Raw genomic sequence first — 48411 nt, 5'->3', positions numbered from 1 at the left:
GGGATGGCGAGCGTGAAGAACTTCCATCATCCGGGAGACCTCGACCCCTACCCGGCCACCGACGCGCTCAACCGACTACACCCTCATCTGTGAAGAGCCTGTTTGCGGTCGAGGCCGCCCTTGTCGTTGGGCGTCTGTGTCTCTTGCCGGATCGAGAGGTCCGAGTGGTTCCAATTCATGAACAAGAGGCGCGGTTCGTCTGTCATGCAACCGACCATAGCGCTCATTCGACGTCGCGACCGGTGGCCGCGGTGGGGGGATTCCGCTGGAATCACCCCACCGGTCACAGACTCCTTCCTGGACCGGAGCGACCTTGGTGTGAGGGAACGTCGTGGTGCGGTTCGAAGCGAGATCGGGGCCGCTCAGGCTCGGTAGCGGACTCGTTCTTGGCGCGAAGCTTCTCCAGTGCGTTGGTGAGGCGTTGTCGCCCCTCCCCCGTGATCTGGACCGGCTCCGATGCCTCGACGACGTACCGCGCTGGCGCGGAGGCCTCCACGCGAGTCTGGGGGCGTTCGGCCTGGGGGTGAGCCCCATCGGCTGCCGCCGTGGGTTCATCCTCCTCCGAGGTGCTTTCCGCGAGCTGGGCGGCCAGGTCGGCGGCACGATCGCGTGCCGCCTCGAGGGCGTCGGCGTCGACGAACGGCTTACCGATGTTCGCTTCCGCGCTGGCGAGCGTGTCCTGTGCCTGCTCGAGTTTGGTGATGTTGCCGCCGATCGCGGTCGTCTTGTTCTCCAGAACGCGCACCGTGCCCAGGCTCGGCTTCAGGACATCCTCGAGCGGGTGCCGGCTCGCGGAGCCCGGCACGCCCGCCAACTCGAGCACGACCATGCGCCGCAGGTCGCGCCCGTCGTGGCTGTTCTCACGCGAGACCAGGACGTCGTGACCACCGATGGTGCCGAGCTGGACCGGTTCACGGCCGACGCTCATCATCGCGATGTGTTCACGGTTAGCCCAGCTGGCAATAGCGTCGGCCGCGTCCGCACGTTTGGTGAGCGTGGACTGGCCCACGCTCATGCGGAAGTGATCTCCGTCGACCGCCACGGTCTTCTCCAGCGCGGGGCGAAGCAGCGCGAGGTCACTGGTCGCGTTCATGATCGTCGTGCGCGCTCGGTCACGGGTGGCCACGAGCGAGGTCTGTGACCGATTGTGCGCCGATTGGCGCCGCCGCAGCCGGTTCACTTCTTGGTCGGCTTGCGCCTTCTCCAGCAGCAATGGGTTACCCGATCCGATGGCCGTGGCCACGCCCGCAGACAGCTGCATGTCGCTGACGTCTTCCATCTCGCGCAGGCTCGGGTCGCCACGCATGATCTGGGTGACCATCGCTTCCTTACGGGCGATGGTCTGCCACGTGTACCCGTCGAAGCTGCCCTCGGTGAGGTAGCGGTAGACGTTCACTTCGGCGTTCTGGTTGCCCTGACGGATCGCACGTCCCTCGCGTTGGCGAATGTCGGCTGGTCGCCAGGGGCAATCGATGTGATGCAGCGCCGTCACGCGGTCTTGAACGTTGGTGCCGACGCCCATCTTGTTCGTCGAGCCGATGAGGACCGAGATGGTGCCGTTGCGCGCGGCCTCAAACATGCGGGCCTTGTCCGCGTCGTTCTTGGCTTCGTGGATGAAACGGACGGACTCCGCTGGCATCCCGCCGCGCACGAGCATTCCGCGCAGTGCGTGGTAGACGTTCCAGCGCTCGGTGCTGGGGGTGCCCATGTCGCTGAACACGATCTGCAACCCGCCCTTGAGTTCGCTCGGTTCTCCGCGCGCGTCGAGGTAAACGTTGTCGCGGGTACGTTCCCACTCGGCCAGGATCGTGTCAGCGACCTTGTTCAACTTCGTGTCCCCATCGGGGATCGCGTACTCGTTCTCGTCGATCAGGCGCAGGTCGAGCGCGGCGGCGCGGCCTTCACCACTGACCTTCAGCATGTTGTCGTGTTGCGGATCAACACCACCCCCGGCGAGCTTCTTGGCGCGCTCGGTCAACTCCGCTTGGTAGTCCTGCAGCCGTGCTGAGGGAAGCACCGTCACGTTCTCGACGTCCCGCTTGCCGTCGCTCGCGCGCTGCGCGACCAGCGGTGTCGGCAGGTTCAAGTCCTCGGCCGTCTTCACGTCCGCGAAGACGTGCCACATCTTCATCATGTCGGCCACGTTGGTGAACTTCAGTCGTTCCTTCATTCGGAACTGCCCGGTCGGGCTGACCTCCATGTCCGGGGTGTCGATCGTGAAGGTGTTGAGCCACGCATCGAACGAGTTGAGCCCGGCGGCTTCGAGCAGGTCGGGACGCAGATACCGCTGCATTACGTGGGCTTCGGTGATCGAATTCGCGATCGGTGTTGCCGTCGCAAACGTCGCGACGCGCATGCCGTGCTGGCCGCGTAGGTACCCGATCTTCAGCTCGAGGTCGGTTGCGGCCTGCGAGCCGCTGATCTGCGCGGCCTGCTTCTTCGAGTGAGTGCGCAGGTTCTTGTACATGTGCGCCTCGTCGACGACGAGGTAGTCGATCCCCGTGGCTTCGAAGGTGACACCCGCATCGCGGTGCACGTCCAAGGAGGCCTTCAGCTTCTCCTCCTGCTTCAAGATGTCCTTCTCGACCTGCTTGATGCTGCGATCGCTCAGGCCCGCGTCGCGTGCCTTGTCGAGGAACTCGCGGGCCTGCTCGATCTGCTTGTTCATGTACTCCGATTCGGTCTCCGGGGTCACGCCCAGGCTCTTGAACGCGCCCTGGGTCATGACCACGGCGTCCCAGTCGTTGGCCGCCGCGCGGGAGACGAACTTGCGCCGCCCGGTGCCGTCCAAGTCGTTGCTTCCCGCGGCGAGCAGTTGCGCGCTCGGGTAAGCCTGGAGCCACTCGCGGGTGAACTGGCGCAGCATGTGGTTGGGCACGACAACAGCGGGTTTCGAGATCAGCCCCAGTCGTTTGAGCTCCATCGTGCCCGCGACCATCTCCAGGGTCTTGCCCGCGCCGACCTCGTGGAACAACCCGACAGCCGGCTCCGCGACCATGCGCGCGATCGCGGAACGTTGGTGCTCGCGCGGGGTGAACGTCTCGGCCAGACCCGGCAACGTCAGGGCCTTGCCCGCTTCGGCGTAGTCCCGCAGCACGAGCGAGTTGAAGGCACGGTCGTAGGCGGCCTGTAGACGCGTGGTGCGCTCGGGGTCTTCCCACACCCACTCCGCGAACCGGTCCTGCAACTCTTCACCCTTGTCGAGCGCGGCCTGCGTCTCAACAGGGTTGGGATACCTCTTACCGTCGCTGTCCTTGTCCTGCACGGTGATCGTGGCGTTGCTGAGCAACTTCTCCGCCAGCTTCGGTGCGGGCACCCGCTCGGTGCCCCACTCTGCCGTCGCAGCGACGGAGCGTCGATTGCCGCTCACGATCCACATGTCCGGCGCAGGGTTCTCGAGCGTCAGGTTCGGATCACGCAGCGTTTCGCGCAGGAATTGCTGGTGCGTCTCGACGTCGATCCACACCGCGCCCAGGCGGGCTCGAATGTCTTCCAGCGGCGTCGGTGCCGGTTGAACCTCGCGTAGCGCCTCTACGTTCGGCGCGAACTGGGGGTCTTGCTGCGCGGCTTCCTCGGCCTGCTCCAGCTTGATCCGAACGTTGCCCGACAGGTACTCGGCCGCCGGGACGAGGCGTTGCTCGCTCGGGTCGTCGAACACGAGCGTGCCGAGCCGTTCGCGCGCGTCCTCGACGTTCGTGCTCAACAGTTCAGCGATGACCTCGAGATCGGCGCGACCGGTCTTGTCGATGCTGATCGACAACGCGTCCGCGGCCGTCTCGGCTTCCTCGGCAAACGTGCGGTGCACGATCTGCCGCTCGGTCAGGATGAGTGCCGGGGACGCCAACTGGGTCGCGTCGTCGAAGTTCTCCAACGCTGTGACCAGCGCCATGTTGGGATCTTCACGCACCAACCGGCTGACCGCTGGTGGCAGCACGCGCCGGGTGCCCATCTCCTGCTCGGCCTCCCCCGTGTCCGGGTCGATGACCGGCAGCCCGCTCAGCGGGTCGATGACGTCGCGCAGCTTGCCCGTTGACGAGACCGTGTACCGGTTGATCGCCCCGTAGCGATTCACGTACCGCTCGTAGTCCGCCTTCAACTGCGCGCGGGCAGCGCTCAGCTCGGGGGTTTCACCCGTCTGCTCGGTGCCCCGCTCCAGCATGAGCAGATCACGCGCACCGTCACGAAGCGCTAGGAGCTGTGACGTCTCCGCCACCTGCGTCTTCGGCACCTTGAACGGCTCAAGAAGCCCACCGGCCGCGATCTGGAAACGCTCGTCACCGATGCTGGGGTACTGCTCATCGTCGACTTCGACGACGGTTCCGTCGAGAAGATCGGTGCGCAGCTGCTCGACCTGCGCCAGGTCGCGGCGCTGTTCTTCGCTGACCGGGAGGGCGGTCAGACTCTCGCGGCGCGCTTTGGCCACGATGTCGGCCAGTGCCTCCCTCAACTGCTCCGGTCCCCATCCTGTTTCGTCGGGGCGCACCACCGTTTGCTCACGACCGCCTTCGCCCTGAGCAACGGCGAACGTGCCCAGCACCCGCTGGGGGTGCTCAAGGAAGTACGTGTTGACGTGAATCCTGGTCTCCGAGTCCAGTTGGAGCGGACCAACACTCGTCCACATCGCGTCACGCGATGCGTCTGCCTTCTGGTTGTCCGGTCGGCGCCGGAAGATCAACAAGTCGGTCAACGCTTCGGTGCCCGCCGCGCGGCGATGCGCGCCGTTCGGTAGGCGCAACGCGCCCACGAGGTCGGCCAGGTCGTGCATCTCCTCACGCGCCATCGGGTTCGAGGCGTCCATCGTGTAGCTCGACGTGAGCGTCGCAACCAAACCGCCCGGGCGCGTCATCTGCAGCGCCTTGATAATGAAGTGGTTGTGCATGGAGTGGCGACCCTGATTGCCCACCGGGTCGTGCAAAGTGACATTCGCGAACGGCACGTTCCCGATCGCCGCGTCGAACGTGCCGTTCGGGAAGCGCGTGTCAGCGAAGCTCTCGTTGCGGATCGTGGCCTGCGGGTACAGGCTCTGCGCGATTCCCGCCGTCACCGGGTCGAGTTCGACACCGGTCATGAGCGCGCCCTGGGGTGCCATGCCGATGAACGTGCCCGCACCCGAGCCTGGCTCAAGCACGCGCCCACCATCGAAGCCCAACTCGCTCATCGTCGACCACATGGCCTCGACGATGGCCGCGTCGGTGTAGTGCGCGTTGATCGTGGTGCGCCTCGCCGCGTCGAACTCGTCATCGGTGAGGATCGCGCGCAGCTGCTCGCGCTCAGGCGCCCACGCCTCGTTGGTGGGATCGAACACCTGCGGGATCGCGCCCCACGACGACCACCGCGCGAGCACCTGCTGTTCTTGCGACGTCGCGGGCCGGCCCTCACCGCGCACGCGGCGGCTCGTCTCGATCGCTGCGATGTTCGCTGCGAAGCGAGACTTCGGGCCCGAAGGGGCCAGGTCGTCCTGACTTGTCGGCCGGAACGCTACGGGCGCTTCGACAGCAACGTCCGCAACGCCGCCGCTGTCTCGAGCATCGACTCCTCGCTCATCTGTGACGGGTCCAGATGGATCAGCGGACGAACCTGCAACATCCAGTCCAGCCGGTCCTGCTGCTCCTGGCTGTAGGTCACTTCCTCCCAGCCCTCGTCCTCGGCCTCGTCCTCCGCTTCGTGACGGATCGAGATCAGGTCCATCTCCAGATCGCGCGGGTGCGGAGCCTGCCCCAGCGCCTCCTCCAACTGCTCGCGCGCGCTGCGGTCCTCGATTTGGCTCTGCGCGATCGGATCGAAGATCATCTCCTGCAGCACCAACTCCTCGGCCTGCTTGCGGATCGCCTTCAACTGCCCCACCCGCTCCAAATAGGGCAGATTCGAGGGGACCTGTCGGCTCATCTGCTCGTACATCTGCCCGAGGCGAACCGACACCTGCTCCCCCAGGCTCGCGAAGAACGCGCTCGGGTTGTCCATCTGCGCGACCACCCTCGGCAGATGCTCGCTCCACGCCTGGCGCGCCAGCGTCGCGTACCGGCTCGACTCGAACTCGTTCACCATGGTCTTCTCCCACACCCTCGGAATTGGCAGTGACGCCACCTGACTCCAGTCTGGCGTCAGACCCACGGGCGTGCTCGACCCTTTCGTCGGCCTCGGGTTCGGCCATGCCGAACAGGTCGAGAGCGATTTGGTGATCCGCTGGGCGCGGTGTCCTGCGTGCCACGAGTGAGCCTCCCTGGATTGGCGTCGTCGCTGCGACGCTACCCACCACGGACACCCTGAACGCGGATCGAACTCACTAGTCATGATGTATCTCCCCTCCTGGACTGGTGACTGTGCGAGACCGCGCGAATTCACGGCAACGAGGACGTGATTCCACTGGAATCACTCGTCGTCATCGAGCGGTCGACGCCCGACGTCGAGGTGCGCCACCGTGGGCCACGGGTGCCCATGGTGGTGTCGCTGTTCCAAGTGCGCGACATGCGCGCGCACGGCGTCCGTGACGAGCTGCGACAGGCTGTAGGACGGGTCAACGGTCTTCATGCCCTTGACCGTCGCCCGGGCACGGGCACGCAGGGACCCGGGTATCTGGGTGCTGAACGGTTCCTTCACGCGGGGATCACCCCCCGCTCCACGAGCGCGTCGAGCACCGCGGCGTAGTCACGGGTGACGCCCTCACGCGGCGCGAACACCGGCAGCGGTTCCCGGTGGCTGTATGCACCCGCAGCCTTAACGGAGCGCCGCACGTTCGGGGTGACGAGATCGCCGTAGGCCTCGCGCAACTGCGCGATCGCGTCGGCGTAGAGGGCACCTGAACTGGCGGGTGGCACGATGCACGGCACGATCGCGCCCAGCTCGAGGTCCTTGTCGAAGTCCTCCGCGACCTCGGCGATCGTCCCCTCGAGGGCGCTGATGCCCTCGAGTTCCTTCGACGTCGGCTGGGTCACGGTGACGACCGCATCCGACGCGACGAGCGCGGCGACGGTCATGAGCCCGATCGTGCCCGGGCAGTCGATGAGCACGACATCGGCGTCCTCGAGCTTGCGCAGCGCCGAGGCCAGACGCAGTTCGCGCCCGGTGACCTGCTGCAACCGGATCGCCTGAGCGTGCACACCCTCGGTCGCCGGCACGAGGCGCACACCCGGCGTGTTCGTCTCGGCGAGGGCCTGCTCGAGGCTCGCGTCGCGCAACATCACGGACGCGCTCGTCACGTCGATCTCCTCAGGGTCCACCCCAAGCCAGCGCGTCGAGTTCGCCTGCCCATCGAGGTCGACGACCACGACCCGGCGCCCACGCTCGGCCAGGTGCGCCGCGAGGCTCACCACGGTCGTCGTCTTACCCGCCGACCCTGCCGCGTTCGCCACGGTGATGACCTTCATGCCTGCTCCCCTTCGCTGTCCTGGTCCTCGGCCGCGTCCTCCTGGAGGCGGGCGCGGGCATCATTCACTTTTTCTTGCTCGAAATCGCTCAGCACGTACCCGCGCTCGGTGAGGTGCTCGAGGTACGCGATGTCTTCCGTCGACAGGTAGAGGCTGTGGGAGTTCTTGATCCGGTCTTCCCAGATCGCGAGAGTGATGATCCACGCGAGGTGCTCACGCGTCGAAGCCTTCTCGACATCGGCCAACGCGCCGCGCCAGTCCCAGTCGATCTCCTGCGCGGGACCGATGCCCGCACCCTGCGCCAACTGCCGCGCCAGGCCCGTCACGTGGGACATCATCGACTCCCCCGCCAACGCGGTCATCGTCAACAACCGCGTCACCTCAGCCGTCGTCGGCTTCCGCTTGACGGTCTCCGCGAGGAACGCGCGGCGCGCCTTCGTCGCGGCCTTGTCCGCCTTCACTCGCTCCCTCTGCTCCGCCTGCCCGTCGCTCGACGGCGTGTTCGGCGAGGTGGGCACGCTGCGACGGTATGCCAGCGGCTCGACGTTCTCGCCCCACGACGTCGAGGGCGCGTACACGAGGTCGCCCCGCTCGCGGGCTGCCTCGACATCCTTCTTTGTGAGCAACCGGTGGTCATACACCTTGAACTGTCCGAACGTCGCGGGCGGGTCCTCGAGGAACTCCACACCCTCAGCATCGGCCTTCGCCCGTGCGGCCTCGACGCGGCGGGCACGCGCAACCGTCTGCCGTGCGTCATGAACGATGTCGGCGGGTGAGTGCGCCCACCCAGGCCGAGCCTCGACATCGGCCCATTGCGCGCCGATCTCCGCGAGTGTCTCCTCACTCTCGTCGGTCATCAACTTGACAGCCTTCGCTGGGGCGAGCACGTCCTCACTGACGGCCTGCTGCAAGCTCTCGGGCAGCTTGAGCAGCTTGAGACGCTTGGCGACGTGCGACTGCGAAACGCCCGCGTGCCGCGCCATGTCCCGCTGGCTCAGACCGCGCCGCTCCATGACCCGCCCGAAAGCCTGGGCTTCCTCAATTGCGGTCAGCGCCTTGCGATGCACGTTCTCGTGCAGCACCGTCTCGTCGAGACGTGCAACGCCACGTCGCAGGGCCTGGAACGTGTCGAGGCCTGCGGCCTGCGCGGCCGCGCGACGACGGTGCCCCGCCAGCAGTACCCACGCCCGCCCGGCGACGGCCTCGGCGTGCTGCGGGTACTCCGCGACGAACTCGCCAGCGTCGACGACGAGGCCAGGCTGTAGCTGCCCCACCTCGCGCATCGAGTCGGCCAACTCCGCCACGTCCTGGACACGCGCCTCGGGGTTCTCCGGGTTGTCCGCGATCTCGGACAACGCCAGGTACAGCACGCTCGACTCGTCCTGCGTGCGTACCGCGCTCACCAGCGACGCGCTCTTGCGCGCCTTCGGCTCACGGCGCTGCAGGGGCGCACCCCCCAAACCCGTCTTCTTCTCAGCCATCATCTGACCTTTCGTCTACTGCGAATAAATGTATGTATTAGGGGCCGAAAATCGGGGATCACACGCCGTTGATTCCACTGGAATCACCCGAGGTCGAGGTCGGACAACACCGGAGCGCCTTCGTGCGTGCGCTCTTGGCAGGAGGCCTCGCACAGCTGCCCGAGCTCGGCGCCACACTCCGGGCACGGGCTGATCAGGTCGAGCAGGGTATTGAGGTCCTCGGCGCGGTCCTCATTGATCGTGGCGCGCATGTCATCGACCTCGACGAAACGCTTAGTCGTCTCCGTCTCGGCCATCTCGCGGGCCAGGACGTCGGCGCGTTGCGCTTCGCGGTCGACGAGCAGGTCGCGAGTCACGCGCAGGGCGTGCAGGCCGTCGAGGGTGCGGGTGATCGTGGTCATGGTGTCCTTCTTTCGATCGTTCTCGGGAGGGGTGGCAAGCATGGTCAGCTGCCCCGTCACGGGGCCTTCGCTGGAGAGGTCTCGCATGGCACGCGGCTCACGCGGTCGCGGCCAGTGAGGGCTCGGCGTACAGCAGGCCTTCGTAGTGGCCCAGGCGTGAACCGGTCTCGGGATGGACGGCCAACCAGCACGCGTCCTCGCGCCACTCGATCTGCCACCCGGCCGGGCTGATCTGCTCGAACAGGTCCGGGCCGGAATAGACGGCGTCGGCTCGAGAGCCGGCGTCGGCCGGATCGAAGACGCGCACAAGGGCGACGACGCCCTCAGCGGTGGTCGGCTGTGCGCGGCGCAGCGCCACCACCTCGTCAGCGCAGAACTGGGAAAACTCACTCGTGGGCTTGCTCATCGAGGCCACTTCCTCAGGTCGTCGGCCCTGCCGATCAGGACCGCGTACGGCTAGTTAAGTGGATGCAGTGAGTTAAGTCAATAGGGTGATACAAGGCAAATTCCGATACCCTCGAACTGGACCAATCGGCTGGCAGAGGGAGGTGTCCGTGGGGGAGCGAGTCAATGCTTACTTCTACGACGAGGAGTTTGCTGACGCGAAGTCGGCGTACCTCGCAGACTGGCGAGCTGACCACGAGCACGGGGTGTTCCCGGCCTGGGTCCATGCCGCCATTGCCCGCCACGCCGCCCGCTCGCCGCAGGAGCGCGCGGCTCTCGCGCGAGAGCGCGTCATCCACTCCACGCGAGGCCAGATGCGCAACTGGACCGTCGTTGACGGCACGCATGACCTCGTGAGCGCCGCGCGGCGCGACGACGAACACGCCGATCGGTTCCTCGCCGAGAGCACCTGGATCGCAGAAGCCATCCACGTCGCCGTCCAACAGTCCGTGCAGCGCCACGGGCAACTGCCTCCAGCGCCAGCGCGCCTCCCCAACCGACTCGCGTAGCTTCGTCGCACGTGAGGGGTGATTCCACTGGAATCACCCCTCACGCTGCCGCGTCGATGTCCGCTATTCCTTGGTGTAGTCGACGGGGTCCCGCACAGCGTTGAAGTCTTGCTCGCTGAGGAAGTGACACCACGGTGTCCCGATGGAGACACTCAAGTCCTCCGCGGTCGAGGCGTCTAGCTTCAGACGGTGGCACTCGCTCCAGGCTGCTACCTCCACGTGGCAACCCGGCAACTCGATGATCGTCTCGACGGCAGGCAGAAGATCCTTGTCGTGAGAGACGATGATGATCGTGTCGGCCCGTCGCAGCGCCGCGAGTCGCACAGCGTCAACAGCGAGTGCGACGTCTATGCCCTTCTCCGTTGGTGGCGTACTGGGCCAGTCGTCGGGGTAGGAAAGGTTGCGGCGCACGACGGTCACGCCAGCGTCACACCAATCGCTGTGCTGCCGGTCATTCGCTGCAGTGGAGGTGGGCTGGTGGTGAGGACTCGGACGCCCTCGGTAGGCCCGTGCTTCGAGCAGGTAGCTCGGCCGCTTCCTCTTGGCAACGAGGAGTTCGGCCAACTTGCGCGGGTTGATGTGGCCAGACTTCCCCCTGTCAGCGCCGATCTGAAGGAAGCGGCGCGTGGCAGTCCGCTGTACGTTTTCGTAGTCGATGAGAACAACAACGCTCTCTGGTGGCGGCGAAGGCTTCACCTGTGGGCTCCTCGAGACAAAAAAACCCCGCCATTCCCGAGGTGGGAGGCGGGGCGGAATACGAACACCTTAATCGCGCGCGAATGGGGAGGTCAACCCCTCGCCACTCACGTGTCTGGACGCAACGTCGTGCGGCCCCAAATCTCGCGGGCGTTGCGGCTGGGCGACGGCGTAGCCGCCTACCCGAGCGCCCTGCAGCACGAAGAGGACCGACGCTTACCGATACCGGCCGCTGCGACGAGCGAATCGAACACCTCGTGCGCTGACGGGAAAAGCTCCTCGACTCAGACCAGGTTGAGCATGGGGCCGACGTGATGACCAGACCAGTAGAAGTAGCCGCCTACCGCGACGGCGAGGAAGGCCAGAGACACGAGGTCGAGAATCGACAACCGACCCTTGTGCTGCCAGCACCTGCCCAGTGGCCACGGCGCGCCACGCAAACACAATGTGTCCTCGAGCGTGCGCGCCCCGCACCGTGAGGCCACGCAAAGACCCACGAAAGCCGGGACGAGCACGCACCCAAAGAAGAGCCACCCACTTGATGTGACGATGTCCATGACGGGATCGTCGCCGCTTTTGGCCGGAATGTCACGCACAAGGGTGGGCGCGCAAGCGACCATGAGGCAATGGTCAGCTCCAAGCCCCCCGAGGCTCGACGGCGGAACTGGAAGCGCGCTGATGTCGTGACGTATGCCCGCGCCCTCGCGTATCCGTTCCGCGGTGATCGAGCCGCGAGCCTTTCGGGGATTGCGCTGCTCGTCGTCTTCGCCCTCGTCGTCCTGCCGACAGGACATCGGCTCTTGTTCCAACTCGCTCTCATCCCAGCTGCCCTGGCGGTGATGATGTGTGCAGCTGGTTACCGGCCCATCACGTTACGTGAGCTCACCGATATTCGCGCCACGGGCCTGTTTCACGTGTCCAGATCAGCCGTCCCTGACGCTGCTGGCGTGGTCATCCTCGATCCTGCCTATTGCCGCAAGCAGTCGCGCATGTGGACTCGGGATCGTCCCCGTCTGCCTCGGGCAGCGGTCTACTTCTCCCAGGCGCCCCTCGACGCCGTAGCTTTGGCCGCCAACGGAGTCAGCGCCGAAGGTGCACTGTTTGCCGTGGTCGACCTCGACGCCCTCGAGACGCGCGATATTTGGCGTCGTCACACCGGCGAGATCGCAATCACCTCTCCCGTGCGAGCTCGCGTGAGTGAGTCACCGACGATGCGGTGATTCCATTGGAATCACCTCCTGCTCGCTTGAGTGTCGCATGTCGCCCTCAAGGCGCTGGCTCTCAAAATCGCGCGCTTGGTGCCGAATCGAGAGCCCGCCGAACAGCAATATGCAGGCCATGAGGGTGAGGCGCAGCGCCTGGCTACCCTCGCCGCCAAGGGCCTGGGTCAGGGCGAAAGCGAAGGCAAGCACACTTGCTGCCAAGGCAAGGGTGGCCAGTGCGCGCTGCCCAGAGGCCTCGTGAGGAGTACGGGGTGCGCGAAGGGGGGGTGGGGCATGGCAACTCCAGTTCGTAAGACGCAGTCGGTGTTGACTGTCATGCCGGAGGCTAGCGAGCACTGCGGGTCACTAACGGCCTACGTGGTCTCCGTGATCTGTTCTACGACGGAAGGGTGCCAGAATCGGCACGAGGGTCGCGGCAGTAGGCAACCACACCAGCCATGCAGGGTCTGCGGTGAAAACGGCGACCGCGAATCCGACTGTGAGAGACAGGAAGCCCCAAGCGGCTCCCGTCGCCGCGGTGCGCCACCGAGGCGTCAACGGCTTCGCCATGAGACTGCCTGCCGAAATCAAGGTGAAGATCGCGAACACTACTGTCGGTGGCCACATCGAGCTACCGGGCAATGGGGCACCACAGGCTCCCGCCCAATCGGCGATCCTCTTGGCCGCTTCGGTGACCCCGGCATACAGGAGGGCGATTACGAGAGTGGCGAGAAACCACCCGAGTCCCAGCAGGGTCCAACGGCGATCATCGGGAGCCAACTCGCTCATGTCCGCGAGCTTCACCTCATGATATTTCCGTCCGTGCCGGAGGTTGTTCCACATCACCAGGAGCAAGCCGATCATTCCCGAGCCGATCAGTGGGGCTAGAACGGTCATGGATAGGTCGGTGGGCATTGTGCACATCGAGGTCCCCATTGCTCGTTACGCGGTGAGTTCGGCGTAGCGGCGGAACAGGACGGCCTGACGGTCCTGCTCGGTGTGCAGGCTCTTTCGTGCTCCGAAGGCCTTGTCGACGACCCGGTCGAGGCCAGCGTGAGCCTTGAGTAGCGCGGGGTCCATCGCGAGGGGGTTGTAGTGCTCTGCGAGGGACCGCTGCGGGTGCAACGCTTGTGCGGCGAGAACGTCCTTCCCAGCTGCGATGACCGCCGACCGTGTCTTCATGCTGGGCGTGGGCAGGGGCAGGTTGTTCCACACGATCGTGTTCGAGAACCGCAGACGGGACTCAAGGGCGCCCCCCACGGATTTCTGCCACGTGAGGAACATGGATGAAGAGATGATGCCGAAAAGGAACCCGTCCGAGTCCTTCGCTGTGAATACGAGATCGCTCGCGATGGTCTCCGGCATCGCGTGCTTAGTTGGGAAGTAGAGGCGGGTTTCACTCGAGGTCTTCGGGATGACGAGGTAGGGGACGTCAGGTTGGGAGCGTTGGCCGAACAGGTGCGGTGTCGCTGCCATGGCTGCGGTGGAAGCGGCTCTGCTTTTGGCTCGGGTCTCGCGCACGAACTCGAGGCGCTCTTTGAGCAGCGGACTTGCAGCGACGTCCCTGGGGTCGAGGTCGACCATCCACAGACACCATCGCGGTAGGTCGTGCAGGAGTTCTCGGGCGCCCACGAAGGGGCGAAGGTACCTACTGGCCACCGGGTCAGCGGCGAATGCGTCATGGTCGGTAGCCTCCACGATGAGGCCTCCACCATCACGGGCCATGTTGCCGAACGTGCAAGCGGGCAGTTCGGGGGAGAGGGGCTGTCGACGCTGTTCGACCAGGACGTTGGGTGCATCGACGAGGTAGGCGTTGATCGACGTGGCGGGGGCCTCGGTGGCCTCGCCCTTGAGCGAGGGGTAACTGAACAGGCGTGCAGGCGGCTGCGCATTCTTGTCGAAGCCGGTGATGACGCAGTGCACAGCGGCGGCGTTCGCTGCTTCCGATGACCACGCGAACGTCCGGTGGGCGAAGCGCAGGCGCCATCCTGCCTCGAAGATGGGGCCGAACAATGCCGGAACGGGCTCACCTTGCACGATCGAGTTCGTCGATACCAGAGCGAAGCGACCGCCTTCGAAGCCAGCAAAGTAGTCGATCGCCTTCTTGAACCAGGCTGTGACGTAGTCGAGGCGACCGATGTCTTGGCGGCCCCACACTTCGCGAAGCTGCTGCGCCTGCGTGGCCGAGCGGGTCGCGTGCCCCAGGAATGGGGGGTTGCCGACGATGCGCACGTCGTTGCTCGGTGTCAGGATGGCCCGCCAGTCGGTATCGAGCGCGTCCGCGACGTGGATGGAGTCGACCTTGGTCAGCGGCAACGGCTCGGGCGCCGCACCGAGTGACAGTTCCATCGCGAGGTTGGCTTGGTGGTCGACGAGGTGCAGCGCCGTGGCCGCGATGCGTGCGGGCCATTCCTCCAGCTCAAGGCCAACGAAGTGATCCAACGTGACCTTCAGGTTCGCCGCGACGAAGAACAACGTCTCGGACAGCGCCCCGAGTTGCTGCAAACGTTCGAGGATCTGCAGGTCAAGCGCCCGCATCTCGGCGTAGGCCACGACGAGGAAGTTGCCGCAACCACAGGCAGGGTCGAACACGCGCACCTTCGCTAGGTCTTCCCGCAGCTTCTTCAGCTTCTTGACGTCGTGGTGCGCAGCGACTGCGCGCTCTCGCAGCTCGTCCATGAACAAGGGGTTGATCGTCTTGAGGATGTTGGTGCGTGTTGTGTAGTGCTCGCCGAGCTCGCGCCGGGCGGCCTTGTCTTTGACTGACTGGAACAGGCTGCCGAACACTGCGGGGCTGATCTTCGACCAGTTGAACGCGCACGCCTCGAGGAGTTTCTCGCGCATCTCCGAGTCGAACGAGGGGATGCTCACCGACTCCCCGAACAGGTCACCGTTGACGTAGGGGAATCGCTGAACGAGTGGGTCGAGGGTGTGCTGTCGTTTGCTGCTTTCTCGATTGAGGGCCTGGAACAGGACGCTCAACTGCGCGCCCAGATCAGAACCGTCCTCGGCGGTGCGGGTTTCGACGAACTCGTAGAACAGGTCGCGTTCCCACACTCCTGCGTCGTCGGCGTACAGCGCGAACAAGGTGCGCACTAGGAACACGGATGCATCGTGGTCGTCGTAGCCAGATGCCTCGAGGGACTCGTACAAGCTGCCCATGAGTTTCGCGGCCTTGACCGATGCTTGCTCTTGCTCGCGGCTGCCGAACGTTCGTTGCTGGTAGCCGGCCAAGAAGGCCAGTGCGTCGCATCGTTCGGGGAGCTGCTCCAACGTGAACGTGATCGCGTCAGCGCCATCGGGTGACAACTCCAGCAGGCGGAAGGTCGCGAAGTCACTCGTGATGACCCAGCGGGGCATCTCGGCGCCGCTAAGGGCATCGAGGTAGTCGAGGGCCTGCTGCTCGGCCGCTTCGAGATCAACACCCTTGGACTTCATCTCGATCGCGCACAGTCCCGGCACGAGAGCGTCGATGTAACCACCGCGGCCCGTCGATGAGCGGCGCGCCCGCTTCTCGTACAAGGCAGCCTTGGATTCAGAGAGCCCGTAGACCTTGAGCAGGTCTGCGACGAACTGGTGAGCTTGCTGCTTCTCCGCCCCCGGCTCGTCCCGCCAGTCACGAACGAACGCGACACTCCGCTTGCGAATCTCAGCCAATGACAGCGGCTTGGCCACGGACACTCCTCGGTCGACAGCTGGAACACTGTGAGCGTAGCCACCCTCGCCAGGGGCGGAAAGTGATTCCAAAGGAATCGGGCGGGCGAGGGGGTGTGACGTGGTCTCGCGGCTGCCGACGCTACCGAGCGATGTCGCCTACCAAAACCCGTCGAATCGCCCCAGTTATGGTTGATTTAGTTTTGCCACGAGTTTTGGTGACCGGAAGGGTGCCGAGTGCCGCCCGTTTTCGAGGTCGGCGATGACCGCACCAAAAATGACCGTTTCTGCACCATTGGAGCGGTTTGACGGGTCGGCGCATCGCTTTCGTACCGTGCCGTCTATGGCTGTGACCAGCATCGCTCGGTGTCGGCCTTCTAGCTTCGGTCGATGTCGCTTCCGCCGTCCTGCACCTGTTCGGTGCTCATGGTCGGCGGCGACGCGCAAACCACGACCATGGCGGAGCCCCATCGTGTGACCTGTAGCGGTAAGTGGCGTATTCCTGGTGGCGCTACGTGGCGGGCTGACCGCGCACTGAGCGCGGGATGCCCGTGTGCTCGCGCGCACCGCGGGATGTGCGGTAAGTACGGAGCCGTTCAACGTCCCAGCGACGATCTTCACCGGACACCTGGAGCGCCGACGCTGGCAGCCGCGGTGGGTGCCGGTCGATGCGCTGGCAGGCGGTCGGCTTCTGGGACGGATGGCCGACGCCTACGAGTTCGGATGTCACCTGCCATGCCGTGGTCTCGGCGGCTTCCCGGGGCGGCGAGATCAGCGGGGGACGGCGATGAGTTCCGAGCCGGCCGTCGGTCTACCGTGCGACCGAGGCGGCCCGGGTGTGCCCGGGCAGCAGGAGGCCGGAGGACGACATGACCATAGCTGGCGTGCTGGCGAACCTGAGTGTGACCGACTTGGATGAGGCCGAGCGCTGGTACGCGCTCGTCCTGGGCGCGCCGCCCGCCGCGGGCCCATTGACGGTCTGCTGGAGTGGCATCCCGTCGCTAGTGGTGGCGTGCAGGTGTCGCGGGACCCGGCGCGGGCCGGTGGGTCGGGCTGCGTCCTCGCCGCCGACCACCTCGACGACCTCGACGACCTCGACGCCCTCGCCGCAGCGCTGACGGACGGCGCGACGGGGTGCAGCTCGGCGGCAGCGCGAGGCTGCTCGTCCTCGCCCACCCCGACGGCAACCGCGTCGTCGTCACCGAGGCATGACGGACGAAGGACGCGGCTGCGGGCCTCTCGGCTAACCGGCGCCTGAGACCGACCAGAGTTCGCCGAGCGAGTCGGGTCAGCCCCGGGCAGACCTCCTACCGCTCACTGAGCGCGCACACGTCTCTTTCGGTCGCGATCGAGTGGAGACAGGACCGGCCTGTTCCTTGGTTGCGCGTCATCGGAAGGACGCGAGGACCACGTCCAGGACAGTCGAACCGGACACGGGCGTGCCTGCTTTTCCCAAGGCTTCGAGGCCCCGCTGAAGCGCGAGGAGCGTCTGCGCCAGCGCGTGGGCGTCCCCATCAGGCCGCAACGAGCCATGACGTTGCGCCGCCTCGACGGCCGCCGTCAGGTAGTCCTCCATCAGCATGTATGTCTCGTTGGCCCGCTGCTGCACGTCGGCGTCGTGGTCAGCGAGTTCGGCGACGCTCTTTGCGAGTAGGCAACCTCGTCGAGCATCTCCACCGGTCGCCGCTGCTCCGGCGCTGACGAAGGCCCGCAGTCGCTCGAGGGCCTCGCGGTCGGGGCCCGCGAGGGCCGCCGCTGTGGCCCGCAGCGCGTTCGTGCAGTACTGATCGAAGACCTGCCCGAAGAGTCCCCGCTTGCCGCCGAAGGCACCGTAGAGACTTCCCTTGCCGAGCCCGGTCGCGACGCCGATGGCGTCCACGCTCGCGGCGGCGTAGCCCTTGGTCCAGAAGACCTCCCTGGCGGCTGCGAGCACCGCGGTTTCGTCGAACTCACGAGGTCGGGCCATCTGATCGAGGTGATGCAGCCCGTCTCGGGGGGCCGTGGGCCTGTGGGCTGATCTCCTTGAGGGCCCGGGTCCCCTGCTGCGCTTTCACAACGTCGGCGTGCTCACCGACGACATCGACGGGGTGAAGGCCACCGCCGCCGGTCACGGGCTTCCTCTCGAGCTGAGCGCGCAGTCTGCCGGGTCTTGGTCCTTCGCCTACCACCGAGTGCCGCTGCTCGGCCACCTCGTCGAGCACCTGCAGTACTTCGGCGCCGCCGGCGACGGCCTCGACCACATCCGTGGGCTGCGGTAGGCGTCAGCGTCTCCGAGCTGGCAGGTGCCGCTCGGTGCACCAGGGGCGGAGCCCCAGCCGTGCACGGAAATCGACGGTATGGCCGACGTGACACAGGAGGACCCATGCGCACCTTTGTCCTCATCCCCGGTGTGGGGTGTGGCGGTTGGGCCTGGCGCCCGACGGCGAAGCTGTTGGAGCAGGCAGGGCACCGAGCGGCGGCGCTGACGCTGCCGGGACTGCGCTTCGACACGCCTGACCCAGCGGCAACGCTGCGCGAGGCTGCGCAATACGTCGTCGACCACGTCCAGACCCATTCCCCGGAGGCAGTCACCCTCGTCGCACACAGCTGGGGCGGATACCCAGCGACGGCAGCGGCGGCAGCCCTGGGCCCGGCGCAGGTCGAGGAGTTGGTCTACTACAACGCTGTCGTGCCGGCCTCCGGCGTGCCCATGGTCGACGAGAACACGCAGATGGGCGCCTACCTGCGTCACACATTGACCCAAGGCCCGACTATCCCTCTGGACGCCGACACCGTGACGAACGTCCTCATGCCAGGCGAAGACCCGGTAGCCCAGGATCTGGTCGCCTCACTGGTGACTAGCACGCCCGGTGGCTACATCCTCGGATCGGTCGACGGGCCCAGCGTCGTCGACCTCGGAATCCCGGCCCGCTACATCCTGGGCGCCCAGGACATCTCCCTCGCGCGCCCAGGCGCGGAGTTCGCAGCTCGCATCGGACTGCAGCCTCGCATCGTCGAGGGCAGTCACATGGCCATGTTCACCCGACCAACAGAACTGGCACGGGTGCTACTGGAAGATCGGTAGCGCCGCCGTTCAGCGGGGCGAAACCGAGTCGCTGCCGGAATGTCCCCGCGTGTGACCATTCCGGCGAGGGCCCTGGTACGGAGCTATGCCCCCGCGGGCCGTCACGCGGACCCGGAGGCAGGACCGAGGGTGATGCTGTCGACGGCGGCGCCGGCCTGCTGCGCCTCATCGTCGCCGCGTCCGTCCCCGCCTTGGCGAGGGCCTCGAGCCCGCGGTGCGTGGCCAGGACAAACCCGCCGAGCGCCTCGGCGTCGGCGGTCGGGTCGACTAGGCCGGCCTGCTGCGCCTGCTCCACTAGGCGGCGGCAGCTGCCCAAGAGCACCTCGTACGCCGCCAGCGAGCGGGCCGCGACGGCGTCGTCTTCCCACGCGAGCTCGGCCGTGGCCCTGGCGAGAAGGCAGCCGCGCCGGTCGACGTCATCAAGCGGCGCGAGCAGCCAGTTACGCAACCGCTCCAGCGCCTGCTCCGGCACCACCCGCAATGCCATCGCGCACGGGTCGGCCGGCTCGATGACGTACTTGAAAGCGGCGATGAACGATATTGCGAGGGTTCACGAAAGCCAGGTAGCCGCGTTGGGGCGACGGAACCGAAGCGTGCCCAGCACGGGAATCGGGGACCACACGATGCTGGACCTGCTCATCGTCGGCCCCGACGGGAAGCCCGCGCGGCCCTGGTTGACGGTGATCCTCGACGATTACTCCCGTAAGGAACTGGCGAACGCCAGCCTCTTCGTTTGGACCAATGCGATACCACTTGTCTTCCGGCTCCATGAACAGCGGCCAGTTCGCCTCGCGGAGCTGCTTGAGTTGATCGGCAACATCGGGCACCGAAATCTGGAAGTTGATCCCGCGCCCCAACGGTGGGTCGAAGGGTGCCGTTCGCCACGTCCTGCCGATGTCGGCTTGGTCGAGCATCAGGTGGGCGTCACCCAGCGCGAGGTAGGCAAAGCCCTCCTCGGGCCTGTCGTAGAGCACCTCGAAGGCGAGCAGGTCACGCCAGAACCGGACGGACACATCGCAGTCGGTGACGGCCAGCTCTGGCACCAGAGAAGGTTCAGCACTCATGGGCACCAGCCTCTCAGAAGCATCTGCCGAACGCCCTGTGCTGCCGTTGGTCTCGCGTTAGCTGGAGCCAAGTCGGGCCGTCATCCCGGGGCCGGATGGAGTTGACATAGCCACCAGGATCGGAGGGCAGTGGCGGCACCCTCCCACGACGCGCTGACGCCCGGATGCGGTGTTTATCGGCCTTGGTGGCCGCTTGTTCTAGACTTCGCACAATGGACGAGCGCGTTGCACGAGAGCTGCTGGGGCAGGCCAGGAGTGCCGCTCAGCAGAGGCTCCGTGACCTGGGCGCTCGTTCGAGGACATCGTCGAGGCCTCCCGAGATAGCAACGGTGATGATGAACACGACTCTGAGGGCGTCACGGTCGCCGCGACGCGTGCGCAGGTCGCGGCGTTGATCGCGGCCGACCGGCGCAAGATCGAGGAAATCGAGCGTGCTACCCAGAGTCTTAATGCTGGCACTTATGGCCGCTGTGTGAAGTGTGGAACACGTATCCCCGACCGGCGCCTCGAGGCCCGACCGGCGACCCCTTGGTGCGTCGACTGCGCACGCGGCTAGACCCGTTGGTCCGTGTCAATGGGTGTCGAACAGTTCCTGGTACTGGATGACTGCCTCCGCAGTTGCCCTGCGCTCGGCGGGCGTCGGCCGGAACGGGTCCTTCGCGGGGGGCAATGCGCCCAATTTGAGCAGCGCGGCCATCAGGAGGATCCGAGCTTTCGTAGCCGTCAGGTTGTTTCCGGAAACGAACGCCGGATCGGTCCGATACGCCATCCCGCCAGTGTTTCCTCGGCCGACGCGGACCACAGGCATCCCGGAGTAGATCGCGACGCTCAGCGCCGCGTTCTTGGTTGGCTCGGCCATGGCGAAGGGCGACATGCCCTCACAGACGATGCCCGAGAGGGCGTTCTGCGCCAGATTGGCGTTAATTCGTGCGAACAGCTCGATCTCGTCGTCCGCGGACGGCACTCCGTCTTCTCCTAATTGAGCCAGCGCGTACCTCCCGTACTTGGTAAGGGTGACTACCGGCATGGCATCGGGGACCAGTCCGTTCTCGTCCTTAGTCTTCACCGCGGTGATTGCAATGCCACCATCCAAGGACCCCGTGACGCCCTGGACCTCAGTGGGCAGCTCAGGCAAGCGAACGTGCGAGCAGTGCGTGTGGTTGCGGGCGGGGCGGAAGGTGAGTTGTGGGGGGCCGTACCCGCCGAGGTCGGCGACGATGCCCCCGTGCCCACCGGCGACCTCGTAGCCGCCCGGTCTGGCGTCGACCTTGGTCACGTCGCGAGCCGTGTAGGCCAGTTCGTCGACAATGACGACCGCGCCCACTTGATCGTCCCCGTCGTTCCCGAGGGCGATTTCAGACGCGATGTACTTCACGCCATCGACGATGTTTCGGTCACCGTCGGCACTCGTCGAGCCGTGTCGACGCTGCGCCGTGTGTCCCACGATCGGTACGTGGGTGTCGATCAGCAACCCGAGCCAGTACAGGGTCTCCTCGATAGTGGGGCTGCCCTCCAGCCACTGGACGCCGCTGAAAGATCCAGTATCGAGTACGCCTTGCACACGGTTCGTCACGTGAGCGAGGTGGTTCAGCCCCGGCTCGCTCTGCAGGTGGTAGGGGTAATATGAGAAGAAGTCTCGTCCGGCTCGCTCCCCGTCAGCACCAGTGGTGTACCCGCCCGATGGTGCAGCGCGGAAGAACTCGAAATCTGCCCGTGAAGTCAGTTCGACCGGGACACCAAGGTCGGACACGCCAAGCCGTTCGATCTCTTCGTACAGCCGCCGCGCATCGGGCAGGAAGGTCTGCCGGCTCGCGACGGGATCCGCACCGGCTTCCTCCCAAGCCGAGCCGTCCAGTTGTCGGGCCATGTACGGAAGCGGGTATAGGCCGTCTTCGGGTAGCAGTTCGATCGCAAAGACCGGGATCGCCGGACCTGAGGGTCGCTCATCGTGGAAGCCGCCGTCGCTGTCGAGCCACCCATCCGGCGGAGCGTAGAGATCTGAGGCGTCTGCCTCGAGCGGGTGCGCGCTGAACGCTTCCACGTAGACCGTCACCGGACGCGCCAGCCGTTGAGGGCGCAGCATGTCGAATCGTTCAGGTCCAACCGGTAGCCCGTGCCGCGTTCGTGCCTTGTTGGACGTGACCAAGTCGGGAGTGTTGAGGATGGTTGCGGTTGGACCGGCGAACACCGCTATCCGCGGCCGGGCAGACGACGGTCGTTCGTTCGGGCTCGAAGACATCTGATGCTCCTCGCGGGCATGGCCGGACGATGGCGAGGGTGCGCCGCGGCGCCGGTTCTCGCTTGTCAGGCAGGTGGTGATTTTGGCGCGTACTCGGTGGTGATCCAGCGACAGATGGCTTCAACCACGTAGGCGCGCTCGTCGACGGTCAGCTCATGCCCAGCCGGGATGCCATGCCAACGCGCGAGGCAGGTGCGGCAGCACGTTGCCGTTGCGTGCTGTGCGACAAAGACTGGGTGCCCCCGGTAGGGCGTTTGGCGACCGTCGTTGCGCGGACGTGCCGGCGCAAGTCGCTGCGCGGTGAGGTCCTCGGCATGCTTGCGGATGGTGTGGATGCCTCGGAGGTCAACGATCGCCCGATCCCGGCCACGCAGGTGAAAACGTGCCCGGAAGTGATGGGCACCGATCCTGCGGAGTCGCGCATCGAGGCCTTGGGTGTCCAGCACGTTAGCCGCCATCGGGGAGTATGTGATGCACCGGGACTCGGTACTCCTCCGTGAGTCGTCGCGCGATCAGCGATCGGTGACACGCCGATGGGTCACGTTCGACACACAGCATGGCTGCGGCACCGCCTTCTGGAAGGGCGGTGGCGATCCGACCCAGGTCAGCCTGGTCAAGGATCTGGGCGGTGTAGCCACGAATGTACGAGGGAGCGAGCTGAACCCGGGAACGTTTGCCCACCCCCTGGCGAGCGTCTTCGGCGTACTGAAGGTGGCGTAGTGCCGTCGTCGGTGACAGGTCGCGGTGATGCTCGTAACGGATCGACGCGTCTGCCAACAACGCTTGGAGACGCAGTGAGTTCGCCCAGGCATACTGCGACCCGCGGACGCCGCGGCGCTGCCGCACGTCGAGTAGGACTCGTACCCCGGCACGCTGCAGCGACTCGATAAATGTGATCGCGTCGAAGCCGTAGACGCCAATGGTTGTCAGCGCTGCCATGATCCCCCCTGGACGCTCCCGCCGCCTCACGAGGCGGCGGGAGCAGCTCGTTGTCATTCGACAGCGGTACCCTCAAGCTCGACCATCTGGCCGGGAATGGCCAGGCGCGTCACGCCGAGCATGGTGGTGGTTGGGGCGACCTGCGCTGCTCCGAGGCGAGCGGCCAGAACGCCGTAGTGGGGAAAGAGCGCATCGACGTCTGTCGTATAGACGTTGAGGCGCACCAGGTTCGCGAGAGTGAGGCCGGCCGCTTTGAGGACGTTCTCCAGGTTGTCGGCGGCCGTGCCGAGCTGCGCCGCCATGTCGCCCTCGTGCAGAGGCTTTCCTTCGTCGTCGGTGGCGGTCTGTCCGGAGACGTAAACCGTCTTGGTGTGCCCTGAGACGACTTCGGCCTGGTTGAACCCCAGGGCCTGCGACCAGGTGACCGGGTTGACGGCAGTGCGTTGTAGTGCCACTTCAGCTCCTCCGATGAGAATGGATTAACAAGAGTGAGCTTTCCATTGAATCCTGACATCTACTGTCATATATCTGAGTAGACTTTCTTTCATGCGAGCTGACCGACTTGTGTCCCTGGTCTTGCTACTCCGCCAGCGCGGGCAGCTGACGACGGCGGCCACGCTCGCACGCGAGCTCGAAGTCACCCCTCGCACTGTGCTGCGCGACATCGAGGCACTATCGGCCGCTGGCGTGCCCGTCTACTCCGAACGTGGGCGAAACGGCGGGTTCGCCCTGCTTCCAGGGTTCGACACGGAACTTTCTGGACTCAGCCATGACGAGGCGCTTGCGTTGCTCGTTGCAGGCTCCAGACGTGGAGAGCAGGTGTTCGGCCTCGGCTCGGCTCTGTCTTCGGCCGTGCGCAAGGTGGTTGACGCGCTCCCCGAGAGCCACCGGGCGACCGTCAGTGATGCCGCCAGGCGCCTTCTCATCGACCCGGATGCGGACATGATCATGCACCGGCCCGCGATTAAGGAGCCAGTCGGCGAGGTGATGTCCGAGGTACGAAGTGCGGTGCTCACCGGTCGGAAGCTGTGCCTCAGGTACGGGGGCCGCGAGCAAACGCCGCAGTGGAGGGTTCTCGATCCGGTTGGGCTCGTGACAGTGCAGGGTCGCGGCTACTTGCTTGCTCTGCGGTCCGGCGAAGAACGTACGTATCGACTCTCGCGGATCCAGGAGGCGCGGGCTCTTGACGAACCAGCCGAACGGCCTGAGCGGGTCGATCTGGACCGTGTGTGGCGGGCACGGTGCGCGGAGTTCTTGCACGGTGGCGATCAGGTGACTGCCCGCGTCGTAGTCGCAAGCGCACGCCGCGAGGAGTTAGTCAGTACAGCGCTGGCCGTCCGCGCCGATGAGTTCGACGCGGACGGCCAGCTTCAGTTGGAAGTCACCTGGCAGGATGCCGAGCACGCAGAGTTCGCGCTGTGGCGGCTCGGTTCGGACGCAGAGGCATTGGAGCCCGACTGGCTACGCGCCACTCTGCGGGACCGTGGGGCGGAGGTAGCCGCTCACTACGCCACCGTCCACGACCACGTGCTGTCGTAGCCCGGTCCTAGGTGGGGATCCCGCCGCGGTCAATCTTCGGCACTTCGATTCCCAACGCACGCAGCTGCTGGAACGGATTCATGAACTCGCGCTGCTCCTTGATCTTGCCGCCTTCGAAGCGGAACGCGTGGATGAAGTGATTCTGGTATAGCCCCGGTGCGTAGTTTGGGTAGAGGATCTTTCCCTCACCGTCGCACTCCACCCAGAAGCGATCCGGGTCCTGGGTGTCAAAGATCTCGATGTTCTTCCACTCCCAGTCGGGAAACATGCGTAGCGACCACTCACCATGCGCCTGCAGCTTCTCGTGACCTACTGAAACGATCGGCGTACCAGTGTCGCTGGTGTAGAGGCCAGCGCTGCCGTCCTCGGTGAACAGCAGGTACCTGGTCCTACGAGTCTCACCCTTGCGGCTGAGGTAGTCAGCCACCACCGCCCGGTTCTGGGTGCGGATCTCATCCTGCGAGGACAGGGTCGGGCTATTAGCCATGAGGTCTCCTTCAGTTCAGCTCAGTCGCAGTTCGGGGCGGTAGATGTCCAGCCAGGTGCTGAGGTCGAGGACGCGCTCGATGCCGTTGCGTACGTCGATCGGCATGGTGGCGGCATCCTGTTTGAGCACGCCCTCGACGAACGTACGATCGACCAGGTCGAAGACGGAGTTGTTGGTGCTGAGGAGGTCTCGAGCCTGGTCCAGCAGCGCGTTGGTGTAATGCGGGTCGAGTGTTGCCGGGTACGGCGCCTTGACGCGTTTGCGAATCGACTCCGGAAGCAGTTCGGCAGTCGCTGCACGGAGGAGGCTCTTCTCCTGGCCGTCGAAGGTCTTAAGTGACCACGGAGCGTTGTAGACGTACTCGACCAGACGGTGGTCGCAGAACGGTACGCGCACCTCCAGTCCGACGGCCATGCTGACCCTGTCCTTGCGCTCCAGCAACATCCGGACGAACCGGGTGAGGTGGAGGTAGCTCAGCTCGCGCATCCTGGCTTCGTGGGCGCTCTCACCATCGAGACGTTCAACCTCGGCCAATGCCTCCGCGTACCGTTCGCGGATGTAGCTGTGTACGTCGAGTGCCGCAGTGATGTCTGCGTTGAACCGGTCGGACACCTGGGCTCGTGCACCGCTGACGAAGACTGCCATCCATGGGAATGTCGCCGCGTCTTGAACCTCCTGCTGGAAGAACCACCGGTACCCACCGAACACTTCGTCAGCAGATTCGCCGGAGAGCGCGACGGTCGAGTGCGTGCGGATCGCTTGGAACAACAAGTAGAGGGAGTTGTCCATGTCACCGAGAGTGAGGGGACTGTCGCGGGCGGTGATGACCTTTCTGCGCACGTCTGGGTCCGCAATCGCGGCGTGATCGAGCACGATCGGCTCGTGAATCGCCCCAACGTGGTCAGCGAGCTCCCGCGCGAAGGGGCCGTCCGTCGTTCGGCGCAGGTCGTCCGCGACGAAATGGTCCCCTCGGCCGACGAAGTCGACGGCGAAGCTGCGCACCTTCTCGCCCTGCTCAGCCAGTTGCTCTGCAGCCAGCGCCGTAATGACGCTCGAGTCCAGTCCGCCTGAGAGCAACGTGCAGCGCGGTACGTCTGCGACGAGCTGGCGGGCGACGATGTCGTTGAGCAGTTCGCGGACGGTCGCGACAGTGGCGTGCTGATCGTCAGTGTGAGGATGACTCCTCAGCGTCCAATAGCGGTGCTCACGCAGGCCACCGCGGTCGACGACGACGACACCGCCCGGCACGACCTCCTTCATCCCAACCCAGATGGAACTGCCCGGGGTTTGGGTGAAGCTGACCATTTCTCGCAGTCCGGCAAGGTCGACGGCTCGGTCCGAGAGCTCATTTGCGAGGATCGCCTTCGGCTCGGAGCCGAACAGGACACCGTCGTCGGTCTCGAAGTAATACAACGGCTTCACGCCCATCCGGTCGCGGACCATGACGAGCTTCTCGACTCGCGCATCCCAGATGGCGAACGCGAACATTCCGTTGAGCTTCTCGGCGAGTCCTTCGCCCCACTCGAGGTACCCGTGCAAGACGACTTCGGTGTCACTGCGCGTTTGGAACCGGTGCCCGCGACGGACCAGTTCGCCGCGCAACTCTTCGAAGTTGTACGCCTCACCGCTGTAGGTGAGGGTCACGTCGCCGTCGTCGGTCTTCACCGTCATCGGCTGGGCCCCGCCCTCGATGTCGATGACGGCCAGGCGCCGGTGACCCAGGGCGGCGTGCTGGTCCGCCCATGTTCCTTCGGCGTCCGGTCCGCGGCAGGCCATCGTTTCGGTCATCGCGCCAAGCTCGGTGCGATGTTGCGTCAGGTCTCGGCGGAACGAAATCCAGCCTGCGATCCCACACATCGGTCTACCTCCTAGGTGTTTGGGGTGCTTGCCCCCGGTGTCTTGGGTCAGGGTTGAAGCCGGCGCGGTCGCCAACCTGTCGAGACGCGCTCGTACAGGAGCCGTTGATAGAGGCGGTCGGGATCACCTGACTGCCAGAACTCGATCGCGGCCGGTTGGAGCACGTAACCGATCCAAGTGCTGGGACGAGGCAGGTCCTCGCTGGTGTTCGCCAGTTCGCGGGCCCGGCTGCGAAGCGAGTCCTCGTCGTCCAGCGGGGCGCTCTGCTTCGACAGCACCGACATCGGTTGGAACATCGGAGGCCGGTTTGCCCAGAGTTCATCTGAGTCGCTGGTGGGCAAGACCTGGACCGGTCCGCTGACGATGACCTGGCGAGCGACTTCGCGCCAGTACAAGACGCACGAGGCCCAGCCCGTCTCGGCCAGTTCTCGCCCCTTGGGGCTTGTTGCGTGGCTGGCGAAGATGAGGCCTGCGGATCGGATCGCGATAAGCGAGACCGTCCTGTTTGATGCGTGGCCACGGGCGTCTGCGGTGGCCAGGGCCATGTGCTGGGGATCTCGGACACCGTCCGCACGCGCTTCGTCGAGCCAACGTTCGACCAGCTGCAGTGGCTCGTGCGGCGGGTCGGCGAACTCCCGCGGCGCCTGGCGCGACGAGTTCGCAGTCACGACAAGCCCTTCTCGCCGGGTCCCTCGACAATGAGCTCGACGTCTGCTGTGAAGCGCATTGTCGCGGGGCTTCCGATGAGTTGGGCGGCCCGGTTCGGCGGAGTGTCGGCCTGATCTGCGTAGTCGTCCCAGAGCATGACGGCCCCCCATCTGTCGGTTGTCGGGTCCGAGATCCAGATCTTCACGCGCAGGCCGCTGACCTTGCTCCACTCCGTGACGCCGTCGTGCTCAAGCTGACGACGAAGGGAGTCGATCGTCTGGCCGGTGTCAGCGAGGTCCCACCAAGAGATGGTTGCCTTCATGTGGTCCGTGCTCCTGATGTCGACCCGAGGATCTCGGACAGGGGGTGGAGGAGCTGGGTAAGGATGCGTTCGCTGTTCTGGGTGAGCACCGACTCAAGGTGGAATTGCACCGAGGCGAACGACGGCCCACGCATCGCGTGGACTTCTCCTGTGTCGGCGTCCCGTGACACCTGCACGGTGCCGGCTCGGGGGTGCTGCACCTGCCCGGACTCGGTCCGGGCGACGTAGGAGTTGTAGAAGCCGACGCGTTCCCGTCTGCCGAACAGGTCGATCTCGCGTTGTGTGCCTTGATTCGGTACGACCCGACGGATCAGTTCCAGGTCGAGGTGACGACACAACAGTTGATGGCTCAAGCAGACCGCAAGGAAGGGGGTCTTGTGAATCAGCAGGTGCTCGATGCTTGCTGAGAGCGACATCATTCTTGGGTCGTCGCGGCGCGGGTCGCCGGGGCCGGGGCCCATCACGACGAGATCGTGTTCAGTGGTCGTCAGGCTCACGTCGTGACCGATGACGTCTACGGACAACCCGATTGCGCGCAGTTGTTGGGCGAGCATGGAACTGAACGTGTCTTCGGCGTCGACCACCAGCGCGCGACGGCCAACCAGGGATGGCCGTGGTTGCGCACGTTGATCCGCGTGGCCAAACCAGAAGCCCGAGATGGACGAGTTGCGCCGGCGCAGCGCCTCTTTGACCTCTGGATGCTGGTCGAGGCGCTCGACCTCAGTCAATGCAGCAAGCAGACCGGCTGCCTTGGTATGGGTCTCGGCGATCTCGGCGAGCGGATCGGAATGACGTACGAGGGTTGCGCCGACACCTACTTCGACCTGGGCGTGTCCGTCGACGGCGCGGATGTCGGCGGTCCGGATGAGGATGGCGGAGTCCATGCAGCGGTTGCCATTCGCGTCACGGCTGATCAGTGCGGCGACACCGCCGTAGTATCGCCTCCCGCGCGCCTCGTAGCGCGCGATGACACGGCAGGCGTTCTCCAGAGGGCTGCCAGTCACCGTTGGCGCGAAGAGTGTCTCGCGCAGGATCTCCCGCGGATCGAGATCAGTACGGCCCTCGATGAAGTACTCCGTGTGCGCCAGGCGTGCCATCTGGCGCAAGAACGGACCGACGACCCTGCCACCCGCCGGGCAGATGCGGGACATCATCTTGAGCTCTTCGTCAAGAACCATGTAGAGCTCCTCGGTCTCCTTGCGGTCATTGAGGAACTGCATGACCTCAGAGAACGCTGGCCCGGTAGGCGGGTAGCGGTAGGTGCCGCTGATCGGATTCATGGTCGCGACGTTGTCCAACACGCTGACGTGCCGTTCGGGGGTGGCACCGACGAAGGTGCGGTCACCCGTGTGGATGAGGAACGTCCAGTAGGCACCGGTCTCGCGCGTAACGAGTCGGCGAAACAGAGTTAACGCCGTGCTGATCGAGTAGTCGGTAACGGTGGCGACGAACGAGCGCTTGATCACGAAGTTTGAGCCCTGGCCCGTTGCGATCTCGTTTGCGAGCACAGCGCGCACAACCTCGGCGTACTCATCGTCCGAGATGTCGAAGTGGCCTTCGGACAGGCTGATCGGGTCGTTCGGGAGCAATGCAAGCGCATCATCCAGGGCGACATCGTCTTGCTCCTGCACCAGCATCGCGAGTAGCGGCGAGTCGTCTTCAGTTGCTGTGAAGCCGCGCTCTGCAACCTGCTGATGGGGCACGAGGACAAGAGCTTGATGCCCGTCTTGCCCATCCAGCGGCAGGGGGACGTCGGCCAGCCGCTTCGGGGTGCAAGTCGTTCCGACCAGGACTTCCAGGCGATCGGGTCCAAGCGAGTCTGGACGGTGGAGTAGGGCGAACGGGCCGGGTTCGGAAGCGAGCACGCGGCTGAGCAGGGGGGAGCGGTTCATCGCAGAACCTCCTCGGTCGTGGTGACCATCGCTGCCCGAGCTGCGGCGTAGTCGATCGCCATCCGGTGGTGCTCGGCTGAGAAATCACCCAAGGCGTCAGCCACGAGAAACGGCTGGATGTCGTTGGTGAACGCGTCGACCGCCGTCATCAAGACGCCGACGTGGGCGTAGACGCCGCACAGGATCAACTGGTCGCGTCCCTGTTCACGCATTTGGGTGAGCAGGTCTGATCGGAAGAACGCGCTGTAGCGCCACTTGGTGAGGACCGTGTCGGTCGGAGCTGGCGATAGTTCGTCCACAATGAGCCGATCGGAGGGGTCGACTCGCATGCCCGGGCCCCAGAAGTCCTTCAGCAGCCCCCTCTGCTCCTCGGTCATGCCTCCCGGCTGGGCGGTGTAGGTCACGGGAAGACCAAGGTCCGCGCAACGTGTCCTCAGGCGGGCGCAGTTGCGCACTAGCGGGTCACGCACTTCGGCGGGGAATGGCGCCAGGAAGTAGCGCTGCATGTCGTGGATGAGGAGCACCGCTCGCTCTGGGTCAATTGTCCACGGCACGGTGTTGGTTGGAAGCGTCGCTTTGGTCGGCAACGGGTAGGCGGTGATTGGCGTGAGACCGGTCATGCTGCCCCCCCCAGTTTCGACTGCCTTTCGTGCGCGCCACGTGGACACGACCGAAACCGCCTGGAGTGCGTTGAGTCGCGGATCGCACAGCGTCGTGTATCGGTCTCCCACTCGCGCCATGGCAATAGTGGTGTCGGCGCACTCTGTGACGTCGTTCGGCGTGGTCTCCAAGTGCAGTCCCCCTGGTGTCCCTCCTGCTGCAATTACTGCTGCCTGGAACGCGGTCACCTCGGCGACGATGGTCTGAACCAGGCGTGTCTTGCGTCCGTCCGCAGTAGCCACGGTGTTCGCATGCATTGGGTCGCACAGCCAGATGGCCGGGTGGCCGGCCGCATGGACGGCCTTCACTAGCGCTGGCAGGCGATCGCCAACGACGTGGGCGCCAAGTCGGGCGATGAGGGTGAGGCGCCCGGGTCGACGTGAGGGATCGAGTCGTGCGCACAGCGCGAGGAGATCCTCGACGGTCATCCGCGGGCCGACCTTGCAAGCGACCGGATTGATGACGTTAGCGAGCAGGTGCACGTGAGCACTGTCGATGTGGCGAGTCCGTTCGCCGATCCATGGCCAGTGGGTTGATGCGAGAACGAGGCGGTTGCGGTCGTCTCGGCGCAACATCGGCACTTCGTAGTCAAGGAGCAAGGCTTCATGGCTGGTCCACAGGACTGGGTCGTTCGTGCGGCCAGGCCCGGCCTTCAGCTGTCGCATCACTTGACTGGCTGCCCGGTGGGCGCTCAGAAGCCGCTTTGGGTCTGGGCGGCGGGCATGCTGGTTGAACTCCGGACCATTCACGATGTGTCCCCGATAGGATGGGAGTTCGGTGTCGCCGACGCGTTCCGTTGCTGCTGACCGCGGCTTCGCGAACTGGCCAGCTATCCGGCCGACGCGTACCACTGGTCGGTCGCTGATCGCGGCGAGCACGTCGCCGAGCACGTCGACGAGCACGACCTTGCGGTCAACATCGTCAGGGCCGCACTCTGCGGGGTCTTCTGCGCAGTCGCCGGCCTGCAAGACGAGCTTCTCTCCGGCTGCGACCTCCGCGAGGTGGGCGAGGAGCCGACTTGGCGATCGGAGGTCGACCAGTGGAGGCATCGCTGCGAGTTCGTCACGAATACGCGTCACGAGTGACGGGTCTTCCCATCGCGGTTGTTGGCCGGCCACTGGCTGCTGCCGGTTGCTCTGAGATGTTGTAGGCACGCGTGTCCCCTTGATTCTGCGGCTACGTCGGGATGCGCAACCGTTGCCGCCGCGTATGCCAAAGCGGCAACGGTTGCGCGGCCGGTCAGTGGTGTCCGCTGCCAGCGATGCTGGACGGGCTCCCGTGCGGCGGGTACGGGTTGTCCTGGAGGTAGAGCCAGGTCCCGTCCGGCTGCTGCCGCACGATGTCGCAGAAGTTGCCCGTGAAGGTGGTGCGACCGCCCTTGCCGTCGTCCTGGGTCAAGGAGTAAGTCCCCATGATGCTTGCCGTACGGTTCAGCACGGTGCCGTCCGCCTGGCGCTGACCGCCCGAGACGAAGTTCTGCTGGGGGTTGACCGTGAGCACTGGGTTGGACTTGAACCAGTCGACGTAGAAGGTTCGGATGTTCGCTCGGCCCCTGATGACCTTGAGGTCCCAGTCGATGATCGCGGCTCTGGGTTCCTGAAGCGCAACGATCCCGTCGACGTCCTTGGCGACAATGCGCTCGCCGAGCAGCTTCAACAGTTGCTGGGGCGTCCTAGCTACTAACCGTCCCGCCGCGTCGGTGCGCGGCGCTGTAGCGGACGGCGTCTCAGTGGTCGCAGTCTCGCCGTGGACACCGTTCGCGCGGGGGTGATTGGCACTGGCCCGTTGGGTGGTGTTGGTGTTGGTGTTGGTGCTGGCGCTACCGTTGGAGGTGGCGACAGTGATAGTGGCGCCAACCACGGCCAAGCTGACGAACCCGATCTGCGCGGATCGCTTAAGTGAGGTCATTACGGCTCCTGGAAATCGACATGTTGACGCCAGGAGTAATTCGAGTCGACAGCATCAGCCCCCCTGGTCGTTTTACTACACAACCTAGGGTATGTCAGGGGATAGCGGATGTTAAGAGGGTCGCAAGAATTCACCTGCTATTGAATATGAAATGACTTTTCGAACTATGGGCGGCCTCCAGCGGTCAGTGCGCCCGTTGATTGAATATGGAAAAAATGGAGAAACTAACTATTTCTCCGAGGTGCTCACTTAAGTAGTTGCAGCAGTACTCCGGGTCGCGGCCCTACAGGTAGAGGGTTCCTCGCGCCACAACAATCGCCGCGCCGCCGACCTCGACATCGGTAATACGTTCGATCGTGCCGAGTGCGCGTGCTCGCATCGTGGATGGCCGTCCGATCTCAACGCCCTGAAGGATCTCGATCCACTCGCCGAAGTCGACCAGACCGTGGCGCGCCAGGTGGACCGCGAGGGAGCCTGCGGCCGAGCCGGTCGCGGCGTCCTCCACGACGCCGTAAGCCGGCGAGAACATGCGCAGTCGCCAGTGTGTTCCGGAGCCAGCGAAGCAGTTGGCGGCCATGTCTGGCATCCGAGCGAGTACGCGATGGTCGACCTCGATACTGGAGAGGACGTCGATGCTGGGGAGGCCGACGAAGACGTGTCGAGGTCCGTTTCGGTACGCCTCTACGGGCGGCGTGGAGCTGCTCAGCCCCAGGCATTCAAGGAGTTCGTCGGCACGGTCGTAGGGTCCCCACGTTGGTACGGGCTGCCACATCGTGGCTGACCTGACGTGCCCAGCTTCGTTGCGAGCGAGCTCGAAACGGACCGTTCCCATGGCAGTCTCCATGTCGAGGCGGTCACCCCGTCCCGTACGGCCCAGCACGATCGCCGCCCCGAGGGTGGGATGGCCAGCGAAGGGCAACTCGTTGACCGGAGTGAAGATGCGAACGCGGACGTCACCTCCGCCTCGTGGGGGGAGAACGAACACCGTCTCGGAGAGGTGCATCTCCTGTGCGATCTGCTGCATCCTCTCCGCCGACAACCCGACGGCGTCGAGGAAGACAGCTACCGGGTTTCCCTCCAGCGGTTCCTGAGTAAAGACGTCTGCGACCTCGTACTCGTACTCGTTCATCGGCTCCCCAACCGTTGGATGTCCCGTGCGGATGCACCTGCTCCACCTGGAGCGTGTGCTTGTAAGCCGTTGGCGGCTCTTGCAGTTATGTGCCCGAGCGTAGTGCGGCCACGTGGCGTGCTGACCGGAGCTTGTAGCGACCCACGCCCGATTTCCGCTGCTAGCTGCCCCGTACCAGCTTGCGCAGGTTGGTCAACCGACCCTGGAGTGCGCGCTCGGCTCCACGCCTGGTTGGGCGGTAGTAGTCCTTACCGATGAGCGGGTCTGGTGGGTACTGCTGCGCCAGGACGCCTTCCGCGGCTCGGTGGGGGTAACGGTAGCCAACGCCGTGGCCAAGCTCGCCCGCGCCGGCGTAGCGGCCCTGGCGCAAATGCTCGGGGACGACACCAACGCCGCCCGCGCGCACATCGGCCATGGCTTCGTCGATCGCGGCGACCATGGTGCTGGATTTTGGTGCCAGTGCCAGGTGAACGGTCGCCTGCGCTAGCGCAAGTCTTGCTTCTGGCATACCGACGAGCTGTACGACGTGTGCGGCGGCGACAGCGGCTTGCAGCGCGCTTGGGTCCGCGAGCCCGATGTCTTCACTTGCGTGCACGAGAAGTCTCCTGGCGACGAAACGTGGGTCCTCGCCTGCTACGAGCATCCGTGCGAGGTAGTGCAGGGCGGCGTCCGGGTCGGAGCCTCGGATTGACTTGATGTACGCGCTGGCGACGTCGTAGTGCTGGTCTCCCTGCCTGTCGTAGCGCACAGTGGATTCGGCGAGGGCGAGCTCGACCGTTGCCACGTCGATCTCCGCGTTGCCGCTGCTAGCGGCCGTGTTGGCGCTCGACTCGAGCCTCGTCAGAGCACTTCTGGCATCACCACCCGCTAGCCGGACGAGCGCAGCTTCAGCTGCCGCGGTGAGGGTGACCGTGCCGCCAAGTCCACGCTCGTCGCTTACTGCTCTGCGCAACAGGATGCCCACCTCCTCGTCGGCAAGCGGCTGGAGCTGGAGGACAAGCACCCGGGAGAGCAGCGGCGTGACCACGGAGAACGATGGGTTCTCAGTGGTGGCGGCCACGAGAAGCACGACCTGATCCTCGACCGCGTTCAGCAGAGCGTCCTGCTGCGTCTTCGAGAATCGGTGCACCTCATCGATGAACAGAGCCGTTTGCCGGCCCGCACCCTTCCGCCGACGGCGCGCTCCGTCGATGACGTCGCGTAACTCTTTCACGCCGCTGGTGAGTGCGGACAGAGGGACGAAGTGCCGACTCCCCGCTTGGGCGAGCAGGCGCGCTATCGTGGTCTTGCCCGTGCCCGGCGGGCCGTAGAGGAGCAGGGACGAGCCCGACTGGCCATCAACAATCTGTCTCAGCGGGGCTCCGGGACGCAGGAGGTGCCCTTGCCCAACAATCTCGTCAAGGCATCGAGGACGCATCCGAACTGCCAGCGGCCCAGACGCCTGCCCGTCATCTTCGCTGGAGGACTCACTCGTTGGTACAGCGAACAAGGCGTCGTCAGCAGTCATAGTGACATCTTCGTACACGCATGTGCCGTATTGCGTTCGCGCCATCGAAATCGCGGAACCGATTGTGCAGACGCGTTCATGGTGTCTACTTGAGTCCACACTAGTAGGGGAACCCTGGGAAGGGCAGGATGAGTATGACAGCGGACGCGCATGCAACCAGAAGTATGGTCGAGCTCATTACAGGCGGTTGGCGCGCGCAAGCCGTTTACACCGCGGCAAAGCTCGAATTGCCCGACCACATCGAAGACGGCCTGACAGATGCTGGATCACTCGCTGAGGCGACCGGGGCGAGCCAGGAAGGACTGCACCGCCTATTGCGCCTGCTTGTGGCGATCGGCGTTCTTGAGGGCAGCGAGTCAACCGGCTACCGGAACACTCCTATGAGCGCAACCCTTCGGCGTGGGACGCAGTCGCTGCGGGACATGGTCCTGCTGCACGGTGAAGAGTTCTACGCCGCCTGGGGGCAGGCGCATCACGCCATCACTACCGTTAGCTCCGGCTTCGAGGCCGCATATGGCGAGCCTTTCTATGCATATCTTGGTCAGCAGCCAGACACAGCCAAGCGGTTTCAGCACACCATGAACGCAGGGAACATGTTCTTCCATGCGGTCCCCGAAGCGGTGGACTTCGGAGACAAGCGGGTTGTCGACGTCGGCGGCGGGGGTGGGCACCTCCTCTCGTCTATTTTGAGCGCGTCCCAGGACGCCCAGGGCGTGCTCTTCGATCGCGAGCACATGATCCCCGAGGCCCGCGAGCACCTGTCAACGACTGTCGGACTCGACCGCGTTGAGCTCGTCGCCGGCGACATGTTCGACGCCGTCCCGGATGGCGGAGACGTGTACATCCTGTGTCGCGTTCTGGCCGGCTGGGATGACGACGCTGTCGTCCGGGTGTTCGAGAACTGCCGACGCGCCCTGGCCGACAGCTCCTCGCGGGTCCTGTTCATCGACCGTCTCGTCGCGGACGAAGGTGCATCCATGTTGCCGGCACTGTGGGACCTGCACCTCCTCATGACCAACGGTGGCCGCCACCGCTCCCGTGACCTGGTGGTCTCGCTGCTCGAACGGGCCGGCATGCGCGTCGACCGTGAGGTTGAACTCCCGATGGAGACGACGGGCCTCCTCGCAGCGCCCCGCTAACCAGCGCCGACAACGTCCAATGAGGGGCAGACCCGCCCCGGTGGGCCTGCCCCTCATGCGTCGGCCGGGCCGCTAATGGTTGCGTTCACCCACGCGCGCCGATATGCCTCGAGCGAGGTATTTGTCGGTACACATGTCTTGTCACCAACGCCGCGTGCGGGAAGGCCGAGATGAGTGTTCCGCATGCCCGTGTTGGGCGACGGCGGCGGCGCGAGCCGCACCGTCATTGACGACCACTCACGCGTCGCGTACACAGAGGTCCATGATGACGAGACGGCCGTCACCGCCGTCGCCGTCCTTCGCCGAGCGGTGCAGTGGTTCGCCGGCCATGGCGTCACCATCGAGCGGGTGCTGTCGGACAACGGTGGGGCGTACCGCTCGCACCTGTGGCGCGACACCTGCGATGCCCTGTCGATCACGCCGAAACGGACCCGCCCGTACCGCCCGCAGACCAATGGGAAGGTGGAGCGCTTCCACCGGACGATGGCCGACGGGTGGGCCTACGCCCGCTGCTACACCAGCGAGCAAGAACGCCGCGACGCGCTCGAGCCCTGGCTGGGGCACTACAACGAAGTACGGCCGCACACCGCGTGCGATAACCAACCGCCACTCACCAAACTCAGAGCGGCTGGCTACTCTTCGGCGGCTTCAACGCCCACGCCAGCCGGCTCCTCGGTGAAGAACTCGGGGTCGGAGTAGGGAAGGATCGTCCAGTGGAGATCCTCCGCCGAGTCGATCCGGCTAGGAACGGAGGCGTCTTGTTGGCGGGTGTGGTCCTGGATCAGGTGCATCTGAACTACCTTGGCCGCTCGACGCATCTGCTCCACGATCCCCCCGGCGGGTATGTCCAGCGGCGAGGAGATCCGGTCGGCTGCACAGTCGACGTAGAAGCCAGCCTGCTTGTCGAGGTTCCGCTGCCGCGCCAACCCATGGAACGTCTCCAAGTCCGGCAACTGGTAGTACTCGATCCGACGGTCTGGGTCCCAAAATCCACCCAAGCCTGACGCGAACTGCTCCGCCACCTGCAGCTTATCTGCGTGTGGTGCGCGGGTGGTACGTAGGGCGTCGGGAACCTGAACCAGGCCAGGTTCGCGAGGTTGCACTCCGTAGAGGCCCAAGGGTGCACTCCACTCCCACTCGGCGGCCTCGTAAAGCCAGCGTGCCTTCGCCACTTCCTCCATCGCGAGCACCAGGAGCGCCTGAGCCCGGCCGGCACTGCCCCGGTCCGCCAGGGCGTGGGCATCCTCCACAAGCGCCACCGCGTTCGCCATCAGGGACTTCCACCATCGGCGCGCGAAGTCTGCGCCGACCTCTTCAACCTGCGGCTCGCCCATGCAGCGAGTATCTCGCGTCACCGGCCGATCCTTGATCAACGTGTCCGGTCAGTACATCTAGTCGGTAGTGCACCTGGACCAGCGGGGCGTGCTTGGGTGCGCTTAACTTGGGCGCATGGGTGAGTCTTTGCGTGAACGCGGCTGGCGTCTGTTCGACCAGATCATCGAGTCAGCCCCTGGCAGGGGCACCAGCCCGTGGGCTCTGATTGAGGGGCGGGTGACCTTCGTCCCGGACTACGACACATTGTCGAAGCTGTTGGGTGTGCCCGTCTACTTGAACGCGACATCCCAGTCGGGGGTTCCAGCGTTAGCGCTGGATGTGTGGGTGTCGTACGAGATGCGCCGGGCTGGCTTCGACGCGGACAAGGTGTGGCCCCGGGCCTCAGAACCGCGCGTTTTCCCCTACGAGATACACGCGTTCGTGGAGAGCCTGCCCGCGCCGGTGAAGAAGCTGGTGCGCGAGCGGATCTCGGGTAGCAAGGTCGCTGGCGCGGCTAAGAGCGCGAACCTGCTGGGCAAGAACTACGTCAAGCAGGTCGATGTCGTGATGAGTTCTTGGGCGACAGGCCCGGAGCTGATGATCTCAACCAAACGAATGGATTCCTCCTTTGGGAAGAACGCCGCCAACCGGGTTGAGGAGTCCTACGGTGACGCGAAGAACCTGCGCCTACGCCACCCTCAGGCGGCGCTGGGGTTTGTGTACGCCCTTAACGCGATCGCGTTGAACGCAGAGCATGACAAGGCGATGTGGCTGATCGACCTGCTGCAAAAGCTCGGGCGGGAGGATGACGCGTACGACGCGGTCGCCCTGGTCATGCCCGACCTCGTCGGCGCCGATGAGCAGGCTGGCACTGAGGAACCCGATGCGGCTGGACCTTTGGATGCCGGAGCGATCCCGGACCCCGCCGATGACTCTGGCGCCGGGGCTGACCACGTAGGTGATGATGTTGAGCAGGTAGTGCCGGTCAGGTTGTCGACCGCTCAGGTGCCTGCGGCGCTTGATCCGGGTGCATTCTTCGCAGTGATGTGCTCGCGCGTGCTCGACAATTCCCCGATCAACTTCCACACCGCAGCGCGCGCCCGCCGTGCCGCCGCCGAACCGGGTGCGGCCCCACTAACTACCGCTGTGGACGCTGATGCGGGGTTGTTCTGATTCGAGCGCATGGGCGTGGTTGTCCCCGGTGGCTGTCAGAATGTGACGCATGAGTTACGCTGCCCGTGATCCGCTCGACACTGCTGAACGTCGCAAGGCTCGGGGCGCGTTCTTCACCCCCGCGCTGATTGCGTCATTCATCGCACAGTGGGCGATCCGCGACGCCAGTGATCGTGTGCTCGAGCCGTCCTCAGGGGACGCAGAATTCCTTGTACACGCGGTACGTACGCTGCATGGATTGGGCCACGAGCGTCCGCAGGTGTGGGGGGCGGAACTGCACGAGTGGAGCGCCTCGTATGGCGCGCAGCGCGTCGACGAAGCAGGTGGCATCGCGCACGTTGAGGTTGGGGACTTCTTCACCCAACGTCCGGGGGAATTGTTCGACGTGGTGATCGGCAACCCGCCCTACATTCGCTTCCAAGACTTCGCCGGCGAGCAACGCGCCCGCGCCCGCGCCGCGGCGCTGCAAGGCGGGGTAGCGCTGTCGGGGCTGGCCTCGGCATGGGCAGCGTTCACCATCCACTCCGCCATGCACCTCGCACAGGGTGGACGGCTGGGGTTCGTGCTCCCGGCTGAGCTGTTGTCCGCGAACTACGCAGCACCGGTGCGCCGCTTCCTCTTCGAGCGGTTCGCTTCAGTTGAGCTTGTCCTGTTCGAGCAGCGCGTGTTCGCAGAGGCAGAGACTGAAGCTGTGTTGTTGCTGGCTGACGGTTACCAACAAGGTTCGAGTACCTCGGCGAGCATCCGGCAAGTAACCAACGCGGACGGGCTGCAGCAGTTGCCACCAGCACTGGTCTGGTCTCCTGCCAACCCCGAGCACAAGTGGTCTGGCGCAACCGTCACCGCCGAAGCAACCACGACCCTGCTCGACGCGGTCTCACAGGGCCACTTCACCCCCCTGACGACGTGGGGCCACACCCGCCTGGGCATGGTCACCGGACGCAACACTTACTTCGCGATCCCCCCTGCTCAAGCCGCTGACCTCGGCCTCGCCCGCCGAGAGACATTGCCATTGTCTCCGCCCGGGTCGCGCCACCTCCGCGGTCTTGAACTCACCCCGCAGGCCTTGACTGCACTAGGACGTGAGGGCAAACGCACCCGATTGTTCCGACCCGGCGAGACCGGCATGTCCGCGCAGGCGCAGGCCTACATCGAAGCCGGCCGTACCCTCGGGGTGCATGAGGCGTATAAGTGCCGCACCCGACGCACCTGGTGGCAAGTACCTCTCATGCCGCCCGCAGATCTGCTGTTGACGTACATGAACGCTGACACCGTGCGCATGGTCACCAACACCGCCAGCGCGCACCACCTCAACAGCGTTCACGGCATCTATTTGCACGACGAACACCGGGCCCTCGGGCGCGAGCTGTTGCCCCTGGCAGCGCTGAACTCGTTGACGATGCTCAGCGCCGAACTCACCGGCCGCGCCTACGGCGGCGGTATCCTCAAAATGGAACCCGGTGAAGCCACCCGCTGGCTCGTACCCTCCCCCTCCAGCCTCACGACGGCGCATGAACAACTAAGGCTGGTGCGGCCAGCCGTCGCCAGCCACCTCAAGAGTGGCTCCCTGGATCAGGCGGTGCGACTCGTCGACGACACCCTTCTAAGAGACATGCTGGGCGTCTGCGGGGGCGCTATCGCGCAGGCGCGTGACGCGCGCGACAGCCTGCTTGAGAGGCGAACCGCGCGAAGTCGCAGCTAGGTCAGGCGGCGGGACCGGGGATTGACACGACGTACACCGGGACGCCGCGTTCCTCAAGCGACGTCGCTTGCCTGACCAAGTTGACTTTTGTGAAGGTGAAGAGATTCTCTGGGGTGACGTGCTTCCCAGCACCCCGATACATAGCCAGGACAACGCGTTTGGGCTTTGGTCCGACGTTGGATGCATCACCGCCCAAGGTTTTGATCTTCTCCTTCAGCTTTTTCCGAGCTTGAGCGTCACTGCACAGCGCATCGGCCGACACCAAGGCCTGAGCGAGAAGGTGGCTGGCGGCAGCGGACTTTTCCGTCTTCTTCACATGGATCAGAGTTCCGTCAGGGAGGTAGACGTCGCAGGCTTCGATCCCGCGACCGTGGAGGTCGGTCCTGATCAGCTTCTTGTCGAGACACACCCCTCCCAGTGCCGCTGCCAGCTCCTTGTTGTATGCATCCTCGTCGTGGTCGAACGCCCATGCTGGGAAGGTTAGATCTTCAACTTCACGGGCGAGCAAATCTTTCACCCGCTCGGTAATGTTGCGGGCATAGTCGTGGTGGATCTCGTACCAAGATCCGTCATAGAGCGCGTATGTCCGATCGTCGAGGTCTGTCTCGAACGCGAGCCATCGACGAAGGGGAATGTCTTGGCTGATGGCGTCTTTGCCCTCTGTGTCTCGACAGAGTCGGATCGTGGCCGATTCCACGCGGTCCAGCCGCTGTCCGCGAGGGACTCCCGCAAGGGCGGCTCGGATATCAGTCCAGTCGGGTTGCCCCGGTCGGACCTCTCTGCGTCGCCCGGGCCACAACCGGCGTGGCACCCATGAATCGGGAGTCCCGTTCTCGTCGACTCGCTCATGGGGCCAAGCGAGCCCGATATTCCCGGAGTCATCGTCGAGTGCCGCAGCCAGCTTTACATCGAGCTGCTTCTTGGTCTCGGGGTTCCGGACGGCCGCCAACTGCTCCAGTGACTTGAGAGATGGATGGGGTTCTTTAGCGAGTAATCGTTCGAGTGCATCCAGATCTGTGAGCACCTCTGCAGGGGTGTGACCGAGCGGGACGTTGAGGGCGTCAGCACCTCGAATCTGAAGCGGCTCCCCTGCGGACCTTGACAGCATCGGCAGCTTCGCGCTGGCTACGATCCTGCTGACCGCCTCACCGACGTCGCCCACGCCGAATCCAAGGAGGCCGTCACCTTGCGGGATAGTTGCTCGCGAGGTCCGCGAGCGTTCGTCCATTGTGGTGACGGTGAGCGAGCGGAGCTTGCTTGGGTCGGCGGTGCGGATGGCGATGCGTTGTCCGAAAAGGTTGTCCAACCGACCCTGCTCGAGCAATTGGAAACCCATCCCATAGCTCAGCGCGTACGCGACACCTTCCTGCGGAGCGCTCTCGCCCTCGGGTCGCACCAAGAGCACGCCGGCTGGCGTAATCCCGCCGATCTCGACTGCTTCGCCAGTGAGCGTGGTCACCGCGGCACACCAGTCCGAACGGTCCTTGGCCATGGCTCCCGCCACCAGATAGCCGGGACGATCACCGACCTCCACTTCGTGGGCCTCGAACCCATCCTGACCGAGGTACTTGTCGCGGATAGCGCTCTCGAACTCCTTCACGCCAATGAGTCGGTAGATCGTCGTGCGTCTGCCAGCCCTCTGCTTGGCCATATCTATCCCCTTGTTTTCGAGTTCCTACACGAGACGGAGCACCGGGCGCTGATCGGTTTCGTCAAGAAGATCCCCGCACGATCCGCGGTCTTTAACTCGCTGCGGCTGCAACGCTAGCAATATCGACAGGTGGTCATTGGCCAGCTCGGGTTTTGGGGTACACCCTATTTGCACAGTTGCTCCGCTCTGTGGCTCGCGTGCAAATAGGGTCCTCGGTGGCCTTATTGCTCATGTTGCGCGTAGGGTCTAGACATGTCGGGTCAAATCGTGGGGTACGCGCGCGTCTCGTCGACGTCGCAGAATCTAGCCAGGCAACTAGAGGCACTCGGGGTGGTCGACGAGCTGTTCACCGATCACCAATCCGGCAAGAGCCGAGCCGATCGCGCCGGCCTGGCGGATGCGTTGCGCTACGTGCGTCGCGGTGACACGTTGCGCGTCGCGTCGATGGATCGACTCGCGCGATCACTCATCGACCTCGAGCAGATCGTCTCCGACCTCACCGCACGCAAAGTGAGCGTCGAGTTCGTCAAAGAACGCCTCACCTTCACACCCGACGCTGCGGCCGACCCGTTCGCGACGTTCCAACGCCAACTCATCGGTGCCGTCGCCGAACTCGAGCGCTCCCTCATCCGCGAACGCCAACGCGAAGGCATCGACCTGGCCAAAGCGCGCGGCGCGTACAAGGGCCGCGCCCGCCGCCTCACCGACGAACAGATCGCCCACGTGCGCCAGGAAGCGGCAAACGGCGCCAACAAGGCCAAGCTTGCGGGCGAACTCGGCGTCTCACGTCGCCTCATCTACGACGTCATCGCCGGCAACGGTGCTTACGGTGACTTCAACACTGCCTCGGAGGTATCAGAACCCTCTGACACGTGACAGTTTCGGTACCCTTAACGATGAGCTCAGGCGTTGCCGTCAGTTGGGACATCCCCCAGCGGCATCAAAAACGACCGTTTTTGCTCACCCTGCGCAAGTGAGGGCTTCGGCACAGCCGGCCGTTTAGCCGCCTCACTTCAGTCCGAGCTTTGCCCAGGCCACTTCGGAGTCTTTAGCTCCGAGCCAGGTGACGGCGTAGGGAACCTCGTCAGGGCAACGCGTCACGATCGAGCCTAGGCGTAAACCAAGAAACGATCGCTGCCTGCGCTCCGAAGGGTGAGCGACTGCCACGAAAATTCCGCTCTCGAGCTCTCTGAGGAGGGGCCAGTCCGGACCGTAGTCCTCTTCGGGGGTTCAGTCGAGCCATCGGGCCATGCCATTAGAAAGAAGGGCCATGGGCGTCCGTTCCACCTTCGCGACGACCAGGCCCGCCTCTCGAACGTCCGGGCTGGTGAGGTCACATGGCCCCGACCTCGCAACCAAGGTAGGCGCACACGCGGCCATCCCGAGACAACGTGGCAACCCGATGGTGGTACCGGTTGAGGTCTGGGGTGTTGGATGCCGGATCGCTTGTCACAGACCCATTGTGCCGAGCGCCGCTAGCCGTCGCGTCCAATGGATGCGCGAGGTAGCTCAAACGAAGGGTTCTGCACCACCGGGGCGGGTCGGTAGCTCAACCCACGAGCCTTCACCGACAGCCTGAACACCACCAGCGGAGCGCTGACCGGTTGAATTCGCCATCGTTTAGACCACACGCCCGACCTTTGTCAGACACGCCCTAAGCAGGGCTCCATCAGAGGATGTCGTCGCCAGGATCCAGGGTCGCCGCATCGTCCTCGTTGTCAGCCTCCCCTGCCTGCTCCTCCGCTAGCTTCACGTGCCACTCAGCCCGAGCCAGCAGCTCGTCGAAGGAAATGACTTCAGGGTGGGCGAGGTTACGACGGAAGAGCTCAAAGCTGTGGACCTTGTCGTCGATCGGTCCGTTACTGCCGTGCAGCTGGTCAAGTCGACCAGCGACGAGGTAGGCGCGCGGCTGGGTGATGAAGGTTCCCGTACCCATGCGCGACCCGTCGTCCGCCGTGTCCTCCAAGTACTCGCCCAGGTCGCGTACGGCCATGCGGACCGTCTGCTGCACCTGGACCACGGCGCCGGCCAATTCCGCCGATGGTCCCCAGCAGGCCGAGCGGTAGTGCTGACCGGCCAGCAGGTCCGTGCGGTGATGCTTGATCTCGGCGAAGACCATCGACCGGACGATGCCGTTTGTGCGCAACAGCGCGTCGGTGCGCTTGCCAGCACCTTTGATGCTGGCGCCGCTGCTGACCTGCTCCAGCTTCGCAGGGCTCCACGACGTCAGCAGCTGACCGCCGAGACCGACGCCCAGGACCCATGGGTTCGCCTCAAGGAGTCGTTGCCACGCCTTCTCGGGGCCTCCAGCGTCCTGACTCTCTGCATCGAACGCTGCATCGTCATCCAGCCAGTTGCGCATTTTGTCCACCACGTCGCGTCTCCGCTGGAGCGCAATCACATCCTGAGCCGTCGCATCGGACCGAATGAGCTCTTTGAAACGCTCGGGGTCAGCTGCATACGCGCGCCCGAGAGCATCCGGGTCGGAGAAGACCTCGCGCAGCAGCTGGTCGTCCACCCGCACGCTCTCGTTTCCTTCGGGCGGGATTGCGTCGAGCGCTTTGACCAGATCGATGAGCCGGGTCGACTGGTCCCGGTCCAGGCGCAGCATCTGCTCCACCTTGTCGGAGTTGGGATCCGTCGGCACGCGTTGAAGAACGATCTGGCGCACGGCACCGGCGTGGCGCGCGACCTCCAGCCGAAGCTGCTTTCTGCCGCCCGGAGTAGTGCTCACTACGTACTCCGTCCATTCCCAGTTGTCGTCCGCATCGAGGTCCTCCCTCTCGTCGAAGACTTTGTATACGTAGCGAGCCGGGTAGCCGGCATCTCGACCGTGCTGAGCGATGAAGCTCCGGTACGCATAGACCCGGTCGGGCATCCGACCATTAGCCCAGACGACCTCGTTGCCCTGGTTCAGCTCCTCGAAGACGATCGGCACCATCCACCTCCTCCGGTCTTCCTGGTCACAGAATAGGAATCGGCCTGTGCAAGGACGAGAAGAATCGTCCGTCGGACCTCGGGTTGTTGGCTAGCCCCCCCGGGGCCGCACACACAGGGGAAGCCTTGGGAGAGCACTGTGGGGATCTCGCAGCAAGGTGGAGCTCCCCCACTCGCCGCCCCTTTCATGTTCCCGAGCGTCGGACCGCAGGTCTGCGAGACCGTAGTTCAAACGAAGGTTTTTGCTACACCGCTAGGGCTGCCTGCCGGTTCGATGATGACCCGCCTGATCTGAGCTCTCGACTGTGTGAGTAGGAATATCCCTGGATGCGCGGTGGTGAAAAGTGCGCATCTGAGGGGGTTCCCACTTGCGCGGGGTGGCGTACACCCATCTGTACGCGCTGACCTGCGGCGTTGTGGGTTGTGCCGAGCGTGCTGCCGGAGTCCCTTTCAGTGTCCCTGGGGTAGGAGCGGCCGCATAAAGGTGCGCTCGTACCGCAGGACGCACCCGGACTCGTCTCGAATCCGGTCAGCGGCGATGAAGTCCGGGTGGGTGCCGAACAAGGTGCGGTACTGCTCGTAGGCAGCCAGGCTGGGGAAGCTGAACAGGGCTTCCGCACGGTCACTCGCGCCTTCCGCGGGTAGGTAGTACCCGTGGTGGGTGCCGCCGTGTTCGTCGACAAGCCGCATCCAAGCACGGGCGAACTGTTCAAAGGCCGCGATCTGTTCGGGGTCGATGGTGTAGTGGACGACACAGGTGATCACATCCACAACGCTAGGCCCACAGGCGCCCATTGGGAAGCCTTTGTCTGTGCGCCTCGTGGTGCACCTGCGGCACACCTGTCGGACGGCTTCGATGATGATGATGCAGGCAAGAACGGCGTAGACCGTGGCCGCAAGGTAGTTCAGCGCGGCGCTAGCTCGCGGACTGCTAGTGAATCGCTCATGAAGTGCCCGCGAGAGCACCGATGGTGCCGTAGAGCACGAACTCGGTGCACACGTTGACTGTGCCGAGCAGGGCCATCTGCGCTGTCGCCAAGCTGCTGTAGCTCCAAAGACCGTTTGAGCTACACGACGCCGGGAGCCTTACCCCGTTCAGGCGGAGCCTCCTCGCTGCCCATGTCCTGCGATGACACAATGGACTCATGGGTAAATCGGGTTTCCCACGACTACTGCACCCCACCGTCGACGCCGTCAACGTACGAGACGTCGCAGTCTTCTACGGCGAACTGCTGGGCCTTAACTATGACGCCGACGTTGCCGACGGTGAGCCGCAGTGGGTCGAACTCGTCGACTCGACGGGAGCTGTCCGGCTGGCCGTGCAGCGTGTCGATTCCCTCACCCAGACCACCTGGCCTTCGCCAGACGTTCCGATGCAACTGCATCTTGAGTTCATCGTCGATTCTCGCGACGAGTTGTCGCGTCACGTCGAACGTGCGTGCGCTCTTGGGGCCATAGTGCTCATGGATCGTTCCGATGAAAGAGACGAACAGGTCTTCGTGCTGGCCGATCCCGCCGGCCACCCGTTCTGTCTGCTCTCTCGCGTCTAGCTGTACTGACCGGGGACGTTGATCGAGTCCCCTGCATGTGAGGCATCGAGGTTCCCAAGGAGCCCCTCCAGGACTGTCAGCTCGTCGGGGGTCAGGGCATGGAAGAAGGCATCACGCCCCTGTCGCAGGCCGGGCTGCAGTGGGTCGGTGCTCAGACGTATGGTCGAGGCCGTTGGACGGTCGGAGTGGTGAGCGCGGATCTCGAGCCTTGGCGTGTTGAACGACGCTATGCTTTGCACCGGCGGGTGCCGGCTGAGGATGTCTCACGTGTCATGGCTGATCTGGCCAACAAGGCCGAGTCGGGACGATTGCGGATCCCGCCTCGTAAGCGCCTGCGCAGGCAATGAAGCCGGGCGTGCCGCGTGACAATCCGGCGTAGCCAAAACGGTCGTATTTGCTACACCCCGGCTCGACGGGGTTCCGCGCGTACTTGAGCTACCGAATTGCGTAGCAAAACTACGTGCAGAACCTCGTGTAGCAGAACTGGGGGTCTGCCGACCCTTTGCGCACCTGATCAACGAGCCGTCAGGCGCCACACCTCACCGTGGGCGATGATCGACAGGTGGTCTTCTTTGATGGTTTCGACATGTCCACCGTCCTAGTGCGCGATGGAGTCCGGTTACGGGTGCGAACAGGGGGTGAGGGCCCCGCGGTTGTTCTACTGCACGGCCATCCTCGAACGCACACCACATGGCATCTCGTCGCGCCGCTATTGGCCGCCGCCGGGATGAGCGTGGTGTGCCCTGACCTTCGGGGCTATGGGCAGTCATCGACCCCCGAGCCTGACGCCGAGCACCACGTCTACAGCGACCGTGCGATGGCAGGCGACATCGCCAGTCTCATGCAACAGCTAGGGCATGAACGCTTCAGCGTCGTCGGCCACGACCGGGGCAGCTACGTCGCCTACCGCACGGCACTCGATCACCCCAGGCAGGTGGAGAAACTTGCCGTCCTCGACTGTGTCCCCATCGTGGAGGCGCTCGAGCGCGCGGATGCTCGCTTCGCCGAATTGTGGTGGCACTGGTTCTTCTTCGCCACCGAGCAAGCTGAACGTGTGATCACCGCAGACCCGATGGCCTGGTATCGCCCTGATGCTCGGCGCATGGGGCAAGAGAACTACGACAACATGGTCGCCGCTATCAATAGCCCCGCAACTGTGCGGGCCATGCTCGAGGACTACCGCGCCGGCCTGCACGTCGACCGCGGCCATGACGAAGCTGACCGTGACGCCGGCCGACGCATCGCGTGCCCCACCCTCGTCGCCTGGTCACGCGACGACGACATGGAAGACCTCTACGCAGACCCAGGTGCTATCTGGGAGTCCTGGTGTGAGCAGTCACCTCGAACGGCCGTGATCGAGTCGGGCCACCACATGGCTGAAGAGAACCCGCATCAGCTCGCATCGGTGTTGGGCTCGTTCCTGCTGGTGTAGCTCAAACGACCGTTTACGCACTATGTCGAGGAAATCGGGGTGAATGCGGTTAGCCGACGTGGCTGGTCTTCGGGTCGCAGTTCCAGATGGCAGCTGTCACCGAGGTGATGGGAATCAGGCCCGCTCGTTCCAAGATGGGGCGAGAATCTTCGCTGCAGTCGACCTGGATGTAGCGTTTCCCGCGCGCCTGCGCCGACCTGGCGCGTTGCCCGACCAAAGCACGGTAGAGGCCGCGACCGCGATGAGCACGATCGCAGGCGCCTCCCCACAAGCCAGCGAAATCAGTCCCGTCGACGAAGTCGACCCGGCCGGAACACGCGACGCTGCCCTCGGCGTCACGAGCCAGCCACATCTCGAACGACTCCGGCGCGTCACGACAACGCTCTATGAGCTCGTCCTCTTGCTCGCGGATTCGCTGCGGCGAGTCCCCGAAGACCTGGCCCGCCAGTCGCTCGGCCTGGCGTAGTGCCAGCTCAGTGACAGCGCGTTCAGTGGTGTAGCCGTCGG

At 64.8% G+C, this 48411-nt stretch carries 42 protein-coding genes and 1 pseudogene; 13 read left to right on the top strand and 30 right to left on the bottom strand.

Annotation, left to right across the window (positions count from 1 at the left end; translation table 11 throughout):
* Positions 1-283: 283 nt before the first annotated feature.
* The 7 genes from D1832_RS13775 to D1832_RS13745 all read right to left on the bottom strand — a co-directional run bounded on the left by D1832_RS13775 (position 284) and on the right by D1832_RS13745 (position 9652).
* The gene (locus D1832_RS13775) at positions 284-5386 is read right to left on the bottom strand and encodes a helicase-related protein (protein ID WP_118914858.1); all 5103 of its coding nucleotides are present in this window, start codon (positions 5384-5386) and stop codon (positions 284-286) included.
* 92 nt (positions 5387-5478) lie between these two features.
* Positions 5479-6045, bottom strand: coding sequence for a hypothetical protein (locus tag D1832_RS13770; protein WP_147362724.1), 567 nt, complete (start codon positions 6043-6045; stop codon positions 5479-5481).
* Positions 6046-6369: 324 nt separating this feature from the next.
* Positions 6370-6528 carry a hypothetical protein gene (locus tag D1832_RS15440; protein WP_182434803.1) on the bottom strand — a complete coding sequence of 53 codons (159 nt, stop codon included), beginning with the start codon at positions 6526-6528 and terminating at the stop codon, positions 6370-6372.
* A gap of 65 nt (positions 6529-6593) precedes the next feature.
* Complete coding sequence (locus D1832_RS13760; RefSeq protein WP_118914852.1) at positions 6594-7364, bottom strand: ParA family protein; 771 nt, start codon at positions 7362-7364, stop codon at positions 6594-6596.
* Positions 7361-8845, bottom strand: a complete 1485-nt coding sequence (locus D1832_RS13755) for a ParB/RepB/Spo0J family partition protein (RefSeq protein WP_182434802.1) — start codon at positions 8843-8845, stop codon at positions 7361-7363. Before D1832_RS13755 ends, D1832_RS13760 begins: the two co-directional genes overlap by 4 nt.
* Before the next feature lie 83 nt (positions 8846-8928).
* Positions 8929-9246, bottom strand: a complete 318-nt coding sequence (locus D1832_RS13750) for a hypothetical protein (protein WP_147362723.1) — start codon at positions 9244-9246, stop codon at positions 8929-8931.
* 97 nt (positions 9247-9343) lie between these two features.
* Positions 9344-9652, bottom strand: coding sequence for a hypothetical protein (locus D1832_RS13745; protein WP_147362722.1), 309 nt, complete (start codon positions 9650-9652; stop codon positions 9344-9346).
* Between the two features lie 148 nt (positions 9653-9800).
* Here D1832_RS13745 and D1832_RS13740 point away from each other — a divergent pair, with 148 nt between their 5' ends.
* Positions 9801-10199, top strand: a complete 399-nt coding sequence (locus tag D1832_RS13740; RefSeq protein ID WP_147362721.1) for a hypothetical protein — start codon at positions 9801-9803, stop codon at positions 10197-10199.
* Positions 10200-10262: 63 nt separating this feature from the next.
* Here D1832_RS13740 and D1832_RS13735 read toward each other — a convergent pair whose 3' ends face one another.
* Entirely contained in the window at positions 10263-10895 is a 633-nt protein-coding gene (locus tag D1832_RS13735) for an NYN domain-containing protein (RefSeq protein WP_118914842.1), read from the bottom strand.
* A 626-nt stretch (positions 10896-11521) separates the two neighbouring features.
* On the opposite strand from D1832_RS13735, the gene D1832_RS13725 reads away from it, so the two are divergent.
* Entirely contained in the window at positions 11522-12115 is a 594-nt protein-coding gene (locus tag D1832_RS13725; RefSeq protein ID WP_118914839.1) for a hypothetical protein, read from the top strand.
* Between the two features lie 924 nt (positions 12116-13039).
* Here D1832_RS13725 and D1832_RS13710 read toward each other — a convergent pair.
* Both D1832_RS13710 and D1832_RS13700 read right to left on the bottom strand, forming a co-directional pair.
* Positions 13040-15772, bottom strand: coding sequence for a class I SAM-dependent DNA methyltransferase (locus D1832_RS13710; RefSeq protein ID WP_147362720.1), 2733 nt, complete (start codon positions 15770-15772; stop codon positions 13040-13042).
* A gap of 1366 nt (positions 15773-17138) precedes the next feature.
* Positions 17139-17717 (bottom strand): TetR/AcrR family transcriptional regulator, encoded by a 579-nt coding sequence (locus tag D1832_RS13700; protein ID WP_118914830.1) that lies wholly within the window; start codon positions 17715-17717, stop codon positions 17139-17141.
* Between the two features lie 97 nt (positions 17718-17814).
* On the opposite strand from D1832_RS13700, the gene D1832_RS13695 reads away from it, so the two are divergent.
* Both D1832_RS13695 and D1832_RS13690 read left to right on the top strand, forming a co-directional pair.
* On the top strand, positions 17815-18009 hold the full coding sequence (locus D1832_RS13695) for a hypothetical protein (RefSeq protein ID WP_147362719.1): 195 nt from the start codon (positions 17815-17817) through the stop codon (positions 18007-18009).
* A 104-nt stretch (positions 18010-18113) separates the two neighbouring features.
* Positions 18114-18815, top strand: coding sequence for an alpha/beta fold hydrolase (locus D1832_RS13690; protein ID WP_118914826.1), 702 nt, complete (start codon positions 18114-18116; stop codon positions 18813-18815).
* Here the strand turns inward: D1832_RS13690 and D1832_RS16275 are convergent.
* Together D1832_RS16275 and D1832_RS15435 are read right to left on the bottom strand one after the other, a co-directional pair.
* Positions 18769-19302, bottom strand: coding sequence for a TetR family transcriptional regulator C-terminal domain-containing protein (locus tag D1832_RS16275; protein ID WP_415557233.1), 534 nt, complete (start codon positions 19300-19302; stop codon positions 18769-18771). The genes D1832_RS13690 and D1832_RS16275 overlap by 47 nt on opposite strands.
* Complete coding sequence (locus tag D1832_RS15435) at positions 19256-19879, bottom strand: VOC family protein (protein WP_182434801.1); 624 nt, start codon at positions 19877-19879, stop codon at positions 19256-19258. Before D1832_RS15435 ends, D1832_RS16275 begins: the two co-directional genes overlap by 47 nt.
* Before the next feature lie 472 nt (positions 19880-20351).
* On the opposite strand from D1832_RS15435, the gene D1832_RS15950 reads away from it, so the two are divergent.
* Positions 20352-20435 (top strand): TraR/DksA C4-type zinc finger protein, encoded by an 84-nt coding sequence (locus tag D1832_RS15950; RefSeq protein ID WP_241511022.1) that lies wholly within the window; start codon positions 20352-20354, stop codon positions 20433-20435.
* A 15-nt stretch (positions 20436-20450) separates the two neighbouring features.
* Here the strand turns inward: D1832_RS15950 and D1832_RS13670 are convergent, their stop codons facing one another.
* From D1832_RS13670 to D1832_RS13655, 4 genes are all read right to left on the bottom strand, one after another.
* Positions 20451-21962 carry an asparaginase domain-containing protein gene (locus D1832_RS13670; protein WP_206609412.1) on the bottom strand — a complete coding sequence of 504 codons (1512 nt, stop codon included), beginning with the start codon at positions 21960-21962 and terminating at the stop codon, positions 20451-20453.
* A gap of 221 nt (positions 21963-22183) precedes the next feature.
* Positions 22184-22576 carry a DUF4186 domain-containing protein gene (locus D1832_RS13665; protein ID WP_118914823.1) on the bottom strand — a complete coding sequence of 131 codons (393 nt, stop codon included), beginning with the start codon at positions 22574-22576 and terminating at the stop codon, positions 22184-22186.
* Positions 22566-23057: a DUF488 domain-containing protein gene (locus tag D1832_RS13660; RefSeq protein ID WP_118914870.1), complete on the bottom strand. Its 492-nt coding sequence runs from the start codon at positions 23055-23057 to the stop codon at positions 22566-22568. The genes D1832_RS13665 and D1832_RS13660 overlap by 11 nt, the downstream gene beginning before the upstream one ends.
* 53 nt (positions 23058-23110) lie before the next feature.
* Entirely contained in the window at positions 23111-23512 is a 402-nt protein-coding gene (locus D1832_RS13655; protein ID WP_118914821.1) for a RidA family protein, read from the bottom strand.
* Positions 23513-23603: 91 nt separating this feature from the next.
* On the opposite strand from D1832_RS13655, the gene D1832_RS13650 reads away from it, so the two are divergent.
* Positions 23604-24596 (top strand): helix-turn-helix transcriptional regulator, encoded by a 993-nt coding sequence (locus D1832_RS13650; protein ID WP_118914820.1) that lies wholly within the window; start codon positions 23604-23606, stop codon positions 24594-24596.
* Positions 24597-24603: 7 nt separating this feature from the next.
* Here D1832_RS13650 and D1832_RS13645 read toward each other — a convergent pair whose 3' ends face one another.
* The 9 genes from D1832_RS13645 to D1832_RS13605 form a co-directional block, all read right to left on the bottom strand.
* Positions 24604-25083, bottom strand: a complete 480-nt coding sequence (locus tag D1832_RS13645) for a PhzA/PhzB family protein (RefSeq protein WP_182434800.1) — start codon at positions 25081-25083, stop codon at positions 24604-24606.
* 15 nt (positions 25084-25098) lie between these two features.
* On the bottom strand, positions 25099-26940 hold the full coding sequence (gene asnB, locus D1832_RS13640) for an asparagine synthase (glutamine-hydrolyzing) (RefSeq protein WP_118914818.1): 1842 nt from the start codon (positions 26938-26940) through the stop codon (positions 25099-25101).
* 47 nt (positions 26941-26987) lie between these two features.
* On the bottom strand, positions 26988-27608 hold the full coding sequence (locus tag D1832_RS13635; RefSeq protein ID WP_118914817.1) for a pyridoxal 5'-phosphate synthase: 621 nt from the start codon (positions 27606-27608) through the stop codon (positions 26988-26990).
* Positions 27605-27910, bottom strand: a complete 306-nt coding sequence (locus tag D1832_RS13630; RefSeq protein ID WP_118914815.1) for a hypothetical protein — start codon at positions 27908-27910, stop codon at positions 27605-27607. The genes D1832_RS13635 and D1832_RS13630 overlap by 4 nt, the downstream gene beginning before the upstream one ends.
* Positions 27907-29802: an anthranilate synthase family protein gene (locus D1832_RS13625; RefSeq protein WP_118914814.1), complete on the bottom strand. Its 1896-nt coding sequence runs from the start codon at positions 29800-29802 to the stop codon at positions 27907-27909. Before D1832_RS13625 ends, D1832_RS13630 begins: the two co-directional genes overlap by 4 nt.
* Positions 29799-31616: an isochorismatase family protein gene (locus D1832_RS16040; RefSeq protein ID WP_182434799.1), complete on the bottom strand. Its 1818-nt coding sequence runs from the start codon at positions 31614-31616 to the stop codon at positions 29799-29801. Before D1832_RS16040 ends, D1832_RS13625 begins: the two co-directional genes overlap by 4 nt.
* 85 nt (positions 31617-31701) lie before the next feature.
* Entirely contained in the window at positions 31702-32370 is a 669-nt protein-coding gene (locus D1832_RS15170) for a YybH family protein (protein ID WP_147362718.1), read from the bottom strand.
* Between the two features lie 283 nt (positions 32371-32653).
* The gene (locus D1832_RS13610; protein WP_118914810.1) at positions 32654-33499 is read right to left on the bottom strand and encodes a PhzF family phenazine biosynthesis protein; all 846 of its coding nucleotides are present in this window, start codon (positions 33497-33499) and stop codon (positions 32654-32656) included.
* Positions 33500-33659: 160 nt separating this feature from the next.
* Entirely contained in the window at positions 33660-35006 is a 1347-nt protein-coding gene (locus D1832_RS13605; protein ID WP_118914809.1) for a replication-associated recombination protein A, read from the bottom strand.
* A gap of 134 nt (positions 35007-35140) precedes the next feature.
* Between D1832_RS13605 and D1832_RS13600 the strand changes: the two genes are divergently transcribed.
* On the top strand, positions 35141-36145 hold the full coding sequence (locus D1832_RS13600) for a methyltransferase (RefSeq protein WP_118914866.1): 1005 nt from the start codon (positions 35141-35143) through the stop codon (positions 36143-36145).
* Between the two features lie 219 nt (positions 36146-36364).
* Positions 36365-36844, top strand: a pseudogene (locus D1832_RS13595) (integrase core domain-containing protein); the annotation flags it as partial.
* Here D1832_RS13595 and D1832_RS13590 read toward each other — a convergent pair.
* Positions 36778-37479, bottom strand: coding sequence for an AbiV family abortive infection protein (locus tag D1832_RS13590; RefSeq protein WP_118914807.1), 702 nt, complete (start codon positions 37477-37479; stop codon positions 36778-36780). The pseudogene D1832_RS13595 and the gene D1832_RS13590 sit on opposite strands and share 67 nt — an antisense overlap.
* Positions 37480-37594: 115 nt before the next feature.
* Between D1832_RS13590 and D1832_RS13585 the strand changes: the two genes are divergently transcribed.
* Together D1832_RS13585 and D1832_RS13580 are read left to right on the top strand one after the other, a co-directional pair.
* Positions 37595-38632: a hypothetical protein gene (locus tag D1832_RS13585; RefSeq protein WP_118914806.1), complete on the top strand. Its 1038-nt coding sequence runs from the start codon at positions 37595-37597 to the stop codon at positions 38630-38632.
* 49 nt (positions 38633-38681) lie between these two features.
* Positions 38682-40334: an N-6 DNA methylase gene (locus tag D1832_RS13580; protein ID WP_118914804.1), complete on the top strand. Its 1653-nt coding sequence runs from the start codon at positions 38682-38684 to the stop codon at positions 40332-40334.
* A gap of 1 nt (position 40335) precedes the next feature.
* Here the strand turns inward: D1832_RS13580 and D1832_RS13575 are convergent, their stop codons facing one another.
* Positions 40336-41985, bottom strand: a complete 1650-nt coding sequence (locus tag D1832_RS13575) for a DUF6119 family protein (protein WP_118914802.1) — start codon at positions 41983-41985, stop codon at positions 40336-40338.
* 252 nt (positions 41986-42237) lie between these two features.
* Here D1832_RS13575 and D1832_RS13570 point away from each other — a divergent pair, with 252 nt between their 5' ends.
* Positions 42238-42861 (top strand): recombinase family protein, encoded by a 624-nt coding sequence (locus D1832_RS13570; RefSeq protein ID WP_118914801.1) that lies wholly within the window; start codon positions 42238-42240, stop codon positions 42859-42861.
* Positions 42862-43654: 793 nt separating this feature from the next.
* On the opposite strand, the gene D1832_RS13565 is transcribed toward D1832_RS13570, so the two are convergent.
* On the bottom strand, positions 43655-44926 hold the full coding sequence (locus tag D1832_RS13565) for a Shedu immune nuclease family protein (RefSeq protein WP_118914799.1): 1272 nt from the start codon (positions 44924-44926) through the stop codon (positions 43655-43657).
* A 446-nt stretch (positions 44927-45372) separates the two neighbouring features.
* The gene (locus D1832_RS13560) at positions 45373-45687 is read right to left on the bottom strand and encodes an NIPSNAP family protein (RefSeq protein ID WP_118914861.1); all 315 of its coding nucleotides are present in this window, start codon (positions 45685-45687) and stop codon (positions 45373-45375) included.
* Positions 45688-46067: 380 nt separating this feature from the next.
* On the opposite strand from D1832_RS13560, the gene D1832_RS13555 reads away from it, so the two are divergent.
* Together D1832_RS13555 and D1832_RS13545 are read left to right on the top strand one after the other, a co-directional pair.
* Positions 46068-46472 carry a VOC family protein gene (locus tag D1832_RS13555; RefSeq protein ID WP_118914797.1) on the top strand — a complete coding sequence of 135 codons (405 nt, stop codon included), beginning with the start codon at positions 46068-46070 and terminating at the stop codon, positions 46470-46472.
* Positions 46473-47034: 562 nt separating this feature from the next.
* Positions 47035-47904 (top strand): alpha/beta fold hydrolase, encoded by an 870-nt coding sequence (locus tag D1832_RS13545; protein ID WP_241511021.1) that lies wholly within the window; start codon positions 47035-47037, stop codon positions 47902-47904.
* A gap of 49 nt (positions 47905-47953) precedes the next feature.
* On the opposite strand, the gene D1832_RS15425 is transcribed toward D1832_RS13545, so the two are convergent.
* A partial coding sequence (locus D1832_RS15425; RefSeq protein ID WP_338067327.1) for a GNAT family N-acetyltransferase occupies positions 47954-48411 on the bottom strand: 458 nt, incomplete at its 5' end.

The organism is Dermacoccus abyssi (assembly GCF_003515945.1).
Taxonomy (GTDB): Bacteria; Actinomycetota; Actinomycetes; order Actinomycetales; family Dermatophilaceae; genus Dermacoccus; species Dermacoccus abyssi.
Note: the sequence above shows the minus strand (reverse complement) of the source record. Positions and strands in the feature narration are given on the sequence as shown.

Bases quoted from the DNA above. Each gene is read 5' to 3' on its own strand.
- D1832_RS13770 (WP_147362724.1), bottom strand. From the start codon at position 6,045: ATGGTGAACGAGTTCGAGTCGAGCCGGTACGCGACGCTGGCGCGCCAG.
- D1832_RS15440 (WP_182434803.1), bottom strand. From the start codon at position 6,528: ATGAAGACCGTTGACCCGTCCTACAGCCTGTCGCAGCTCGTCACGGAC.
- D1832_RS13760 (WP_118914852.1), bottom strand. From the start codon at position 7,364: ATGAAGGTCATCACCGTGGCGAACGCGGCAGGGTCGGCGGGTAAGACG.
- D1832_RS13755 (WP_182434802.1), bottom strand. From the start codon at position 8,845: ATGGCTGAGAAGAAGACGGGTTTGGGGGGTGCGCCCCTGCAGCGCCGT.
- D1832_RS13750 (WP_147362723.1), bottom strand. From the start codon at position 9,246: ATGACCACGATCACCCGCACCCTCGACGGCCTGCACGCCCTGCGCGTG.
- D1832_RS13745 (WP_147362722.1), bottom strand. From the start codon at position 9,652: ATGAGCAAGCCCACGAGTGAGTTTTCCCAGTTCTGCGCTGACGAGGTG.
- D1832_RS13725 (WP_118914839.1), top strand. From the start codon at position 11,522: ATGGTCAGCTCCAAGCCCCCCGAGGCTCGACGGCGGAACTGGAAGCGC.
- D1832_RS13700 (WP_118914830.1), bottom strand. From the start codon at position 17,717: ATGGCCCGACCTCGTGAGTTCGACGAAACCGCGGTGCTCGCAGCCGCC.
- D1832_RS13690 (WP_118914826.1), top strand. From the start codon at position 18,114: ATGCGCACCTTTGTCCTCATCCCCGGTGTGGGGTGTGGCGGTTGGGCC.
- D1832_RS16275 (WP_415557233.1), bottom strand. From the start codon at position 19,302: ATGGCATTGCGGGTGGTGCCGGAGCAGGCGCTGGAGCGGTTGCGTAAC.
- D1832_RS15435 (WP_182434801.1), bottom strand. From the start codon at position 19,879: ATGAGTGCTGAACCTTCTCTGGTGCCAGAGCTGGCCGTCACCGACTGC.
- D1832_RS13670 (WP_206609412.1), bottom strand. From the start codon at position 21,962: ATGCTGCGCCCTCAACGGCTGGCGCGTCCGGTGACGGTCTACGTGGAA.
- D1832_RS13665 (WP_118914823.1), bottom strand. From the start codon at position 22,576: ATGGCGGCTAACGTGCTGGACACCCAAGGCCTCGATGCGCGACTCCGC.
- D1832_RS13660 (WP_118914870.1), bottom strand. From the start codon at position 23,057: ATGGCAGCGCTGACAACCATTGGCGTCTACGGCTTCGACGCGATCACA.
- D1832_RS13650 (WP_118914820.1), top strand. From the start codon at position 23,604: ATGCGAGCTGACCGACTTGTGTCCCTGGTCTTGCTACTCCGCCAGCGC.
- D1832_RS13645 (WP_182434800.1), bottom strand. From the start codon at position 25,083: ATGGCTAATAGCCCGACCCTGTCCTCGCAGGATGAGATCCGCACCCAG.
- asnB (WP_118914818.1), bottom strand. From the start codon at position 26,940: ATGTGTGGGATCGCAGGCTGGATTTCGTTCCGCCGAGACCTGACGCAA.
- D1832_RS13630 (WP_118914815.1), bottom strand. From the start codon at position 27,910: ATGAAGGCAACCATCTCTTGGTGGGACCTCGCTGACACCGGCCAGACG.
- D1832_RS13625 (WP_118914814.1), bottom strand. From the start codon at position 29,802: ATGAACCGCTCCCCCCTGCTCAGCCGCGTGCTCGCTTCCGAACCCGGC.
- D1832_RS15170 (WP_147362718.1), bottom strand. From the start codon at position 32,370: ATGACCTCACTTAAGCGATCCGCGCAGATCGGGTTCGTCAGCTTGGCC.
- D1832_RS13610 (WP_118914810.1), bottom strand. From the start codon at position 33,499: ATGAACGAGTACGAGTACGAGGTCGCAGACGTCTTTACTCAGGAACCG.
- D1832_RS13605 (WP_118914809.1), bottom strand. From the start codon at position 35,006: ATGACTGCTGACGACGCCTTGTTCGCTGTACCAACGAGTGAGTCCTCC.
- D1832_RS13600 (WP_118914866.1), top strand. From the start codon at position 35,141: ATGACAGCGGACGCGCATGCAACCAGAAGTATGGTCGAGCTCATTACA.
- D1832_RS13590 (WP_118914807.1), bottom strand. From the start codon at position 37,479: ATGGGCGAGCCGCAGGTTGAAGAGGTCGGCGCAGACTTCGCGCGCCGA.
- D1832_RS13585 (WP_118914806.1), top strand. From the start codon at position 37,595: ATGGGTGAGTCTTTGCGTGAACGCGGCTGGCGTCTGTTCGACCAGATC.
- D1832_RS13580 (WP_118914804.1), top strand. From the start codon at position 38,682: ATGAGTTACGCTGCCCGTGATCCGCTCGACACTGCTGAACGTCGCAAG.
- D1832_RS13575 (WP_118914802.1), bottom strand. From the start codon at position 41,985: ATGGCCAAGCAGAGGGCTGGCAGACGCACGACGATCTACCGACTCATT.
- D1832_RS13570 (WP_118914801.1), top strand. From the start codon at position 42,238: ATGTCGGGTCAAATCGTGGGGTACGCGCGCGTCTCGTCGACGTCGCAG.
- D1832_RS13565 (WP_118914799.1), bottom strand. From the start codon at position 44,926: ATGGTGCCGATCGTCTTCGAGGAGCTGAACCAGGGCAACGAGGTCGTC.
- D1832_RS13555 (WP_118914797.1), top strand. From the start codon at position 46,068: ATGGGTAAATCGGGTTTCCCACGACTACTGCACCCCACCGTCGACGCC.